51 protein-coding genes, 1 tRNA gene and 2 pseudogenes (2 of these 54 only partly in view) are annotated in these 57,007 nt (G+C 70.6%); 35 read left to right on the top strand and 19 right to left on the bottom strand.

The annotated features are described in order from the left end of the window. From G7071_RS03435 to G7071_RS03425, 3 genes are all read left to right on the top strand, one after another. Positions 1-58, top strand: partial view of a DUF4244 domain-containing protein gene (locus G7071_RS03435; RefSeq protein ID WP_166314914.1) — the 3' end only. Its footprint begins 134 nt before the window's first position; the window shows 58 of its 192 coding nt (coding positions 135-192); the start codon falls outside the window, past its left edge; the stop codon is at positions 56-58. 38 nt (positions 59-96) lie between these two features. After that, entirely contained in the window at positions 97-327 is a 231-nt protein-coding gene (locus G7071_RS18970) for a TadE family protein (RefSeq protein WP_246210342.1), read from the top strand. 94 nt (positions 328-421) lie between these two features. Then, positions 422-697, top strand: coding sequence for a pilus assembly protein TadG-related protein (locus G7071_RS03425; protein WP_166314912.1), 276 nt, complete (start codon positions 422-424; stop codon positions 695-697). A 99-nt stretch (positions 698-796) separates the two neighbouring features. Here the strand turns inward: G7071_RS03425 and G7071_RS03420 are convergent, their stop codons facing one another. After that, positions 797-1,177: a hypothetical protein gene (locus tag G7071_RS03420; RefSeq protein WP_166314910.1), complete on the bottom strand. Its 381-nt coding sequence runs from the start codon at positions 1,175-1,177 to the stop codon at positions 797-799. 10 nt (positions 1,178-1,187) lie between these two features. Next, positions 1,188-3,421 (bottom strand): annotated as a pseudogene (locus G7071_RS03415) (DEAD/DEAH box helicase). A gap of 265 nt (positions 3,422-3,686) precedes the next feature. Between G7071_RS03415 and G7071_RS03410 the strand changes: the two are divergent. The 8 genes and pseudogenes from G7071_RS03410 (at position 3,687) to G7071_RS03375 (ending at position 15,380) form a co-directional block, all read left to right on the top strand. Continuing rightward, complete coding sequence (locus tag G7071_RS03410) at positions 3,687-4,019, top strand: STAS domain-containing protein (protein ID WP_166314908.1); 333 nt, start codon at positions 3,687-3,689, stop codon at positions 4,017-4,019. A 114-nt stretch (positions 4,020-4,133) separates the two neighbouring features. After that, positions 4,134-6,458 (top strand): sodium-translocating pyrophosphatase, encoded by a 2,325-nt coding sequence (locus tag G7071_RS03405; protein ID WP_166314906.1) that lies wholly within the window; start codon positions 4,134-4,136, stop codon positions 6,456-6,458. A 179-nt stretch (positions 6,459-6,637) separates the two neighbouring features. Then, positions 6,638-7,495, top strand: coding sequence for an MOSC domain-containing protein (locus G7071_RS03400; RefSeq protein ID WP_166314904.1), 858 nt, complete (start codon positions 6,638-6,640; stop codon positions 7,493-7,495). Then, positions 7,492-8,940 (top strand): DUF7059 domain-containing protein, encoded by a 1,449-nt coding sequence (locus G7071_RS03395; protein WP_166314902.1) that lies wholly within the window; start codon positions 7,492-7,494, stop codon positions 8,938-8,940. The genes G7071_RS03400 and G7071_RS03395 overlap by 4 nt, the downstream gene beginning before the upstream one ends. Positions 8,941-9,011: 71 nt before the next feature. Beyond that, on the top strand, positions 9,012-10,400 hold the full coding sequence (locus G7071_RS03390; protein ID WP_166314900.1) for a WS/DGAT/MGAT family O-acyltransferase: 1,389 nt from the start codon (positions 9,012-9,014) through the stop codon (positions 10,398-10,400). Between the two features lie 156 nt (positions 10,401-10,556). Further along, positions 10,557-13,228: pseudogene (gene topA, locus G7071_RS03385) on the top strand (type I DNA topoisomerase). 145 nt (positions 13,229-13,373) lie between these two features. Then, a complete protein-coding gene (lhgO, locus tag G7071_RS03380) occupies positions 13,374-14,582 on the top strand; it encodes an L-2-hydroxyglutarate oxidase (protein ID WP_166314898.1) in 1,209 nt (402 codons plus the stop codon). An 84-nt stretch (positions 14,583-14,666) separates the two neighbouring features. After that, on the top strand, positions 14,667-15,380 hold the full coding sequence (locus G7071_RS03375) for an ANTAR domain-containing protein (RefSeq protein ID WP_166314896.1): 714 nt from the start codon (positions 14,667-14,669) through the stop codon (positions 15,378-15,380). Here the strand turns inward: G7071_RS03375 and G7071_RS18965 are convergent. Then, positions 15,287-15,886 (bottom strand): fatty acid desaturase, encoded by a 600-nt coding sequence (locus G7071_RS18965; RefSeq protein WP_246210341.1) that lies wholly within the window; start codon positions 15,884-15,886, stop codon positions 15,287-15,289. The two genes, G7071_RS03375 and G7071_RS18965, sit on opposite strands and share 94 nt — an antisense overlap. 5 nt (positions 15,887-15,891) lie before the next feature. After that, positions 15,892-16,512 (bottom strand): fatty acid desaturase family protein, encoded by a 621-nt coding sequence (locus tag G7071_RS18960; RefSeq protein WP_246210340.1) that lies wholly within the window; start codon positions 16,510-16,512, stop codon positions 15,892-15,894. Between the two features lie 146 nt (positions 16,513-16,658). Here G7071_RS18960 and G7071_RS03365 point away from each other — a divergent pair, with 146 nt between their 5' ends. The 6 genes from G7071_RS03365 (at position 16,659) to G7071_RS03340 (ending at position 23,876) form a co-directional block, all read left to right on the top strand. Then, positions 16,659-17,093: an SRPBCC family protein gene (locus G7071_RS03365; RefSeq protein ID WP_166314894.1), complete on the top strand. Its 435-nt coding sequence runs from the start codon at positions 16,659-16,661 to the stop codon at positions 17,091-17,093. Beyond that, complete coding sequence (locus G7071_RS03360) at positions 17,090-18,034, top strand: SDR family NAD(P)-dependent oxidoreductase (protein WP_166314892.1); 945 nt, start codon at positions 17,090-17,092, stop codon at positions 18,032-18,034. The genes G7071_RS03365 and G7071_RS03360 overlap by 4 nt, the downstream gene beginning before the upstream one ends. After that, the gene (locus G7071_RS03355) at positions 18,031-19,620 is read left to right on the top strand and encodes a phytoene desaturase family protein (protein ID WP_166314890.1); all 1,590 of its coding nucleotides are present in this window, start codon (positions 18,031-18,033) and stop codon (positions 19,618-19,620) included. Before G7071_RS03360 ends, G7071_RS03355 begins: the two co-directional genes overlap by 4 nt. 28 nt (positions 19,621-19,648) lie before the next feature. Next, a complete protein-coding gene (locus G7071_RS03350) occupies positions 19,649-20,482 on the top strand; it encodes an alpha/beta fold hydrolase (RefSeq protein ID WP_166314888.1) in 834 nt (277 codons plus the stop codon). Positions 20,483-20,668: 186 nt separating this feature from the next. Further along, positions 20,669-21,502 (top strand): sigma-70 family RNA polymerase sigma factor, encoded by an 834-nt coding sequence (locus G7071_RS03345; protein ID WP_166314886.1) that lies wholly within the window; start codon positions 20,669-20,671, stop codon positions 21,500-21,502. Positions 21,503-21,743: 241 nt separating this feature from the next. Beyond that, on the top strand, positions 21,744-23,876 hold the full coding sequence (locus G7071_RS03340; protein ID WP_281351726.1) for a catalase: 2,133 nt from the start codon (positions 21,744-21,746) through the stop codon (positions 23,874-23,876). 24 nt (positions 23,877-23,900) lie between these two features. On the opposite strand, the gene G7071_RS03335 is transcribed toward G7071_RS03340, so the two are convergent. Genes G7071_RS03335 through G7071_RS03320 form a run of 4 tightly spaced genes read right to left on the bottom strand, consistent with a single transcriptional unit; the run spans position 23,901 to position 27,902 of the window. Beyond that, the gene (locus G7071_RS03335) at positions 23,901-24,704 is read right to left on the bottom strand and encodes a glycosyltransferase family 2 protein (protein WP_166314882.1); all 804 of its coding nucleotides are present in this window, start codon (positions 24,702-24,704) and stop codon (positions 23,901-23,903) included. Further along, positions 24,701-25,717 carry a glycosyltransferase gene (locus tag G7071_RS03330; RefSeq protein WP_166314880.1) on the bottom strand — a complete coding sequence of 339 codons (1,017 nt, stop codon included), beginning with the start codon at positions 25,715-25,717 and terminating at the stop codon, positions 24,701-24,703. Before G7071_RS03330 ends, G7071_RS03335 begins: the two co-directional genes overlap by 4 nt. Then, complete coding sequence (locus G7071_RS03325) at positions 25,714-26,799, bottom strand: glycosyltransferase family 4 protein (RefSeq protein WP_166314878.1); 1,086 nt, start codon at positions 26,797-26,799, stop codon at positions 25,714-25,716. Before G7071_RS03325 ends, G7071_RS03330 begins: the two co-directional genes overlap by 4 nt. Beyond that, positions 26,796-27,902, bottom strand: coding sequence for a glycosyltransferase (locus G7071_RS03320; RefSeq protein WP_166314876.1), 1,107 nt, complete (start codon positions 27,900-27,902; stop codon positions 26,796-26,798). The genes G7071_RS03325 and G7071_RS03320 overlap by 4 nt, the downstream gene beginning before the upstream one ends. Before the next feature lie 137 nt (positions 27,903-28,039). Here G7071_RS03320 and G7071_RS03315 point away from each other — a divergent pair, with 137 nt between their 5' ends. From G7071_RS03315 to G7071_RS03270, 10 genes are all read left to right on the top strand, one after another. Then, positions 28,040-29,221: a zinc-dependent alcohol dehydrogenase gene (locus tag G7071_RS03315; protein ID WP_166314874.1), complete on the top strand. Its 1,182-nt coding sequence runs from the start codon at positions 28,040-28,042 to the stop codon at positions 29,219-29,221. A gap of 87 nt (positions 29,222-29,308) precedes the next feature. Then, positions 29,309-30,013 carry a GAF and ANTAR domain-containing protein gene (locus G7071_RS03310; RefSeq protein WP_166314872.1) on the top strand — a complete coding sequence of 235 codons (705 nt, stop codon included), beginning with the start codon at positions 29,309-29,311 and terminating at the stop codon, positions 30,011-30,013. A gap of 43 nt (positions 30,014-30,056) precedes the next feature. Next, a complete protein-coding gene (gene tmk / locus G7071_RS03305) occupies positions 30,057-30,689 on the top strand; it encodes a dTMP kinase (RefSeq protein WP_206062892.1) in 633 nt (210 codons plus the stop codon). Beyond that, positions 30,686-31,858, top strand: a complete 1,173-nt coding sequence (locus G7071_RS03300; protein WP_246210338.1) for a DNA polymerase III subunit delta' — start codon at positions 30,686-30,688, stop codon at positions 31,856-31,858. The genes tmk and G7071_RS03300 overlap by 4 nt, the downstream gene beginning before the upstream one ends. Then, a complete protein-coding gene (locus tag G7071_RS03295; RefSeq protein ID WP_166314868.1) occupies positions 31,855-33,420 on the top strand; it encodes an alpha/beta hydrolase in 1,566 nt (521 codons plus the stop codon). The genes G7071_RS03300 and G7071_RS03295 overlap by 4 nt, the downstream gene beginning before the upstream one ends. An 85-nt stretch (positions 33,421-33,505) precedes the next feature. Further along, positions 33,506-33,578 (top strand) — tRNA-Thr (locus G7071_RS03290). 733 nt (positions 33,579-34,311) lie between these two features. After that, positions 34,312-34,518 carry a hypothetical protein gene (locus G7071_RS03285; RefSeq protein ID WP_166314866.1) on the top strand — a complete coding sequence of 69 codons (207 nt, stop codon included), beginning with the start codon at positions 34,312-34,314 and terminating at the stop codon, positions 34,516-34,518. An 8-nt stretch (positions 34,519-34,526) separates the two neighbouring features. Then, positions 34,527-35,066 carry an RNA polymerase sigma factor gene (locus G7071_RS03280; RefSeq protein WP_246210337.1) on the top strand — a complete coding sequence of 180 codons (540 nt, stop codon included), beginning with the start codon at positions 34,527-34,529 and terminating at the stop codon, positions 35,064-35,066. Then, a complete protein-coding gene (locus tag G7071_RS03275) occupies positions 35,059-35,976 on the top strand; it encodes a hypothetical protein (RefSeq protein WP_166314864.1) in 918 nt (305 codons plus the stop codon). Before G7071_RS03280 ends, G7071_RS03275 begins: the two co-directional genes overlap by 8 nt. 16 nt (positions 35,977-35,992) lie before the next feature. Further along, positions 35,993-37,165 (top strand): phosphatase PAP2 family protein, encoded by a 1,173-nt coding sequence (locus G7071_RS03270; protein ID WP_166314862.1) that lies wholly within the window; start codon positions 35,993-35,995, stop codon positions 37,163-37,165. A gap of 217 nt (positions 37,166-37,382) precedes the next feature. On the opposite strand, the gene G7071_RS03265 is transcribed toward G7071_RS03270, so the two are convergent. Further along, positions 37,383-38,522 (bottom strand): PAS domain-containing sensor histidine kinase, encoded by a 1,140-nt coding sequence (locus G7071_RS03265; protein ID WP_166314860.1) that lies wholly within the window; start codon positions 38,520-38,522, stop codon positions 37,383-37,385. A 241-nt stretch (positions 38,523-38,763) separates the two neighbouring features. Here G7071_RS03265 and G7071_RS03260 point away from each other — a divergent pair, with 241 nt between their 5' ends. Continuing rightward, positions 38,764-38,997: a hypothetical protein gene (locus tag G7071_RS03260; protein ID WP_166314858.1), complete on the top strand. Its 234-nt coding sequence runs from the start codon at positions 38,764-38,766 to the stop codon at positions 38,995-38,997. Continuing rightward, complete coding sequence (locus G7071_RS03255; RefSeq protein WP_166314856.1) at positions 38,994-40,889, top strand: choice-of-anchor L domain-containing protein; 1,896 nt, start codon at positions 38,994-38,996, stop codon at positions 40,887-40,889. Before G7071_RS03260 ends, G7071_RS03255 begins: the two co-directional genes overlap by 4 nt. An 87-nt stretch (positions 40,890-40,976) precedes the next feature. Here G7071_RS03255 and G7071_RS03250 read toward each other — a convergent pair whose 3' ends face one another. The 3 genes from G7071_RS03250 to ppk2 all read right to left on the bottom strand — a co-directional run bounded on the left by G7071_RS03250 (position 40,977) and on the right by ppk2 (position 43,035). Then, positions 40,977-41,774 (bottom strand): sensor histidine kinase, encoded by a 798-nt coding sequence (locus tag G7071_RS03250; RefSeq protein ID WP_166314854.1) that lies wholly within the window; start codon positions 41,772-41,774, stop codon positions 40,977-40,979. Positions 41,775-41,810: 36 nt separating this feature from the next. Then, a complete protein-coding gene (locus G7071_RS03245) occupies positions 41,811-42,080 on the bottom strand; it encodes a PAS domain S-box protein (RefSeq protein WP_166314852.1) in 270 nt (89 codons plus the stop codon). Between the two features lie 127 nt (positions 42,081-42,207). Then, positions 42,208-43,035 carry a polyphosphate kinase 2 gene (ppk2, locus tag G7071_RS03240; RefSeq protein ID WP_166314850.1) on the bottom strand — a complete coding sequence of 276 codons (828 nt, stop codon included), beginning with the start codon at positions 43,033-43,035 and terminating at the stop codon, positions 42,208-42,210. 150 nt (positions 43,036-43,185) lie between these two features. Here ppk2 and G7071_RS03235 point away from each other — a divergent pair, with 150 nt between their 5' ends. Both G7071_RS03235 and G7071_RS03230 read left to right on the top strand, forming a co-directional pair. Next, positions 43,186-44,979, top strand: coding sequence for an acyl-CoA dehydrogenase (locus G7071_RS03235; RefSeq protein ID WP_215727633.1), 1,794 nt, complete (start codon positions 43,186-43,188; stop codon positions 44,977-44,979). A gap of 42 nt (positions 44,980-45,021) precedes the next feature. Next, positions 45,022-46,386 (top strand): MFS transporter, encoded by a 1,365-nt coding sequence (locus G7071_RS03230; protein WP_166314848.1) that lies wholly within the window; start codon positions 45,022-45,024, stop codon positions 46,384-46,386. A gap of 7 nt (positions 46,387-46,393) precedes the next feature. On the opposite strand, the gene G7071_RS03225 is transcribed toward G7071_RS03230, so the two are convergent. From G7071_RS03225 to G7071_RS03210, 4 genes are all read right to left on the bottom strand, one after another. Then, on the bottom strand, positions 46,394-47,860 hold the full coding sequence (locus G7071_RS03225; protein ID WP_166314846.1) for a hypothetical protein: 1,467 nt from the start codon (positions 47,858-47,860) through the stop codon (positions 46,394-46,396). A 48-nt stretch (positions 47,861-47,908) separates the two neighbouring features. After that, complete coding sequence (locus tag G7071_RS03220; RefSeq protein WP_166314844.1) at positions 47,909-49,621, bottom strand: DNA/RNA helicase domain-containing protein; 1,713 nt, start codon at positions 49,619-49,621, stop codon at positions 47,909-47,911. Beyond that, positions 49,602-49,925, bottom strand: a complete 324-nt coding sequence (locus G7071_RS03215; RefSeq protein WP_166314842.1) for a nucleotide pyrophosphohydrolase — start codon at positions 49,923-49,925, stop codon at positions 49,602-49,604. The genes G7071_RS03220 and G7071_RS03215 overlap by 20 nt, the downstream gene beginning before the upstream one ends. Positions 49,926-50,008: 83 nt before the next feature. Then, complete coding sequence (locus tag G7071_RS03210; protein ID WP_166314840.1) at positions 50,009-50,425, bottom strand: hypothetical protein; 417 nt, start codon at positions 50,423-50,425, stop codon at positions 50,009-50,011. Positions 50,426-50,535: 110 nt separating this feature from the next. On the opposite strand from G7071_RS03210, the gene G7071_RS03205 reads away from it, so the two are divergent. Together G7071_RS03205 and G7071_RS03200 are read left to right on the top strand one after the other, a co-directional pair. Continuing rightward, positions 50,536-51,726, top strand: a complete 1,191-nt coding sequence (locus G7071_RS03205; protein WP_166314838.1) for a sensor histidine kinase — start codon at positions 50,536-50,538, stop codon at positions 51,724-51,726. Next, a complete protein-coding gene (locus G7071_RS03200) occupies positions 51,723-52,382 on the top strand; it encodes a response regulator (protein ID WP_166314836.1) in 660 nt (219 codons plus the stop codon). The genes G7071_RS03205 and G7071_RS03200 overlap by 4 nt, the downstream gene beginning before the upstream one ends. On the opposite strand, the gene G7071_RS03195 is transcribed toward G7071_RS03200, so the two are convergent. The 3 genes from G7071_RS03195 to G7071_RS03185 are packed head-to-tail and all read right to left on the bottom strand — an operon-like array spanning position 52,379 to position 54,929. Next, the gene (locus G7071_RS03195; RefSeq protein ID WP_166314834.1) at positions 52,379-52,624 is read right to left on the bottom strand and encodes a hypothetical protein; all 246 of its coding nucleotides are present in this window, start codon (positions 52,622-52,624) and stop codon (positions 52,379-52,381) included. The genes G7071_RS03200 and G7071_RS03195 overlap by 4 nt on opposite strands. Beyond that, entirely contained in the window at positions 52,621-53,073 is a 453-nt protein-coding gene (locus tag G7071_RS03190; RefSeq protein WP_166314832.1) for a 3'-5' exonuclease, read from the bottom strand. The genes G7071_RS03195 and G7071_RS03190 overlap by 4 nt, the downstream gene beginning before the upstream one ends. 2 nt (positions 53,074-53,075) lie before the next feature. Beyond that, entirely contained in the window at positions 53,076-54,929 is a 1,854-nt protein-coding gene (locus G7071_RS03185) for a DUF294 nucleotidyltransferase-like domain-containing protein (protein ID WP_166314830.1), read from the bottom strand. A 90-nt stretch (positions 54,930-55,019) separates the two neighbouring features. On the opposite strand from G7071_RS03185, the gene G7071_RS03180 reads away from it, so the two are divergent. Both G7071_RS03180 and G7071_RS03175 read left to right on the top strand, forming a co-directional pair. Next, a complete protein-coding gene (locus tag G7071_RS03180; protein WP_166314828.1) occupies positions 55,020-56,144 on the top strand; it encodes a sensor histidine kinase in 1,125 nt (374 codons plus the stop codon). 7 nt (positions 56,145-56,151) lie between these two features. Further along, positions 56,152-57,007: the 5' portion of a cobalamin B12-binding domain-containing protein gene (locus G7071_RS03175; protein ID WP_166314826.1), read on the top strand. 110 nt of this gene lie beyond the right edge of the window; 856 of the gene's 966 nt are visible here — the first part of the coding sequence; its start codon is at positions 56,152-56,154; its stop codon lies off the right edge, out of view.

Below are 57,007 nucleotides of genomic sequence, written 5' to 3'. Positions count from 1 at the left end.
CGACCAGCTGCTCAAGTCGCTCTTCGACCACGTCATGGGTCTGCTGGGGATCAAGTGAGGCAGCGCCGGCGGGGGTCCGGGGACGAGCGCGGAGCCGTGACAGCCGAGCTCGCCCTCGGGCTGCCGCTGGTGCTCGCGCTCACGGTCGGGCTGGTGTGGCTCCTGGCCCTGGCGGCCGCCCAGATCGCGGTCGTCGACGCCGCGCGCGAGTCGGCGCGTTCGATCGCCCGGGGGGACGACGAAGGGGCCGCCCGGGAAGTCGCGCTGCGGATCGCCCCGAAGGGGCCAGTGTCGAGGTCGCGGTCGAGGGCGGTCGGGTCACGGTGACGTCGAGTGCGGACGTGAAGGGGCCGGGTGGTCTCTTCTCCTTCCTGCCGGGCGTCGAGGTCCGGTCCAGCGCAGTGGCGGTCATGGAGCAGGCATGACATCGGCGGTGACCTCGTCGACAGCAGAGCGCGGAGCGGCGACCGTGCTCGTGCTGGTGGTCGCGGGCATCTTGATGTTCGTCGGGCTGGCCCTGGCGGGCGCAGCCTCGCTCGTGGTCACGCAGCGCCGCGCCCAAGCCGCTGCCGACCTGGCGGCACTGGCCGGCGCCGGGGCGGCGGTCTCGGGGGCGACGGTTGTGCGGCGGCCCAGCAGCTGGCCGTGGCCAACGGTGCGGTGCTCGAGCACTGCGAGCCGATGGACCGGGAGGTGAGGGTCGCGGTCCTGGTGCCGGGCCCGCGGCTGCTGGGTCGCCATCATGACGTCACCGCGTGGGCGCGCGCCGGCCCTGCGACCGGGGCCGGGTGAGGCCTCAGCTGGGGCGGGTCCCTCCGGCAGCCGGACCGTCGTGCCTGCCCGTGTCGGTGCTGCCCGGGCCCTCGGTGCGCGTATCGGTGCTGCCCGTGGCGGGGTGCTGGTCGTGGCGCTCGGACTCGACCTGGTCGAGCCGCGTGCTGAGCTTCTTGAGCTCCTTGCGCTCCTTGCGGTGGGCCAACCCGCGCTTGGTGCCCCACTTGAGGATCGAGACGCCCCAGAGGATGGCCGCACCGGCCGCGACGCCGACCAGGAACGACTCGAACGTGGTGACGTCGAACCCCAGCAGCTCACCACCCGTCCCCGGCTCGCTGACGAAGAGCGCAGCGAGGATCGCGATGACGCCGACCATGATGAGCAGCATGCCGAGGATGACCATGGGTGCCACGCTACTCGGGAGGCGCTCCGGCCAGCAGCGCGTCGAGGAGGGTGACGGCTCCCGACTTGTCGAGCGGGTGGTTCTGGTTGCCGCACTTGGGTGACTGGATGCAGGACGGGCAGCCTACCTCGCAGTCGCAGCTGACGATGGCGTCACGGGTGGCGGTCAACCACTGCACAGCGGCGTGGAAGCCGCGCTCGGCAAACCCGGCACCCCCGGGTGTCCGTCGTGGACGAAGACCGTGAGGTGCCCGGTGTCGGGGTGCAGCGCCGTGGAGACGCCACCGATGTCCCACCGGTCGCACGTCGCGAACAGGGGCAGCAGCCCGATCGAGCAGTGCTCGGCCGCATGAGCCGCACCGGGGAGGTCGGCGGCAGCGAGGCCCGCCTCCGCCAGCACGTCGGCGGGGACCGTCCACCAGACCGCGGTCGTGCGCAACGACCGGACCGGCAGGTCGAGCGGCTCCTCGCTCATGACCTCCCCGCTGGGCTGGCGGCGCTTGAGGAACGAGACCACCTGGTGGGAGAGGTCGACCTCGCCCAAGGACAGGCGACATCCCTGCCAGGACCGGTGGTGGTGCTCGGTGACGATCGCGATGTCGGTGACCTCGCGCGCAGTCGTGGAATAGGGCACGTCGGTCGGATGCATGACGGCGACGTGCTCGTCGAGGTCGAGCGACTCGACGAGCCAGGTGTCGCCCTGGTGGAGATAGACGGCGCCGGGATGGGCGGTGCCGTGGGAGCGGGCGGCGTCGACGGTGCCGACGACCCGGCCGGTCCCCTCCTCGACCAGCTGGACCTGTGCGCCCCCGCTGGAGCGGATGTCCGCCAGGTCGCTGGCGCGGCGCCGGTCGGTCCAGAACCATCCGTGGGGCCGTTTGCGGAGCAGGCCGGCGGCGACCAGCTGGTCGACGACCTCCCGGGCGTTCTCGCCGAACATCGGCAGGTCGGCCTCGGTCAGCGCTCGCTCCTGCGCCGCCGCGCACAGGTGTGGACCGAGGACGTAGGGGTTGCCCGGGTCGAAGACGGTCGCCTCGACCGGGCGGCCGAGCAACGCCTCGGGATGGTGGACGAGGAAGGTGTCGAGCGGGTCGTCGCGGGCGACCAGCACGCCGAGCGCGTCCTGGGCTCCGCGCCCGGCTCGTCCGACCTGTTGCCACATCGCTGCGCGGGTGCCGGGGAAGCCCGCCATCAGGACCGCGTCCAAGCCGCTGATGTCGATGCCGAGCTCGAGCGCGTTGGTCGCCGCCAGGCCCGTCAGGTCGCCCCGGCGCAGCGCGTCTTCGAGCGCACGCCGCTCCTCGGGCAGATAGCCCCCGCGATAGGAGGCGACCCGGGCCCGGAGCGAGGGGTCGACCTCCGCGAGGAGCTCGGCGGCGGTGGCGGCCACCTGTTCGGCCCCCCGGCGCGAGCGGACGAACGCCAGGGTCCGGACGTCCTCGACGACGAGGTCGGCAAGCAGGTCGGCGACCTCCGAGGTCGCGGCCCGACGCACGGGAGCGCCGTTCTCGCCGGCGTAGGAGGTGAGCGGGGGCTCCCAGAGGAGGAGGGAGACCTCGCCGCGCGGCGAGTGGTCGGCAGTGAGCGCCTGCACGTCGAGACCTGTCAGCCGGCCGGCGGCGACCTCGGGGTCGGCCACCGTTGCCGACGCCAGGAAGAACGTCGGGCTGGCGCCGTACGACGCACACACCCGGCGCAGCCGGCGCAGGATGTGGGCGACGTGGGCGCCGAAGACCCCGCGGTAGTGGTGGCACTCGTCGACCACGACATAGCGCAACGAGGCGAAGAAGGCGGCCCAGCGCGCGTGCCCCGGCAGCAGGGAGTGGTGGAGCATGTCGGGGTTGGTCAGGACGTATTCGCCGAAGTCGCGGGTCCAGTCGCGTTGTTCGCGCGGGCTGTCCCCGTCGTGGGTGGCGGCCCGCACGTCGAGGCCGAGCGCCGAGATGTTGTTCAGCTGGTCGTTGGCGAGTGCCTTGGTGGGGGCGAGATAGAGCACCCCCGCCCCGCGCTCGCCGCGCGGACCCCGAGCCTCGCGGATCGCGGTGAGCGCCGGCAGCTGGTAGGCCAGGGACTTGCCCGAGGCCGTGCCGGTGGCAAGGACGACGTGCTGGCCGGCATGGGCGACGTCAGCCGCGGCCGCCTGGTGCTGCCACGGCGACGACACGCCCGAGCGCTCGAAGGCTGAGCGCACGTCCGGGTCGACCCACTCCGGCCAGTCCGCATGGAGCGCAGGACGAGGCGGCACGACCTCCAGGTGACGCAGGCGGTCGACGCGCCCGCCGGGTGCTGTCAGGCGCGCGACGATCTCCGGCACCCGATGACGGGGAAGGGAGTCGCGGTCGGTCACCGGGTGAGTCTGGCAAAGGGCACCGACAACGTTGCTTTGTCTGGACCGGTGGTGGGCCCCGCCTGTGGGTTGTCATGCGGGGGGAGCGCTCTCATGGTTTGATAGGCCCGGCAGCATTCGGGGCGACCGGCTTCGGGTGAACTGACTTCGAACGGGAGCCGTCGTGGACCTGACCCTTGCGACTCGCGAGGAGGACGGACGTGCCGTCGTCGCGGTTGGTGGTGAGATCGACGTCTACACCGCTCCCAAGCTGCGCGACCAGATCACCGAGCTCGTCAGCAACGGGTCCTACAACATTGTGATCGACCTCGAGGCCGTTGAGTTCCTCGACTCCACCGGTCTCGGTGTCCTGGTCGGTGGGCTCAAGAAGGTCCGCGCCCACGACGGGTCGCTCGAGCTGATCTGCTCCCAGGAGCGACTGCTCAAGATCTTCCGCATCACCGGTCTGGCGAAGGTGTTCGTGATCCACGACTCCGCCGACCCCTCGGTCGTCTGATCCCGCCGAGGCGCGAACATGTGATCTGTGCCACATGTCGGCACGTGATCACGCTCACACCTGCGTAGACTCCGGCGCGTTCGCAACTGACGCTCCACCTGCAGGAGGACGCACATGACCCGAATCCCTCTGGCTGCCGCAGAGACCGAGCTCACTGGTAGCAACCAGGCGCTGGTCGTCGCGGTCCTGCTGATCTCCCTCGGAGCCCTCGCGATGGCGATGGTCTTCCGTCGACAGGTCCTGGCTGCAGGTGAGGGCACCGAGAACATGAAGACGATCGCGCGAGCCGTGCAGGAGGGCGCCAACGCCTATCTCACGCGGCAGTTCCGCACCTTGGCGATCTTCGCCGCGATCGCGTTCTTCGCACTGCTGGTGCTGCCCGCCGACGACATGACTGTGCGGATCTTCCGCTCCGTGTTCTTCCTCGTCGGGGCCGGGTTCTCGGCGGCCGTCGGGTTCCTCGGCATGAACCTCGCCGTGCGCGCCAACCTGCGCGTGGCGGCTGCTGCGGAGACCACCGGCCGCGAGCCGGCGATGACGATCGGGCTCCGGACCGGAGCCATGGTGGGGATGTTGACCGTCGGGCTCGGGCTGCTCGGCGCCAGCCTCGTGGTCCTGTTCTTCCAGGACGAGGCGGCCCACGTGCTCGAGGGCTTCGGCTTCGGTGCGGCGCTGCTGGCGATGTTCATGCGAGTCGGCGGCGGCATCTTCACCAAGGCCGCCGACGTCGGCGCCGACCTGGTCGGCAAGGTCGAGCAGGGAATCCCCGAGGACGACCCGCGCAACGCGGCGACGATCGCCGACAACGTCGGTGACAACGTCGGCGACTGCGCCGGCATGGCGGCCGACCTCTTCGAGTCCTATGCCGTGACCCTGGTCGCCGCGCTGATCCTCGGTTCGCAGGCCTTCGGCGACAAGGGCCTCGTCTTCCCACTGCTCATCCCGGCGATCGGTGCCCTCACGGCCGTTGCCGGCGTCTACCTCACCAAGCCCAAGGCCGGGGAGAACGGCCTCACGACCATCAACCGGTCCTTCTACCTCTCCTCCGGCATTGCGGCCGTCGCGAGCGTCGTGCTCGCCTACGTCTACCTGCCGAGCAGCTTCTCTGAGTTCAGCAACATCGCCGAGGGCCTGGCGGACGCCGATGGCGACCCGCGGTTCATCGCCTCGGCTGCCGTGGTCATCGGCATCGTGATGTCGGCCGGCATCCTTGCGCTGACGGGCTACTACACCGGCACGGAGCACAAGCCGGTCAAGGACGTCGGCAAGACCTCGCTGACCGGAGCCGCCACCGTGATCCTGTCCGGCCTCTCGGTCGGGTTCGAGTCGGCGGTCTACACCACGCTGGTGATCGGGGCGGCCGTCTTCGGCGCCTATCTCCTCGGAGGCGCGGCGCTGACCGTCTCGCTGTTCGCCGTCGCGCTGGCCGGCTGTGGCTTGTTGACCACGGTCGGGGTGATCGTCGCGATGGACACCTTCGGGCCGGTCTCCGACAACGCCCAGGGCATCGCGGAGATGTCGGGTGACGTGAGCCCGGCGGGCGCGCAGATCCTCACCGAGCTCGACGCGGTCGGCAACACCACCAAGGCGATCACCAAGGGCATCGCGATCGCCACCGCAGTGCTCGCCGCGACCGCCCTGTTCGGTTCCTACGCCACCTCGGTGTTCGAGGCCCTGCAGGAGGCCGAGGTCGGTCAGGGCGAGGAATACCTGCTCGACTTCAGTGTCTTCAACCCGGCCGTCATCGTCGGCGTCCTGCTCGGTGCGGCCGTGGTGTTCCTGTTCTCCGGCCTGGCGATCAACGCCGTCGCGCGAGCCGCGGGTGCCGTGGTCTATGAGGTCCGCCGGCAGTTCCGCGAGATCCCCGGGATCATGGAGGGGACCGGCCGCCCGGAGTACGGCAAGGTCGTCGACATCGTCACCAAGGACTCGCTGCGCGAGCTGATCACACCGGGGATCCTGGCCGTGCTGGCGCCCATCGCGGTCGGGTTCGGCCTCGGGGTCACCGCACTGGCGGGCTTCCTGGCCGGTGCGATCGGCGCCGGCACGCTGATGGCCGTCTTCCTGGCCAACGCCGGTGGCGCCTGGGACAACGCCAAGAAGCTCGTCGAGGACGGCCACCACGGCGGCAAGGGCTCGCCCGCCCACGAGGCGACCGTCATCGGCGACACGGTCGGCGACCCGTTCAAGGACACCGCCGGCCCGGCCATCAACCCGCTGATCAAGGTGATGAACCTGGTCTCGCTGCTCATCGCCAGTGCCGTCGTGTCCCTGAGCGTCGGCCAGGACCAGAACGACGTCCTGCGCATCGTCATCGCACTTGTCGCGGTCGCGATCATCGTCGCCGCGGTGATGGTCTCGAAGCGGCGCGAGGTGACGATCAGCGACGACGGCGACAACACCGGCTCGTCGTCGTTCGCACCGCACGCCACCAACTGACGGGCACACCGACGCCCACGGCCTGATCCCGCTCGCCCGGGTCATCAACTGGCGGCGGACGACCTCGAAGTCATCGACTTGCGTGTCGTCCGCCGCCAGTTCCGTGTCGGGCGGGGGAGCGGCGCGCTGGGAGCCGGCGAGCCGCGGGCGGGCCGGGTGCGCGCACCTACGCTTCCCCCATGCAGGTGACGCGGCTGACCACCTACCCGGTCAAGTCCATGGGCTCGGAGGACGTGCCGTCGGCACAGGTGGCTCCCGAGGGCCTGGTGGGCGATCGACGGTGGGTGGTGCTCGACCCTGACGGCAACCGGGTGTCTGCGACGCACTGCCACCAGCTGCTGGGCTTCCTGGCCACCCACTATCCCGCGGGCCTGCAGATCAGCGCCCGCGACGGCGCGACGGTGCGGGTCGAGACGCCCGGCTCCGACGCCCGTCGCATCTCGACCGGCATGTCGCGCGTCGACCAGCTCAGCGCTGCCGACGACGACGCCTCCGCGTGGTTGAGCGAGCGGCTCGGCCGCCCGGTCGTGCTGGCCTACCAGGGCGACGGGGACGTGCGCGAGATCGGGGAGTCCCACGGGGGTCGCCCCGGCGAACGCATGCGGCTGGCCGACGCGGGGCCGATCCTCCTCGTCACCGAGGCCAGCCTCGCCCGGCTGGGCGACTGGGTCGCGGAGACCCAGCAGCAGGAGTGGCTCGACCCCGGCGAGGCGGCGCGACGGTTCCGTCCCAACGTCGTCGTCGACGGTGGGGAGCCGTTCGCCGAGGACGACTGGTTCCGGGTCCGGATCGGGGACGTGACCTTCCGTCGCGGCGAGCTCTGCGACCGCTGCGTGATCACCACCATCGACCTCGACACCCTCGAGACGACCCACGAGCCGATCCGCACCCTGGCGCGTCATCGCAAGTGGGACGGCTACACCTGGTTCGGCGTGCGGTTGATCCCCGAGTTCGAGAAGGACGCTGGGACGTCGCGCATCACGGTGGGTGACCCGGTCGAGGTGCTCCAGACGCGACCGCTGGGAGTGAGCGCATGACCACCGACTTCGCCCAACCCCTGCGCGGTGCACTCCAGGCAGCGGACTTCACCTATGACCGCGTCGCCGAGGCGCTCGGGACACAGGCACACCGAGCGCTGAGCCGCAACGAGACCACGCCGGGCCTTCGGCGTACGGCGGACGGCTCCCCACTGAGCACGCTGATCCGGCTGTTCCTCCTCCAGGCGCCGGTGCCGAGCGCCGCGGCAGAGCGTGCGCTGCCCGGCCTGGTCGACCGCTTGTGCAACGTCGGGCTGCTGGAGCAGAGCGTGGGCGAGGTCGCTGCCCGGATGGATTGTCGGCCCTACTCCACCGACGACGTCGACCTGTGGGTGGTCTCCGACCTCACCCCCGGGCTCGACGGGGCCCCGATGCGGGTCGGCGCCGACCACGTCCTGGGCATCTCCAGTGCCTCGACGAGCCTGGCCCAGCAGACCGTCCGCGACGACGTCGGACGGGCGCTCGACCTCGGGACGGGCTGCGGCGTGCAGGCCCTCCACCTGGCCACGCACGCGGGCGAGGTCGTCGCCACCGACGTCAACCGGCGGGCGCTGTGGATGACCCGTCTCAACGCCGCCCTGAACGAGATCCCGGTCGACGTACGCGAGGGCTCGTTCTTCGAGCCGGTCGCCACCGACCGCTTCGACCTGATCGCCACCAACCCGCCGTTCGTGATCAGCCCCGCGACCGGCGAGCGCCTCGTCTACCGCGACTCCGGGCTGCCGGGCGACCAGGTCGTGGAGGACATCGTCCGCACCGCGCCCGCGCACCTCGACGACGGCGGCCTGTGCCAGGTCCTGGCCAACTGGTCGATCCTGCGCGGCACCGCCTGGGACGAGCGCCTCGCCACCTGGCTGCGGGACGACTGCGACGCCCTCGTGGTCCAGCGGGAGGCCATCGACCCGAGCGAATATGTCGAGATGTGGCTCAAGGACGAGGGTGTCCACGGCACGCCGGCCTATCTCCAGCGCTATGACACCTGGTTGTCGTGGTTCGACGAGCAGGGCATCGAGGCGGTCGGCTTCGGCTGGATCAACCTGCGTGCGGGAGGGTCGGGCCACCACCGGATCGAGGAGTGGCGCTATGACGTCGAGCAGCCGATCGGTCCGGCGATCGCGGCCCACCTCCCCGTGGCTCGTGCCGAGGTCACGGCCTCGTCGCGACTCGTCACGCGCCCGGACGTGGTGCAGGAGACCCAGGGTCCACCGGGCGCCGAGGACCCCGCGACGATCGTGATGCGCCAGCAACGGGGGTTCCGGCGGGCCCGCCAGGTCGACACGGTCGAGGCGGCGCTGATCGGCGCGAGCGACGGGGACCTCACCCTCGGACAGCTGCTGGACGCGATCGCGCAGATCATGGGCGAGGACGCCGAGCAGCTGCGGTCGACATACGTCTCGAAGGTCGAGGAGCTCGTCGAGGAGGGGTTCTTGACGACCGAGGGCTGAGGTGGCCGCGGGGCGTCCGCCCTGTGCGCATGCGGGTGATCCAGATCACTCGATGCCCTAATCTGCGCACCATGAAGCGCATGGCCGGCATCGACGCCGCATTTTGGTATGGCGAGACGCGGGCCTGGCACATGAACATCGGAGCCGTCGGGATCCACGACCTCACCGAGGTGCCCGACTTCTCGTTCGAGACCGTGCGCGACCTCGTGGTCGAGCGGCTGCCGCAGATGCCGCAGCTGCGATGGCGGGTGGTGGCGCCCCCGCTGGGGCTCGACCGACCGTGGTTCATCGAGGACCCCAGGCTCGACCCCGACTTCCACATCCGGCGGATCGCGCTTCCCTCGCCCGGCAGCATCGAACAGCTGCGCGAGCTGGTCGGACGCCTGATGTCCTACAAGATCGACCGCACCCGGCCGCTGTGGGAGCTGTGGGTGATCGAGGGCATCAACGGCGGCGCGGCGGTGGCGACGCTGACCAAGATGCACCACTCGATCGTCGACGGCGTCTCCGGCGCCGGTCTCGGCGAGATCCTGCTCGACATCACGCCCCAGATGCGTCCGCCGTCGACCGAGGTCGTGACGGCCATCGGCACGCGCGCCCCCGCCCTGGTCAAGCAGCTCGCGGGCGGGATGCTCAACCTCGGGCTGAAGACGCCCGTGCGGATCGGGGAGCTGGTGGCCCAGACGGCCCGCCAACAGCTCGCCGTCGCCCGCCTGCACTCGCGGCCACCGCGCTATTTCGAAGCCCCGAGGACGAGGTTCAACACCCGCATCTCGTCGCACCGCGTCATCGGCGGGACGCGCCTGGAGCTCGCCCGCGTCAAGGCGGTCAAGGAGGCCTTCGACGTCAAGCTCAACGACGTCGTGCTGGCACTGGTGGCGGGCGCCGTGCGGACCTACCTGATCGAGCACGACGAGCTGCCGTCCAAGCCGCTGATCACCCAGATCCCGGTCTCCACCCGGACCGAGGGATCGAGCGGGGACGTCGGCAACCAGGTCAGCTCGATGACGGTCAACCTCGCGACCGACATCGAGGACGCCGGCGAGCGGCTGCTGGCCATCCATGAGTCGTCGCAGAGCGCCAAGGAGATGGCCAGGGCCCTGTCGGCTCGCCAGATCATGGCGCTGACCGACACCACCCCGCCCGGACTCGTGCAGCTGGCAGCCCGCACCTACACCGCCAGCGGCCTCTCCGGCAACGTCGCACCCATCAACCTGGTGGTCTCCAACGTGCCCGGCCCCGGCTTCCCCCTCTACATGGCCGGCGCCCCCCTGGTCAGCCTGCTCCCGATGGGCCCCCTGGTCATGGACGTGGCCCTCAACATCACCGCCTTCAGCTATCTGGACCACCTCGACTTCGGGTTCATCAGCACCCCGGAAGTGGCACCCGACATCGACCGGATGGCGCAGCTCGTGGAGCCCGCCCTCGAGGAGCTGGAGGCGGCGGCAGGGATCGTCTAGAGCAGCGCCCGGGACGACCGCCGAACGGCGTCGTGGTGGCGTAGTGGCGTCCTAGCGCTACCGTTGCGGCGAAATCAGCGCGACGGACCTCCGTCGGGAGCAGGAGAAGCAGTGGCACACAAGCTCGTCATCGTCGAGTCGCCCAAGAAGGCGCAGATGATCGGCGGCTACCTCGGCAGCGGTTATGTCGTCGAGTCGTCCATCGGTCACATCCGCGACCTGCCCAACAACGCTGCGGACACCCCCGCCAAGATCAAGGACAAGCCCTGGGGCCGGCTCGCCGTCGACGTCGACAACGGCTTCGAGCCCCACTACGTCGTCCCGCGCGACAAGAAGAGCCACATCGCCAAGCTCAAGAAGCTGCTCAAGGACGCCGACGAGCTCTATCTCGCCACCGATGAGGACCGCGAGGGAGAGGCGATCGCCTGGCACCTCCTCGACGAGCTCGCCCCAAGGGCATCCCGGTCAAGCGGATGGTCTTCCACGAGATCACCAAGTCGGCGATCCTCGCCGCCGCCGACAGCCCCCGCGAGCTCGACATGGACCTCGTCGAGGCCCAGGAGACGCGGCGCATCCTCGACCGCCTCTACGGCTACGAGGTCTCGCCGGTGCTGTGGCGCAAGGTGATGTCGGGCCTCTCGGCCGGCCGTGTCCAGAGCGTCGCGACCCGGTTGGTCGTCGACCGCGAGCGCGAGCGGATGAAGTTCAAGCTCGCCTCCTACTGGGACCTCGAGGGGACCTTCGACGCGGGCAGCAAGCACGAGCAGCGCATGTTCCCGGCCAAGCTGCACTCCCTCGACGGTGCCCGCGTGGCACGCGGCAGCGACTTCGGCCAGGACGGTGTCCTGAAGAAGCAGGACATCGTCCACCTCGACCGCACCCGTGCCGAGGCGCTGGCCGCGGCCCTGAGCGAGACGACGTTCGACGTCCGCTCGGTGGAGGCCAAGCCCTACCGCCGTTCGCCCTATGCGCCGTTCCGCACCACCACCCTCCAGCAGGAGGCCGGCCGCAAGCTCGGCATGAGCTCGAGCGTCACGATGTCGGTCGCGCAGCGCCTCTATGAGGGCGGCTACATCACCTACATGCGAACCGACTCCACGACACTCTCGGGCACGGCGGTCAACGCCGCCCGCGACCAGGTCCGTGAGCTGTACGGCGCCGAGTACCTCCCCGACTCGCCCCGTACCTACGCCTCCAAGGTCAAGAACGCCCAGGAGGCCCACGAGGCGATCCGGCCGGCGGGCGACTCGTTCCGCACGCCCGCCCAGAGCGGCCTCACCGGCGACCAGTTCCGGCTCTACGAGCTGATCTGGATGCGCACCGTCGCCTCGCAGATGAAGGACGCGACCGGCCAGTCGGTCTCCATCCGCGTCGGTGGCGCCTCGTCGACCGGCGAGGACGCCGTCTTCGCCGCCAGCGGCCGGGTCATCACCTTCCACGGCTTCCTCAAGGCCTATGTCGAAGGCACCGACGACTCGTCGGCGCGCGACGACCAGGAGACCCGCCTCCCCGACCTGACCCAGGGCGAGCCCGTCTCGGCCGCGTCGATCCAGGCCGCAGGCCACGAGACCAAGCCACCGGCGCGCTACACCGAGCCGACCCTGATCAAGGAGCTCGAGGAGCGCGAGATCGGGCGCCCGTCGACATACGCCTCGATCATGGGCACCATCGTCAACCGCGGCTACGTCTACAAGAAGGGCTCGGCCCTGGTGCCGGCCTGGCTCGCGTTCTCGGTGGTGCGGCTGCTCGAGGAACACTTCCCGCGGCAGATCTCCTACGAGTTCACCGCCCGGATGGAAGACGTCCTCGACGACATCGCCGGCGGTCGCCGCGACCGCAAGACCGAGCTGGGCGAGTTCTACTTCGGCAGCGGCGAGATCGAGGGCCTCCACACCCTGGTCAACGAGCTCGGCGACATCGACGCCAAGGAGCTCGCCACCTTCCCGATCGGTGAGGGCATCGACCTGCGCGTGGGCCGCTACGGTCCGTACGTCGAGGGGCCGGGCGACGGCGAGGACGGGGCGATGGTCCGTGCCAACGTGCCCGACGACCTGCCGCCTGACGAGCTGACCGTCGCCAAGGCGCGCGAGCTGCTGGCCAACCCCGCAGGCGAGGAGGCCGTGCTGGGGGTGCACCCGGAGACCGGTCTGGAGATCGTGGCCAAGAACGGCCGCTTCGGTCCCTATGTCACCGAGGTGCTGCCCGAGGACGCGCCCAAGTCGGCCAAGCCCCGCACCGGCTCGCTCTTCAAGTCGATGTCGCTCGACACGGTCTCCCTCGAGGAGGCGGTCAAGCTGCTCGAGCTGCCCCGCGTCGTGGGCGCCGGTGAGGACGGCGAGGAGATCACCGCCCAGAACGGTCGCTACGGGCCCTATCTCAAGCGCGGCAGCGACTCCCGCTCGCTGACCAGCGAGGACCAGATCTTCGACATCACCCTCGACCAGGCGCTGGCGATCTATGCCCAGCCCAAGCAGCGCGGTCGGGGTGCGGCGACGCCTCCGCTCAAGGAGCTCGGCAACGACCCCGTCTCGGGTCAGCCGGTCATCGTCAAGGCGGGTCGCTTCGGCGAATACGTCACCGACGGCGAGTACAACGCCACGCTCCGCAAGGACGACACGGTCGAGTCGATCACCCTCGAGCGCGCGGCCGAGCTGCTCCAGGAGCGTCGCGACAAGGGTCCGGCGAAGAAGGCGGCCAAGAAGGGCGCCAAGAAGTCGCCGGCCAAGAAGTCCGCTGCGAAGAAGACGGCTGCGAAGAAGACCACGGCCAAGAAGGCCACGGTCAAGAAGGCGCCGGCCGCCAAGAAGGCCGCGGCCAAGAAGTCCTGAGCCAGCAGCCGCCGTCCGGCAGCGGCGCCGTACGACCCTGTAACGCGCTGTCCAGTGCACTCTCGCGCCGTCGCAACGGCGCGCCAGTGTGCGGGACAGCGCGTTACAGCAGGCGCGGCCCGCGGCGACGTGGTGGACTGACCCCGTGAGCACCCCGACGGCCGAGCGCGTCGGAGTCGTCGGGGGCGGCATCGTCGGGCTGGCCATCGCGCGCGAGCTGACGCGTCGTCGACCCGACGCGCAGGTCGTGGTCATGGAGAAGGAGGAACGGCTCGCCGCCCACCAGACCGGCCACAACTCGGGCGTCGTGCACGCCGGGATCTACTACCAGCCGGGCAGCCTGAAGGCGCAGCTGTGCACGCGGGGCCGGCTGCTGCTCCGGGAGTTCTGCCGCGAGCGCGGCCTGCCGTTCGAGGAGTGCGGCAAGCTCGTCGTCGCAGTCGACCCCGACGAGGTCGAGCGGCTGGACCGACTCGAGTCGACGGCGCGGCGAAACGGGGTCCCGGGTCTCACGAGGCTCGGCGCGGCCGGGATCCGCGACGTCGAGCCGGCGGCGGCCGGGCTCGCGGCGCTCCACTCGCCCGAGACCGCGATCACCGACTTCGTGGGGATCGCATCGGCATACGCCGCCGACGTGGAGCAGGCCGGTGGTGAGGTGCTGCTCTCCACCGAGGTCACCGGGATCGAGCGCGGTGTCGGCGGCATCGAGGTCGCCACCAGCCGCGGGCCGCAGCGCTTCGACCGGCTCGTCGTCTGCGCCGGCCTGCAGGCCGACCGGGTCGCGCGCTGGGCGGACGGCATCGACGGACCGCGCATCGTGCCGTTCCGCGGCGAATACATGCGGGTGCGTCCGGCCAAGGCCGGCCTGGTCCGCGGGATGGTCTATCCGGTTCCCGACCCGCGCTACCCCTTCCTGGGAGTGCACTTCACCCGCCGGGTGGGTGGAGGTCTCGAGGTCGGACCCAACGCCGTGCTCGCCCTGGCCCGCGAGGGCTATCGGCGCAGTGACGTCCGTTGGGCCGACGTCGTCGGTATGGCGACGTGGCCGGGCACCTGGCGGATGGCCGGTCGACACTGGCGCACCGGACTGGGCGAGCTGCGCAGCAGCGTGTCGACGTCCGCCTACATGGACCGGGCCAGTCGCTACGTCCCCGAGATCGGTCCCGCAGACGTCGTGCGCGGGCCCGCCGGGGTCCGGGCTCAGGCGCTCGACCGCGACGGCTCCCTGGTCGACGACTTCCGCATCGGCCACGAGGACGGCATCACCACGGTCCGCAACGCGCCGTCGCCGGCGGCCACCTCCAGCCTCGCGATCGCGGAGCACGTGGTGGCCCGGATGGGGTTTGGTCACTGAACGTGGCCAGGCCGCGTACGGTGAAGCATCCGGGTCGCTCTGTTGGGTACCCGAAGGTCCACGCTCACTGATCGGAGGTCCTGCATGCAGCCGATGTCCGAGACGGTCGAGGCCCTGCGTGAACTCACCCTCCTAGGCGACGTCAACACCGCGCACGCCCTGAAGACGATGAGTCAGGCAGTGAAGCGGATCGTGCCCGACATCCTGGGCCTCAGCCTGACCCTCACCCACGAGCAGCTGACCTTCACGATGACCGCGGCCGGCGCGACCTTCCGGGGCTTCCCCGCCCTGGTCCACCACGACGACGCCCGCGTGGACAGGAGCAGGCCCCGGCTCGCGCTCGTCGCCCACGACGGGCAGCGCGACGACGAGGACCGCTGGCAGCACGAGGCGCGGGCCGCCTCCTCGTCCGGGGTGGCATCGACCCTGTCGCTGCCCATCCTCCACAACGGGGTGGTCACGGCCGACGTCAACCTCTATGCCGCGAGCAAGGACGCCTTCGACGGCCACCACGACGAGCTGGCGCTCGCGTGCGGGGCCGACGCCGCCGGCGCGGTCACCAACACCGACATGGACTTCCTCTCCCGTTTCGAGGCCGCGAAGGCGCCGGAGCGGATCCGCGCCGGACACGTCCGCGACCAGGCCGTGGGCGCGTTGATGTCACGCTCCGACATCGACCCCGACCAGGCCGAGGAGCGGCTGAGTCAGGCGGCCGAGCGTGCCGGGATCAGCGAGGAGAGGATGGCGCGTGCCGTCCTGACCCTCTTCCACGGCACCTGCGGTCCCGACACGGACTGAGCGGCGGCCCTCGCTCGACCGACGCGGTCCCAGGACCCGTTGGGCAGCGAGAGCCGGAACACCTTGTGCCAGGCGCTCGCGACCTGCACCGGCAGGGGGGCGGAGTGGTAGCGCAGGCCGTAGGCGGCGAAGAGCGCGCGCACCGGCGAGGACAGCTCGGCATAGCGGTTGCTCGGCAGGTCGGGGAACAGGTGGTGCTCGATCTGGTGGGACAGGTTGCCGCACAGCACGTGCAGCCACCCGGGGCCGGAGATGTTGGCCGAGCCGAGCATCTGGCGGACATACCACTGGCCGCGTGACTCCGAGGGCTCGATCTCGGACACCTCGAAGGTCGACACGCCCTCGGGGAAGTGACCGCACATGATCACCGAGTGGCTCCACACGTTGCGGACGAGGTTGGCCGTGAGGTTGGCGGTCAGTGTCGTCCGGGCAGAACCGGTCGGCAGCGAGAGCAGTGGGTGGACGACGTAGTCGCGCCCCGCAAGGCGAGCGACCCGGCGCAGCATCAGCCTCAGGTCGGACCGGACCCGGGGGAGAGGCCCTCGCCCTGGCGCAGCTCGGCGCCGAGGTCGAGGTCATACATCGCGATGCCCCACTCGAAGATGCAGGCGTTGACCAAGTTGACCAGAGGCTGGAGGAGGAAGCGCGGCTGCCAGTCCTGTGCCTCGTCGACGCGCATGATGCCGTAGCCGAGGTCGTTGTCCTTGCCGAGCACGTTGGTGTTCACGTGGTGGCGGTCGTTGTGGGCGCGCTGCCACTGGTCCGGCACGGACGCGTGGTCCCAGTCCCAGGTCGAGGAGTGGATCTTGGGGTCGCGCATCCAGTCCCACTGGCCGTGGAGCACGTTGTGCCCGATCTCCATGTTGTCGAGGATCTTGGACAGCGCGAGCGCGCTCGTGCCGATCCACCAGGCCTTGCGGCTGCGGCTCCCCAGCAGCACCAGGCGGCCGGCCACCTCGAGTGATCGCTGGACGGCGATGACGCGGCGGATGTAGGCCGCGTCGTCGGCGCCTCGGCTCTCGACCACCTGCTGTCGCAGGGTGTCCAGGCTGCGGCCCAGGGCTTCGACCTCCGCGTCGCTGAGGTCGCTGCCGGACCGGTGGGGATCGGTGTGCGTGGGGGGCTCAACCACCGTGGTGACCATGACCGTTTGATACCCGATGTCGCGTCCCGCATGCGCGGGGGTCCACATGCCGTCGGCCCGGAATGTCCCTTCGGGTGGTGGTGTGGGCCGACCACGTGGCTAGCGTGGAGGTCTGCGCAACGAGAGGATCTGCGATGGCCGAGCAAACGCGACTCCTGCACGCCACCCCCGAGAAGGTGTGGGACGTGCTGTGTGACGGATGGCTCTATCCGGTGTGGGTGGTCGGCGCCTCGCGGATGCGTGAGGTGGAGGACGACTGGCCCGCGGTCGGCAGCAAGCTGCACCACTCTGTCGGTGTCTGGCCGGGGCTCATCGACGACAACACCGAGGTCCTCGAGGTGGAGGCGGGCAAGCGCCTCAAGCTGCGCGCCCGCGGCTGGCCGATCGGCGAGGCCACCGTCGAGCTCATCCTCGAGCCCCAAGGCGCAGGGACCTTGGTGCGCATGCGGGAGGAGCCGGTCGCCGGACCGGGAGCGCTCATCCCGCCGCCCGTGCGGGGGTTGAGCCTGAAGTGGCGCAACAGCGAGGCACTGCGTCGCCTGGCCTACATCGCCGAACGCCGCGGATGAGTCACTCACCGCGCGTCGTCCTGATCACCGGTGCCTCCAGCGGGATCGGCGAGGCCACTGCCCATCAGGCCGCGGAGCGCGGTGACCACCTGGTGCTGCTGGCACGAGGGCCCGAGGCGCTCGCGCGGGCGGCAGCCGAGTGCGACGAGCTGGGCGCGGCCTCCACGATGGTCGTGCCCTGTGACGTGTCGGACGACGACAGCGTGCGCGCGGCGGTGGCGGCAGCCGTCGCGGAGCACGGTCGGCTCGACGAGGTCGTGTCCTGTGCAGGCGTGGTCGCCTACGGGCGTCTCGAGGCCGTCCCCGTGGAGGTGTTCGACCAGGTGCTGGCGACCAACCTCGGTGGGGCGGTCAACCTCACCCGCCACGTCCTGCCGGTGCTGCGGGACCAGGACAGCGGGAGCCTGGTCTTCGTCGGCTCGGTGCTGGGTCACGTCGCGACGCCCGACATGGCGGCATACGTCCTGAGCAAGTGGGGGGTGCGCGGTCTGGTGCGCCAGCTGCGCGTCGACAACCGCGACCGGCCCGGGATCAGCTTCGGCTACGTCGCGCCCGGTGGCGTCGACACCCCCATCTATCGCCAGGCCGCGAACTACAACGACGCCAACGGTCGTCCGCCGTTCCCGGTCTCGTCGCCCGAGCGGGCGGCTGCGCGGGTGCTCGCCGTCGCCGACCAGTCGTCGCGGAGCGGCCAGCTCGGCCTGGCCAACGACGTCATCCGCTTCGGGTTCAGCACGCTGCCCTGGGCCTATGACCGGTTGGTCGGCCCGATGTTCCGGCTGATCGCGCAAGACCAGCTCGCGACCGTCGACCAGGGTCCGGGCAACGTCCTGGAGCCGCGCGAGGAGCTCAACGAGGTCCACGGACACCACCCCAACGCCGCGCTGGCCATCCTGCGCAACGTCGCGGCGCTCGGTCGCGGAGGAGCAGCAGGCCGATGAGCTGGGACGCGGTGGTGGTCGGGGCCGGCCCCAACGGGCTCGTCGCCGCCAACCGGCTGCTCGACGCCGGCTGGTCGGTGCTCGTGCTCGAGGCGCAGCCGGACGTGGGTGGGGCCGTGCGCAGCGACCGCGACGTCCACCCCGACTTCGTCCACGACACCTTCAGCGCCTTCTATCCGCTGGCCGCGACCTCGCCGACGATCGCCTCCTTCGGGCTCGAGGACCATGGTCTCGTATGGCGACATGCACCCGCCGTCCTCGGCCACCCGCTCCCCGACGGCTCCTGGGCCGTGCTGCACCGCGACCGGGAGGCGACGGCGAGCGGGCTCGAGGCCCTGTGCCCGGGCGACGGGCAGGCCTGGCTCGACCTCTGCGCGCAGTGGGACCGGGTCGGCCCGCACCTGGTCGGCGCCCTGCTCAAGCCCTTCCCGCCGGTGCGGCACGGCGTCGGGATGCTGGCCGCCCTTCGTCACGTCGGCGGCCTGGACTTCGTCAAGACGCTGCTCACGCCGGCGGGCGAGATGGTCCGCGACCGCTTCGGCGGAGAGGCGGCGCGGTTGCTCGTGGCCGGCAACGCCGCACACGCCGACATCCCGCTAGATGCGCCCGGGTCGGGGCTGATGGGCCTCCTGCTGGCGATGCTGGGCCAGACCGTCGGCTTCCCCGTCCCCGAGGGTGGCGCCGGCGAGCTCACCCAGGCCCTGGCCCGGCGCTTCCGGGCCGGCGGCGGCGAGATCCGCACCGACGCCGAGGTCGTGCACGTCGAGGTCGCCGACAAGCGGGCCGTGGCCGTGCGGACCGCCGACGGCGAGCGCCACGCTGCTCGCCGCGCCGTGGTCGCCGACGTGCTGGCCCCCGCCCTCTACCTCCGGCTACTCGACGCCGGCGACCTGCCCGACCGGTTCCTCGCCTCCCTGCGCAGGTTCCAGCTCGACCCGGGCACCGTCAAGGTCGACTGGGCCCTCGACGGCCCGATCCCGTGGACCGGGGCGCCCGACCTCGCGTGCGGCACGGTCCACGTCGCCGACTCCGTCGACGACATGACCAGGGCGATGTCGCAGGTGCACGCGGGCGCGATCCCTGCCTCGCCCTTCATGCTGACCGGGCAGATGACGGCCTCCGACCCCACCCGCTCGCTGGCCGGCACCGAGTCGTTCTGGGCCTACACCCACGTGCCCCAACGCACCCGCAGCGGCGACGCCGGAGACGGCGGCATCCGCGGCGTGTGGGACCACGACGACTGCGAGCGGTTTGCCGACCGCATGCAGGCGCGACTCGAACGGCTGGCCCCCGGCTTCGCCGACCGCGTGGTCGCCCGCCGGGTCCTGGGGCCGCGGGAGATGGAGGCGCGCAACGCCAACCTCGTCGGCGGCGCCCTCAACGGCGGCACCGCCCAGCTCCACCAGCAGCTCGTCTTCCGGCCGGTCCCCGGCCTGGGCCGGGCCGAGACGCCCGTCCGGGGCCTCTACCTCGGCTCGGCCTCGGCCCACCCCGGTGGCGGGGTCCACGGCGCCTGCGGTGACAACGCCGCGCGCGCCGCCCTGGCGCACGACCGGGTCCGCGGGCTGCTGCCCGGTCGCCGCTGAACCCTGCGTCGATGGGTACACCGCACACATGACCTCGACCACCGACCAGCTCCTCACCCGACGCACCGTCTCGCGACCGGGCGTCGACCTGGCCGTGTTCGAGGGCGGCAACCCCGATGGCCCCACGATCGTGATGGTCCACGGCTGGCCCGACACCCACGAGCTGTGGCGCGGCGTCGCCGAGGTGCTGGCCGACGACTTCCGGGTGGTCTCGTACGACACCCGTGGCCAGGGGGAGTCGCCGACCGACATGCCCGACGCCGCGTTCGCGCTCATCGACCTCGCCGACGACCTGTTCGCGGTGCTCGACGAGGTCAGCCCGGATGCCCCCGTCCACGTCCTCGGCCACGACTGGGGCTCCGTGCAGTCGTGGGAGGCGGTGTGCCGACCGGGCGCTGAGGAACGGATCGCCTCGTTCACCTCCATCAGCGGGCCCAACCTCGACCACGTCGCGTCGTGGCTGCGGCGCAGCGTGCTGCGGCCGACGCCCCGCAGCATCACCCATGTCGTGGCGCAGGGGATCTCGTCGGCATACGTGCCGTTCTTCGTCTCCCCGCTGGCGCCGCCGGTCATGGCCGCCCTGGGCGGTCGCCGGTCGCGGGACATGGTCAGTGGGCTGCGCTACTACCGGGCCAACGTCCTGGGCGGGCACCGTCCGCGGCAGCGTCGCACCCGCGTGCCGGTGCTCCAGCTGGTGCTGACCAGGGACCCTGCGATCCGGCCGGCCTCGCTGACCGAGAGCGAGCGGTGGACCGAGCAGCTGGAGCGCACGGAGCTCCCCGTCGGGCACTGGGCGCCGTCGACGCACCCGCGTGAGGTGGCCGAGGAGACTGCTCGGTTCGTGCGGTCTCAGCTCACGTAGTCACAGGCTTTACCTGTGAACCCTCACCCCTTGGGGTGAGAGGACTATCCAACGGGTGGTCTAGACGGCTACGTTGTAAACCAGTTGTGAACCGGCTCAGACGCCTCCAAGGCAGTCGCACTCCAGCTCCAGTCTTGCTCCAGCACCGGGCAAGCGAGTGAATGTTTTCCCGAGAGTGAAGTCACCATGACTGCCTCCGTCTCCGAATCTTTCCAGCCCGCCATCCTCACCCGGCCCGAGCGGTCGCAGCGCACGGCGGAGCTCTTCGAGTCCATCGTCTCCGAGCGCGACGCGGCTCGCCGCCAGGATCTCCTCAACGAGGTCGTGGTCCTCAACATGCGCGTCGCCAAGGCGCTGGCCCAGCGGTTCTCCAACCGGGGCGTCGACGCCGACGACCTCGTCCAGGTCGCCTCGATCGGCCTGGTCAAGGCGGCCGAGCGCTTCGAGCCCGCCATGGGCAAGGACTTCCTGTCCTTCGCCGTGCCGACGATCCGCGGTGAGCTGCAGCGCCACTTCCGCGACGCTGGCTGGGTCGTGCGACCCACCCGCCGGATCCAGGAGGCGCGCTGGCGCATCGCCAAGGTCGAGGCCGAGCTGACCCAGAGCCTGGGCCACGTGCCGAGCGCCGAAGAGGTCCGCACCGAGCTCGACATGTCCTACGAGGAATACGCCGAGGCGTCGTCGGCCAACGGCTGCTTCCGCCCCACCTCGCTCGACCAGCCCGTCTCCGTCGAGGGCGACGGCACCAGCCTGGGTGACCTGCTCCCGGCCGAGGGGCACGAGCTGAGCGCCAGCGAGGCGCGGATGGCCCTGGCTCCCGTCATCCGCAAGCTCTCCGAGCGCGACCGTCAGGTCGTCCACCTGCGCTTCTTCGAGGACATGGGCCAGCGAGAGATCGGGTTGGCGATCGGCGTCACGCAGACGCAGGTGTCGAGGATCCTCGACCGCATCCTGGCCGACCTGCACCACTACCTGACGGCGGCGCCCGGCGCCGGCGTCGAGCCGCAACCCGCCGCCTGACGTCGATGGGGCCTGCCGGCCGTCTCGCGCAGACGGTCCGGCAGGTATGGCGCATGTCACTCTCCGAACGTGGGAACCGGGTGCCTTCCGCACCCCACCCGTAGGAGCCCGGCATGGACCCGAAGAAGCCCGTCAAGGCCGCGAAGAAGAAGGCCGGCAAGGCTGCCGGTGCCGTCGCCGACAAGGCTGCCGCCCTGCTCGGGACCAGGTGCCCGGCGCGCCCGGCAGCGAGCCGCCGTCGTTGGCAGAGCCGACCGAGCCGCGGGAGACCCCGCCGCCCAAGCCTGACCAGGCCACGCCCGACCCGCACTCGCCGACCGGCGCCCCCTCGGCCGACCCGGCGTCCGCCGCGGCCCAGCAGGGCGCCTTCCTCACCACTGCCACCGGCGTCCCGCTGCGCGACACCGACCACTCGCTCAAGGCAGGCCCACGCGGACCCACCCTGCTGCAGGACCACCACCTGCGCGAGAAGCTCATGCACTTCGACCACGAACGCATCCCGGAGCGCGTGGTCCACGCCCGCGGCGCTGGTGCGCACGGCGTCTTCGTGTCCAACGGTGCGGCCGCCGACGTCACCCGAGCAGCGTTCCTGGCCAAGGACGCCGAGACCCCGGTCTTCGTCCGGTTCTCCACCGTGCTGGGCTCGCGCGGCTCGGCCGACACGGTGCGCGACACCCGCGGGTTCGCGACGAAGTTCTACACCTCCGAGGGCAACTTCGACCTCGTCGGCAACAACATGCCCGTCTTCTTCATCCAGGACGGCATCAAGTTCCCCGACATCGTGCACGCGGCCAAGCCGCACCCCGACCGGGAGATCCCGCAGGCGCAGAGCGCCCACGACACCTTCTGGGACTTCGTCTCGCTCCACACCGAGGCCCAGCACCACACCCTGTGGAACATGTCGGACCGCGGGATCCCCCGGTCCTACCGGACGATGGAGGGCTTCGGGGTGCACACCTTCCGCCTCGTCGCCGCCGACGGTGGCACGACGCTGTGCAAGCTGCACTGGAAGCCCCGCCTCGGCGTCCACTCGCTGACCTGGGAGGAGGCGCAGCTCGCGGGCGGGGTCGACCCCGACTTCCACCGCCGCGACCTCTACGACGCCATCGAGTCGGGTGCCTTCCCGGCCTGGGACCTGGGGATCCAGGTCTTCCCGGACACGCCCGAGCAGTTCTTCGAGGGCATCGACCTGCTCGACCCGACGAAGCTCGTCCCCGAGGAGCTCGCACCGGTCCAGCTGATCGGCACGATGACGCTCAACGGCAACCCGACCAACTTCTTCGCCGAGACCGAGCAGGTCGCCTTCCACACCGGCCACCTGGTGCCCGGCATCGACGCCTCCGACGACCCGCTGCTGCAGGCGCGCAACTTCTCCTACCTCGACACGCAGCTGAGTCGGCTAGGCGGCCCCAACTTCAACCAGATCCCGGTCAACCGGCCGCACGCCCCGGTCAACGACATGCTGCGCGACGGAGCCCACCAGCAGGCGGTGCACGGTGGCGTGGCGCCGTACGAGCCGAGCTCGCTCGACGGCGGCTGTCCCTTCACGGCCGATGGCGGGTTCGTCGACGTCCCGGTCGCCATCCCCGCCACGACGAAGGTGCGCGCGAGCCCGGCGTCGTTCGACGACCACTTCAGCCAGGCGCGACTGTTCTGGACGAGCATGACGCCGGTCGAGCAGGAGCACATCGTCAACGCCTACTCCTTCGAGCTGGCGAAGTGCTACGAGCAGGCGATCAAGGAGCGGCAGCTCTTCGCGCTCGCCAACATCGACGCCGAGCTGTGCGCGCAGGTCGCGGCCGCCCTGGGCCTGCCCGCGCCCGAGGCGACGGTCACCTATGACGAGCCCGACCCCAGCCCGGCGTTGTCGCAGCTCGGTGAGACCTGGCCGGTCGACGGTCGCCTCGTCGGCATCGTGGTCGACGCGGACAGCGACCTCGGCGCGGTCGCCGAGGCGCGCAGCGCGCTGCTGGCTGCCGGCGTGCTGCCGCTGCTCGTGGCGCCGCACGGGGGAGACCTCGGCGCCGGGCTGGTCGCGCAGCGGACCTATGCCACCGCGCGGTCGGTCGAGTTCGACGCCCTGCTCGTCGCGGGTGCAGCACCGCCGGCGGCCGACGCGATCCCCCAGCGCGACGGCAAGGCCGCCGAGCGCTCCCCAGCAGGGAGCGACCCGCGGGTCGTGCTGATGGTCGAGGAGTGCTTCCGCCAGTGCAAGGCCGTCAGTGCGCTCGGTGACGGGCAGTCCGTCCTCGACGGCCTCGGGGTGGCCGGACCGGGGGTGGCGGTCGCCGACGACGCCTCGACCCTGGTGCCCGAGCTGCTCGACCTGATGGCGTCGCACCGCGCCTGGGAGAGGTTCGCACCCACGCTGTGAACCGGGGAGGTTCGCGGGGGTGGCTCACCCCAGGGTGTGCCACCGCCCGTCCTCGTCCACCTTGACGAGGCCGAGCCGCTCGAACTCGCGCAGCCAGCCCAGCATGGGGGTGTGTCCCCACCGGCGGCGGAAGATCGCGGCGTTGCGCACGATGTCGTCGACGTGCTCGACCGGGGGCCGGGAGACGGGGTGGAACTGGTGGTAGGCGCGGGCAGCACCGAGCCAGCCGAGCTCGAGCCCGTCCTCGACGAGCACGCGTCCGAAGTCGGTGTCCTCGCCGCCATAGCCGACGTAGTCCTCGCAGAAGCCGCCGGAGCGGCGCCAGGCCGCTGCGGAGCAGGCGAAGGACAGCGACCAGAACAGGTCGGGATCGGCGTCGTGCAGCCGTTCGCCCGGGGCTGGGGCCGGCCTCGCGGGGTGGGGTGAGTCCAGACCGGGCAGGGCGGCCAGGTCGTAGCCGGTCCCCGGCGGGGGGTCGAGGTAGGTGACCGGGCCCGACCACACCGTCGACGGGTCGGACTCCACCGCGTCGGCATAGGCCTCGACCAGGCCGGGGCCGGCGAGGCAGTCGACGTCGAGGAAGACCAGGACTCCTGCGCCCAGGCCGAGCGCGATCCGTGCGCCGAGGTTGCGCGCCGCGGCCAGCGGCAGGCCGAGCGGCGTGGCCGGCAGGCTCGCGCTGCACCGACCGCTGCCGGCGAGCACGGGGTCGTCGATGGCGACCACCACGTGGTGGTCCGGTGGCACGGTGGCGGCAGCCAGGGACTCGCGCTGGCAGGCCAGGTGGTCGTGCCGCCCGTGGGCGACGGTGACGACGGCCGTCCTCATGCGGCCCGCGCCCGGTCGAGCACCCGGCTCACCACCGCTGCCACGCGCGCCGGGGCGCCGCCGTCACACCAGGCGGCCCAGCCGTCGCCGTCGAGGTCGGCCGCCTGGTGCAGGAGATGGCCCCAGTCGGCAGTCTCGAGCTCGTCGGCCACGACGGCCGGCCATTCGTCGCGCAGCACCTCGGCCGTGACGTGCTGCTCGTCGAAGGGGCGCTGCGCAGGGACCACGACCGCCGGCAGCCGCAGTGCGGCGACCTCGGCCAGCGAGTTCTGTCCGGGGTGCAGGACCGCGACGTCGGCAGTGGTGAGGACGGCCGACGGGTCGTGGTGCCAGGAGCCGAGGGTGCGGCTGAGGATCGTCCAGTCCCAGTCAGGGGTCTGCTCCTGCGCCGCGGCGATGGTCGCAGCGGTGAACCCGTCACCGCCGGTGCCGGCGATCAGCACTGCGTGGCGCCGCCTGCGGGACGGGTGCGGACGCGCGGTGACAGGGAAGCGCGAGACGGCCCCGACCGGCTGGAAGCGGGCCGCCACCGCCGGGTCCAGGCCGGGCAGCATCCATGACGTCGCGCCGGGCGGCCACGCGCCGACCAGCGCGGTCGCCGCGTCGAAGCCGAGCCGGTGTGCAGGGTCCGTACGCCGACCGGGAGCCGTCAGCGCGACGACCGGGACCCCGTGCAGCCGCGCCAGCAGGCACACCTCGACGGACTGGTCCACCACCATCGCGGCCGGCGCCTCCCGCCCGATCCAGCCCGCCAGCAGCGACATCCGCTCGCGCAGGCCGGGGTCGCCGAGCGGGGCCCAGTGCAGGCGGTCGCCGACGCTGACGTCGTGCGCATCGGCATACGACGCGAGGGAGTCGTCCCTCGGCAGCTCCACCCACGGTCCCTCCCAACCGGCCGGACGGGCGAGCGAGGAGAAGCCGGTGACGGGGCCGGGCAGGTGGGGCGCCAGGGTCAGTGCGCGGTGGAGGTGACCGCTGCCGTGGTGGTGGATGTAGTAGCCGATCGGGCTCATGCGGCTTCCCGCTGATGGGCGAGGGAGCGGTAGAGCGCCTCGTAGCGGTCGACCATGCGGGTCAGCGACAGCTCGGTCACTGCGTGCTCACGGCAGCGAGCGCGGTCGAGGCGAGCGGCTTCCCCGATCGCGGCAGCGAGCCCCGCGACGTCACCGGGGCCGGCCAGTCGTCCGCACTGATCGGTCAGCACCTCGGGCAGGCCGCCGCGCGCAAAGGCCGCGACCGGGGTCCCGCAGGCGAGTGCCTCGGCCGCGACCAGGCCGTAGGGTTCGTCCCAGGCGGGCGTGACCACAGCGACGGCCGAGCTCCCGACGAGGGCGGCCAGGTCTGCGTGGTCCAGGTGGCCGGCATAGGTGGCGTCGGCGCCGAGCAACGGCTCCACGCACGTGCGGAAGTAGTGCTCGTCGAGCACGGGGCCGGCGAGCACGATCGGGATGCCGGCGAGGCGCGCGGCGGCGATCGCCTCGTGCGGTGCCTTCTCGGCGACCAGGCGGCCCGACCAGACGGCGGCGTCGCCGCCGGGCCCGACCGGCCACCGCGTCACGTCCACGCCGTTGGGGACACAGCTGCAGTCGGTGATCGCTGCCCAGGAGGCGGCCGTGAAACGAGAAACGGCCGCGAAGGTGCTTGCGCCGCGGTCGAGGCGCACGGCCGACTCCAGCCACCACAGGGGAGGCGTGTGGAGCGTGGTCACCATCGGCATCGGCAGCGCGGAGGCCATGGCCACCGGCAGGTAGTGGAGGCTGTTGTTGTGGAGCACGTCGAAGCGTGAGCCCTGGTCGCGAGCCAGCTCGAGCATCAGCGCCAGGTAGGCGTGGTGCTCGGCGACCTGCACCGACTGGGGGGCGTCGACGTCGAGGCGGCCGGTGTGGTCGGGCAGTGCGTCGACGGCCAGCTCGATCACGCCGAGGGCCGGGTCCGACCCGGGCGCTGCGAAGACGGCGACCTCGTGACCGCGGCGGACGAGCTCGTGCGCGAGGTGCCACGTCATCGACTCCAGCCCGCCCGTGAACGGCTCGCTGATCGGGAACCGGCTGTTGGCGACCAGGCAGATCCGCAGTGCCCCTCCCCGGGCACTCATCCGGCGAGGTCGCGATAGAGCGCCTCGTGGGCGGCGGCGACCTCCCTGCGCTGGGTGGTCCGCTCGTCGATGGACGCGCCGAGGCGGGGTCGCTCGGCATGCGCGTGACGGACGGCCTCGCGCAGCGACTCGGGGTCGAAGGCGTTCTCGTCGTGGACGTATGACAACGCAGGACCCTGCTCGCTGAAGTAGCCGCAGCTCGGCGCGATGACCGTCGTCTGCAGGTCCCGGCAGGCCTCGAGCCAGCCGGAGTGGGTGCCGAACCGGTAGGGGAGGACGGACACGTCGAGCGAGGCCAGATAGGCCCACAGCTGGGCGTCGGAGAAGAAGTCGTGGACCTGCAGCTCGATCCGGCCCCGGTCGGCCTCGCGCCGCAGGAAGCGCGACAGCTCGGCGTGGTGTCGGTCGCCGCCGGGCTCGAGGACGTCGCGGTGACCGTTGACCTGGAGCACCGCGTCGTCGAGCCGCTCGACCGTCTCGATCAGGGTCGGAAGGATCCGCATCGGGTCCATGCTGGCGCGCAGGCTCTTGAGGTGCAGCCCGACCCGGAACGGGCGCCGCCGCCACCTCGGCCGGACCGCCAGGGCGTGGGCCATGTGCTGGACGTCGACGACGTGGGGGTGGGGGATGACGTGGGCGTCGCGCCCCCAGCGCTCGCGGATCTCCCGGGCTGCGCCGGGGGTGAGGGTCACCAGCGCGTCGGCGGCCGGCACCAGGACGTCGAGCTGCTCGTCGTGCAGCCGCCGGTCCTCGTGGTGCGGGTTGCGCAGGTCGTGGACCGTGAACACGAACGGCGTCGAACGGGCACGCAGAGCCTCGGTGAGTGCGGCCAGGTCGCCGGGGTCGACGGCGTCGAAGCCGAAGTGGAGATGGAACACGTCCATCCGCGCGTCCTCGACCCAGCCGGGCGCCAGCATCACGGGAGGCCACCACGTGGCCCCCGCTGGTCGGCCGGGATCGAGCGGGTCCGGGTCGGCCAGGCGGCGCGAGCCGGCGCCGGTCAGGGGCGCGAGGTGACGGACATAGACGTGGCCCGAGGGGACGGAGGCGATCGTGAGCGGTCGTGCCCGGTCCCGCAGCCTGGGGCGCTGCGTGATGGTCATGTCGAGGAGTACCCAGCAGCACGGGAGGCATTCGTCCCCTCGCGCCGGCCCCTCGGCATACGTCGCATGGATGTCACCCGACCGGGAACCGGGTCTGCAGACCCCGACGACACCCGGCGACACCGAGAGGAACCCCGATGAAGGCAGTGACTTGGCAGGGACGACGTGACATGCAGGTGGTGGAGGTTCCCGACCCGGAGATCCAGGACCCGACCGACGTGGTCATCGACATCACCTCGACCGGCCTCTGCGGCTCCGACCTGCATCTCTACGACCCGCTGACGCCGTTCATGCAGTCCGGCGACGTCGTCGGCCACGAGCCCATGGGCGTGGTCCGCGAGGTCGGCTCGGCGGTCGAGACGCTCGCCGTCGGCGACCGGGTCGTCGTGCCGTTCAACATCAGCTGCGGGACGTGCTGGATGTGCAGCCGCGGGCTCTTCAGCCAGTGTGAGACGACCCAGAACCGCGACCAGGGCACCGGCGCCAGCCTGTTCGGCTACAGCAAGCTCTATGGCGCCGTGCCGGGCGGCCAGGCCGAGGCGCTGCGCGTGCCGTTCGGCGACACCCTGCCGATCAAGATCCCGCACGGCCCGACCGACGACCGGTTCCTCTTCCTCTCCGACGTGCTGCCCACGGCCTGGCAGGCGGTCGAATATGCCGACACCGACGAGGACGGCACCCTGCTCGTGCTGGGAGCCGGCCCGATCGGTGACATGGCGTGCCGGATCGCCAAGCACCGGGGTCTGCGGGTCATCGGCGTCGACTCCGTGCCCGAGCGGCTCGGCCGGCTGAGCGCCTATGGCGCCGAGACCATCGACATGTCACAGGTCGACGGCATCGGCGACCGGGTGCGCGAGATGACCGACGGGCGTGGAGCGGACGCCGTCATCGACGCCGTCGGCATGGAGGCGCACGGATCGCCGATCGCCGAAGCGGCCCAGAAGGCGTTGGCGCTGCTGCCCAAGAAGGTCGCGGAGAAGGTCATGCTCAACGCCGGCTCCGACCGCCTCGCTGCCGTCTACACCGCGATCGACGCGGTCCGCCGTGGCGGCACGATCAGCATCTCCGGGGTGTACGGCGGTGCCACCGACCCGATGCCGATGTTCCAGCTGTTCGACAAGCAGATCCAGCTGCGCATGGGCCAGGCCAACGTCCGCCGCTGGAGCGACGACATCCTGGCGCTGCTCCAGGAGGACGAGGACGTCCTCGGGGTGGAGACGTTCGCGACCCACCACCTCCCGCTCGAGGAGGCTCCCGAGGCCTACCGCAGCTTCCGGGACAAGGAGCGCGGCATGGTGAAGGTCGTCTTTACTCCCTGAATCTTGCACCACTGGTGTGGGGGGCGGATATTCTGGCGTCCCCCACACCATCACCCGCTTCTCGGGCCTCGTTCCAGGAGTGTCGCGTTGCCCAGTCCCGACGTCGGCGAGTTCGCCGCGATCGCTGCCGATCTCCACGCCGAGCCTGACGCGGACGTCACTGCCCGGAACATCGTCGAGCACGGCGTCGACATCGTCGCCCAGGCAGAGCACGTCAGCCTGACCATCGCCCTCGCCGGTGGCGGCCACACCACTCTGGCCGCGACGAGCGAGCTGGCCGAGAAGGTCGACATGCTGCAGTACGAGCTGGACGAGGGGCCCTGCATCCAGGTGGCCGACGGAGCGAGCTGGTTCTGCAGCGGTGACGTGACGTCGGATCCCCGCTGGCCCCGGTGGGGCCCCGCCGCGGGGGAGCACGGGGTGCGCTCGGTGCTCGCCGTACGCCTCGACACCGTCGACAAGAGCTCCAACGGTGCCCTCAACTTCTTCAGCACCCAGTCCGGTGCCTTCTCCGAGTCGGAGATCGTGGACGTGGCCCAGGTCTATGCGGTGCACGCCGCCAACGCCCTGTCCGCGGCCTGCACGGCGGCCGGGCTGCAGACCGCTCTGACCTCTCGCCACACGATCGGCCTCGCACAGGGGATCCTGATGGAGCGCTACCGGCTCGACCAGCAGCGCAGCTTCGACCTGCTCCGTCGCACCTCGTCGGTCCACAACATCAAGCTGCGCGACCTGGCGTCGACCCTGGTCGAGACCGGACAGCTGCCGGGCCAGCCGCCCTCGCCCGGCTAGGCGCCACGGCATCGTCGTCGGACCCCGCCCGTAGGGTGTGCGCGTGAGTCCAGGGGTCTTCAGCGAGCGCGGCCTCTTCGTCTGCTTCGAGGGTGGCGAGGGCGCGGGCAAGTCCACCCAGTCGCGCCTGCTCGAGCGCTGGCTCGTCGACGCCGGACACACCGTCGTCCTCACCTTCGAGCCCGGTGACACCGCCGTCGGCCGCTCCCTGCGCCAGATCGTCCTCGACCCCGCGACCGGCGACCTGTCCCACCGCACCGAGGTGTTGCTGTATGCCGCCGACAAGGCCGAGCACGTCGACACGGTCGTGCTGCCGGCGCTGGCCCGCGGCGAGGTGGTCATCACCGACCGCTATGTCGACTCGGCGCTGGCCTATCAAGGCGCGGGGCGCGACCTGGCGCTGGCCGAGGTCGAGCACGTCAACCGCTGGGCGACCGCCGACCTGCGACCCCACCTGACGGTCGTCCTCGACGTCGAGCCGTCCGCCGGGCTCGGCCGGTTCGAGGGCCGCGACCGGATCGAGGGACAGTCGCTGGAGTTCCACCAGCGGGTGCGACAGGGCTTCCTCGACCTCGCGGCCGCCGACCCCGACCACTACCTCGTGCTCGACGCCCGCGCCGCGGTCGACGACATCGCCGCCGCGATCCGCGAGCGGGTGGCGGGGATGCTGCCGTGAGCGCGCTCCAGGCGCCCTCGGTGTGGGCAGACCTCGTCGGCCAGCGACCGGTCATCACGGCCCTGCGCCGGGCCGCGGGGGGCGACGGGATGACCCACGCCTGGCTGTTCGTCGGGCCTCCGGGATCGGGTCGCTCCAACGCCGCGGTCGCGTTCGCGGCCGCGCTGCAGTGTGAGTCGGGGACCGGCTGCGGGACGTGCAAGTCGTGCCACACCGTCTCGACCGGCAGCCACGCCGACGTCCACCTCGTCCGCACCGAGAAGCTCTCCATCGGGGTCGACGAGGTGCGCGACCTCGTCCGTCGCGCAGCCCTCGCCCCGGCCGGCGACCGGTGGCAGATCATGATCGTCGAGGACTCCGACCGGCTGACCGACCAGGCGTGCAACGCGCTGCTCAAGGCGATCGAGGAGCCGACTCCGCGCACCGTGTGGCTGCTCTGCGCGCCGACCGTCGAGGACGTCCTGACGACCATCCGCTCGCGCTGCCGGCTGGTCGCGCTCACCACGCCCGCGGCCGCCGAGGTCGCCGACTTCCTGGTCCGCACGATCGACGGGATGAGCCCCGAGCTCGCAGCCAACGCCGCCCGCGCCAGCCAGGGCCACATCGGCCGCGCTCGCGCGCTGGCGACCGACGAGCAGACGCGCCTGCGCCGCCGCCAGGTCGTGCAGATCCCGTCCCGGCTGACCTCGGTCGGTGCGTGCATGCAGGCCGCGACCAACGTCAGCGAGATCGCCAAGGACGAGGCCGAGGCGATCACCTCGGGGCTCGATGCGCGGGAGAAGAAGGAGCTCGACTCGGCATACGGCGTGGTCGAGCGGGGTCGCCGGCCCCGCGAATACGGCCCGGCGCTCAAGGTGTTGGAGAAGGGCCAGTCGACGCGCGCCAAGCGGCGCGTGCTCGACGTGGTCGACCGGTGCCTGATGGACCTGACCTCGGTCTATCGCGACGCGATCGCGCTGTCGTTCGATGCCCCGGGGGCGCTGGTCAACGAGGAGATGCGCGTCGAGATCGAGCAGCTCGCGCGGGTGACCACGTCCGAGGAGCTGCTGAAGATGATCGATGCGATCTTCACCGCGCGCGAGCAGATGCTCGAGTTCAACGTCCCGCCGCTCTTGGCGCTGGAGGCCATGATGGTGTCCCTGAGACTGGAGAGCGGGCCGCACCGATGAAGAAGCTGTTGGTTGGACTGCTGGTCGCCGCCCTGGTGCTGGCCTCGGTCGGGACCCTGTTCGCGGTGGTCGCCAGCTTCCGGGACTCGGGCCGGGCGCCGAGCGACCCTGGGGCCGACGAGACCCCGTCTCAGTCGCAAAGTCCCGAGTCGGGAGCCACCGATCCGCCCACTCCGGAGCTCGAGCCCTTCTACTCCCAGTCCCTCGAGTGGGAGTCGTGCGAGGGGTCTCACGAGTGTGCGCAGCTCACGGTGCCGCTCGACTATGCCCAGCCCGACGGGGAGACGATCGAGCTGGCCCTCCTGCGGGTCCCCGCGACCGGCGACCGCGAGGGCTCGATGGTGGTCAACCCCGGAGGACCGGGAGCGCCCGGCAACGACTATGCCGCTGCTGCCGACCGGGTCTTCCGCGCTCCGCTGCTGCGGGCCTTCGACGTCGTCGGCTTCGACCCGCGCGGCACGGGCGAGTCCGCGCCCATCGACTGCCTCACCGACGAGCGGCTCGACGCCGTGCGCGCCTTCGACCCCGACCCGGACGACGCGGCGGAGACGTCGGAGTTCGTGGCTCTCTCCAAGGAGTTCGGCGACGGCTGCGCGCGGCTCAGCGGCGACCTGATCAACCACGTCTCCACGATCGAAGCAGCGCGCGACATGGACGTCCTGCGGGCCGCGCTCGGCGACGACCAGCTGACCTACTTCGGCGCGTCCTACGGCACCAAGCTCGGAGCGACGTATGCCGAGCTGTTCCCCGACCGCGTGGGCCGGTTCGTCCTCGACGGTGCCGTCGACGTCTCGCTCGACAACCGCCAGCTCAGCCTCGAGCAGGCGGCCGGGTTCGAGACCGCGCTGCGTGCCTATGTCCAGGACTGCGTCGACACCGCTGCGGACTGCTTCCTCGGCGACTCGGTCGACGAGGGCCTCGCGACGATCAGCGCCCTCCTCGACGACATCGACGCCGATCCGCTGCCGACCAGCGACGACCGGATGCTCCAGGTCGGCAACGCCTTCTATGGCCTGGTCATGCCCCTCTACGTCCGCGAATACTGGCCGCTGCTCAGCACCGCCCTCCGCTCGGCCCTCGACGGGCAGGGGCAGGGCCTGATGCAGCTGGCCGACATCTATGCCTCCCGGTCCTCCGAGGGCTATGCCGACAACAGTGCCGAGGCGATCTTCGCCATCAACTGCCTCGACGACCCCTCGGCCGTCACGGTCGAGCAGGTCGACGAGGAGATCCCGGCGTTCGAGGAGGCCTCGCCGACCTTCGGCTCGGTCTTCGCCTGGTCGCTGACCGGCTGCAGCACCTCGCAGGGCAGGACGACCGAGGAGCCGCTCACGATCGACGCCAGGGGCGCCGCGCCGATCCTCGTCGTCGGCACGACCCGCGACCCTGCCACCCCGATGAAGTGGGCCGAGGCGCTGGCCGCCCAGCTGAAGCCGGGCGTCCTGCTCCGCCGCGACGGTGACGGTCACACCGCCTACAACGCCGGCAACGAGTGCATCGACACCGCCATCGAGTCCTACCTCCTCGACGGCGACGTCCCGGCCGACCAGACCAGCTGCTGACGCAGCGGCCTGATTTCCGCCCCCGTCGGGGCTGGCGCTATCCTTCTCCAGTTGCCCGGCTGGTCCTGACTGCGCCGGGCAGCACGCCGCCTTAGCTCAGTCGGTAGAGCGAATCACTCGTAATGATTAGGTCGTCGGTTCGATTCCGACAGGCGGCCCACGTGATGTCTCCGGACATCGGAAACTCCCGGACCTACGACTGTGGGTCCGGGAGTTGTCATTTCGGGGGTCTGCGGGTGGGTCCCGTGGGCCTCCGGCTGGGCACCGGACTGCATCCCGACTGCCCACTGTGCCGGCGGGACGGGATCTTCGTGGCGTGCAACCTTTCGAGTCGCTCTCGGGTCGTGAGTGTATGAAGGAGACCAGGGCACGCGGAGCCGCGCTGAGCGGTCCGGCGTTGGTGGTCGGGCTGTTCTTGCTCCTGGGATCGGCCAGTTGCGGGGGCGGCTCGTCCGCTGGGTCTCGGTTCCCTGAGCCGCCGGCAACCCCCTTGGCCGCACTTCGTTCGATGCCGGCAGGCAGCGGCGCTGTCGATCTGGAGATAGAGCCGGGTAGGTACAGGATCCCCGCCTCCGAGTGGTCCGGCGCAGACTTCACGATCACGTTCCCGGAGGGCTGGACCGTCCAGCACGGACACGTTTACCACCAGAACCGCGAGGGGGGAGAGACAGCTGAGCTGTACGCCGTCGACGTCGACGAGATCTACACCGACTCCTGTCACGGTGCGGGGCAGCCCCGAGCGCTCGAACCCGGCGTGAGTGACCTCGTCACCGCGCTCCTCGAGCAGAAGGGTCCCGTGGCAACCGGACCGGTGGAGACGACGCTGGGGGCTACCCGGCGACTCGCATCGACCTCACGATCCCGAAGCGTCTCGACCTGGCGGACTGCCGCTTGGCCGAAGACGGCGTTCTCGGACTCCAGCTCTGGTACAACGCGCCAGCAGACAAGTACTTCGTGCTCCTGCCCCGGGGCACGGCGAGCATCTACATCCTCGACGTGGACGGTGACCGTCAGGTATTCCTGACACAGCAGCTTTCACCGACGCCGGAGGACCGTGCTGAGGTGCAGACCGTTCTCGACTCGATCCGCATCGGATAGACAAGCCCATGCGCGTGCAACCGTCCCCTCCCTACACCGATCTTGAGGGCATGAATGAGACCGACGTGCTGCGCGCCGTGTTCGAGACGTCGTACCGCCGGCTGGTCGGACAGCTGTACGGCGTGTGCGGCGACCTGAACGAGGCGGAAGAGGTTGTCGCGGAGGCGTTCGCTCGTGCTGTGCAGCACCACCGCACCTTCGTGCACCTCGACAACCCCGAGGCGTGGCTGCGCACCGTAGCTGTCAACGTGAGTCGAACCCGCGCCCGCAGGCGCCGGATGGCTGCCGTGCTGTCGCAGGACGCGCCCCGCCACCCGGCACTGGACGACAACCGGCTGCTCCTGGTGGCAACGCTCCGAAAGCTGCCGGCCGCCCAGCGCGAGGCGATCGCGTTGCACTATCTGGCCGACCTCCCGATCCACGAGGTCGCCGCGGCCACCGGCGTACCTGTCGGCACCGTCAAGGCCCGACTTTCCCGGGGACGCGCTGCGCTCGCCATACTCCTCGCTGACCAGCCAGACTCCAGCGAAGGGGCCCGTCATGGCTGACCTCGACCGGCTCCTGACTGCCGACATCTCCTACGCCGCGGCAGATGCGGTCGAGCCGCCCGACTTCGCTCCGATCGCGCACCGCGGGGCGCAACGTCGCCGGACCCATCGCCTGCTGATGGCAGCTGTTGCGACCGTCGTGATCACCCTCGTCGCGGTCGGGAGCTCGCTCGTCGTGGGGGAGCCGAGCACCTCTCCGCAGCCGGTGTCGCCGGGGCCCACGTCCAACACATCTGGCTCGATGCCCTCAGGTGAGGGTGCGAAGGAGCGGGCGATCGAGCCCGGTACGTATCGGATCCCCAGTTCTTCATGGTCGGCCTTGGACTTCACGATCACGTTCCCTGAGGGCTGGACCGTTCAGTACGGCAACATCTTCCACCACGAGTCCGAGACCGATGGGCTGGACCTCACTCTTGAGGCCGCCGTGGTCGATGAGATCTTCACCGACGCATGCCGCGGAGACGGCGTCGCCCAGGCGGTGGGCCCCCGGGTCAAGGACCTGGTCACGGCGCTGCGCACGCAACCGGGTCCGGCGGTCAAGCGTCCGGTGAGGACCACCCTGGGCGGCTATCCGGCGACCCGGGTCGACCTGAGAGTCCCCAGCGGTCTGGACCTGCGATCCTGCAGATTGGCGCTGGACGGCGGGCTCGCGCTCCAGGTCTGGTACAGCGAGTCGGCTGACAACTACTTCGTCCTCTTCCCCCGCGCCGTCGCGAGTGTCTACATCCTCGACGTGGGCGGCGAGCGTCAGGTCTTCGTGACCCAGAATCGCTCCCCCGATTCCCCTGCGGCCCGTGCGGAGCTGCAGGAAGTCCTCGACTCCATCCGCATCGAGACACAGGGCGCGGGTGCCTCACGCGCCAGTGCGACGACCCCCGAGGGTCCCCGTCAACACCCAGATACCTCCTGAAGAGGAGCGCAAGGCCATGATGACAATCCGCCGCCACCGTGCAGGCATCACCACCACAGCCCTCGCCGCGGCACTCGCCGCGGTGACGGCACTGGGCACCCCGGCAGTCGTTGCTGAGGAACCCGAATCCGCAGAGATCGCGCTGTCATGGCAGAGGGCCGCCCTGACAACGGTGCCGTTCTCGCCGGCGCAGGCGCTCTACCTGTCGTTCACCAGCACAGCCGTCGACCGGGCTGTCCGCAGGTCCCTGCAACGGGCGAGCTCGTCGGAGACCGCCGCGGTCGCCCAAGCAGCCCACGACGTGCTTGTCGAATACTTCCCGGCCGCCTCCGACACCCTGGACGCCAAGCTCGCCGACAGCTTGACCGGGGTTCCCGACGGTCCCGCTGAGACCCGAGGGAAAGTCATCGGGGCCGAGGCAGCCGATGCGGTCATTGCCTCACGACTCGACGACGGCCGAGACGATCCCTCGATCGTCTACTCCGCGCAGCCGGGTATCGGCGTGTGGGTGGATTCGCGCCCCATGGCCCTGCCCTGGTACGGATTCGTCGACCGGATCAGCGGGGGTCGTCCAGTCGATGTCGACGGACCGGACCCGGTCGGCAGCGCCGCCTACCGGGCCGACCTGGCCGAGGTCCGAGACGATGGTCGCGTCGGTGCGGACTCCGGGAAGGCAGCGACCGCCACGTTCTTCAACGTCGCGGGCTTCGCGCTCTACCGCAACCCGCTGATCGCCCACCTCCGCGCGCACCCGTTGAGCCTGGCTGCGACCACAGACCTGTTCGCGGACCTGGATCGCTCGACAGCCGAGGCCATGCGTCAGACATGGCGACTCAAGTTCACTGAGGGCTTCTGGCGTCCTACCGCGGCGATCACCTCGGAGGACGGCGATCCGCTGACGGAGCCCGTGCCCGGATGGACCTCGGTGCTGCCCGTGCCGCCCTACCCGGAATGGCCAAGCGGCCACGGCACGCTCACGGCCGCGTTCGCCGAGACGGTGCGCTGCCACTTGGGCGACATCCCCCTGACGATCAGTGGCGCCGGCACCCCGCGCACCTACGCCAGCCTGACGGCGCTGGAGCACGACGCCATGATGTCCCGCATCTGGGGCGGCATCCACTTCCGTGACGCCATGGAAGACGCATACCTGATCGGACACACAGTTGCCCGGCGGGTCTGCCGCGGCTGAGCCCGGCCCCATCCGGTTGTCCTCCTGTGAACTTCCACGCATCTGCGTGGAAGTTCGCCCGGGAGGGGGCGTCCCGCCCCGAACTTCCACCCACGTGCGTGGAACTTCATCGGCGTACTCGATGTCAGCCCCGATCCAGTCCAGAACACCGCCGCCCTCGGCCGCAACATTGAAGGCGGTTCGTCATGACCGAGGAGGTGGGCCTCGCGACTCAGGGCTACCGGGGAGGCAACCCTTCGCGTGGCTCTTCGCCCACCGGAGCGGCCGGCATCACGATCAGGAACGTGCTGCCGCGCCCCGGGGCACTGTCGAGGGCGATACTGCCGCCGGCGATGGTGACCAGCTGCTTGACGATGCTGAGCCCCAGGCCGGTGTGTGCCGCCTTGGTCGAGGCGGCATTGGGGGCTCGCGTGAACGGCTCGAAGACGAGCTCGTGGAAGGCCGGGTCGATGCCCACACCCGTGTCGCGGACTCGATAGACCAGGCTGAGGTCGGCGCTGGCCGAGGGTGTCGTGGTGATGGTGAAGTCGACGCTCCCGCGCTCGGTGTAGTCGACCGCGTTGCCGAGGACGTTCCCCAGGACCTGACCGAGCCAGATCGGGTGGTCCTTGATGCGTCGTGGCACGTCGTCGCAGATGTCGACCCGCAGCGTCAGGCCCTTGGCGCGTGCTGTCGGCTCGACCTGGGCGACCGTGTCGTGGATGAGCTGGTGGAGGTCGAACTCCGCCAGCTGCTTGGCCTGCCCTGCCGCTGCGAAGTCGAGGACGTCGTCGACCAGGGTGAGCAGCCGTGTGCTGGAGCGTTGCAAGGTGGCGACGAGCTCGCGCTCGGGGCCGGTGGTGGTCTCGGAGAGCAGGTCGACCGTGGCGAGGATGCTCGTGAGCGGGGTGCGCATCTCGTGGCTCATCCGCGCGACGAAGTCGGACTTGGCCTGGCTCGCGGCGACGGCGAGGTGGCGGACGACCTCGAGGTCCTGGGCGGTGCGGTTGTCCTCGGCCATCCCATAGACGCCGCGGATCTCGCCGGCCACGATCCACGGGATCGTGGTGACGCCCAGGTGGACGGACCCGCCGTCCTGGCGGCGGATCGGCAGCTCGATCCGCTGGGGGGTCCCGGCGAGTGCCTGGGTGAAGGCCTCGAGGGCCATCGGCATGTCGTCGGGCTCGAGCAGGTCGGCGAAGTGCATCCCGACCAGCTGCTCGGGCTCATAGCCACTGACCTCGCCGGCCGCGGGGTTGACCTCGACGAACCGCCCCTCGACGTCGAGGCCGAACACCGCGTTCGGGTGTTGCTCGATCAGTGCCTGATAGCGCGTCGCGACGTCGGACTCCTCGCCCACCGGGGTCGGCGGCGTCACTCTGGAGGAACCCGAGCGGTCCCCGGAGCTGGCGTTGGGCATACGTCAAGGTAGCCGAGGACCGGGCGCGCACGACGTCATTCGTCCGAGGTCTAGACAACTAGACAACGTGGCCAGGGAGTGCGGGAAGTGCCACTGTGAAATGTCTGCCGCGCCGCTCTCGGCCGGCCCGATCTCGGGAGGAACCGTGTCACATTCTCGGAACACAAGCGCGCCCCAAAACCGGCGAGGACGCCGATGTATGGCGGCGACAGCCGCACTGCTGATGACAGGCGGAGGGGTGGTCGGGCTCGCCTCGCCCGCCTCGGCCGCGATCCTTCCCGGCGGCGCCGCGGCCCTGGCCGCCGCGATGGACGGACCGGGCACCAACATCACCGGCGCCAGCTATGTCACCGTCGCCAACGCCGGCCAGAACGGGGTGGGGGACTCGACGCTCTCCAACTTCCCGCGCAACGGCCCACGTTCGCGGTCATGACCTCCGGGTTCGCCGCGTCGGCCGACGACCCCAACGCCAACGACCCCGACAGCGCCAGTGAGTTCGACGACAAGACCGGTGACCTGAACGGCGGCAACGTCCGCGGCAACACCGACTTCGACGTCTCGGTGCTGAAGGTCGACCTCGACGTCCCCGCGTCCGCCAACTGCCTCAGCTTCGACTTCCAGTTCTACACCGAGGAATACGCAGACTTCGTCGGAGGCGCGTTCAACGACGCCTTCATCGCCGAGCTCGACAGCAGCACCTGGGACACGAGCGGGAGCGCGATCACCGCGCCCGACAACTTCGCGTTCGCACCCGGCGGTGCCGTCGTCAGTGTCAACGCCGTCGGCCTCGGCGGCTTCAGCCGTGCCAACGCCACAGGGACGACCTATGACGGGGCGACGCCGTTGCTCTCGGCTGCCAAGCAGCTGACGCCCGGAGCCCACTCGCTCTATCTGTCGATCTTCGACCAGGGCGACCAGATCCTCGACTCCGCCGCGTTCATCGACAACCTGCGCGTGGGCTTCGTCCCGGATCCGGCGACCCAGTGCGTGCCGGGAGCCCAGGTCAAGCAGTTCCAGCTCGACCTCGCCCCCGCCAACGCCACCCTCGACACCGGCCAGCAGCACACCGTGACAGCGACCCTGCAGGACCTGAACGCGACGCCGCCCGAGCTGGCTGGTGCCGACGTGCTGTTCGAGGTCACCGGTGCCAACCCGGGGACCGGGACGGACACGACCGACGCAGCCGGTGAGGCGACGTTCTCCTACACGGGCAACAACGTCGGCAACGACTCGATCAGTGCCTGCTACGACATCGACGGGTCGGGGACCTGCGACGCAGGCGAACCGTTCGCCTCCGCCCAGGCCACGTGGACCAACGCGCCGCCGACCAACGACGCCGGGGGCCCCTACTCCGGCGACGAGGGCTCGGCCGTCGCGCTGACGGGGACCGCCAACGACGTCAACGCGGGTGACAGCCTCACCAACACGTGGAGCTACGCCCCGGTCTCGGGTGTCGACGCCGGCGCGACCTGCGCCATCGCCGACCCGGCCGACCTGACCACGACGGTCACCTGCACCGACGACGGGACCTACGAGCTGACCCTGACCACCTCCGACGGCGTCAACCCCGCCGTCACCGACACGGTCAACCTCGTGATCGGCAACGTCGCCCCGGAGATCGACTCGATCACTGCTCCGGTCGCGCCGGTGGCGATCACGACCCCCGTCGAGGTGACCGCGACATACTCCGACGCCGGCAGCAACGACACCCACACCGCTGTCGTCGACTGGGGCGACTCGACGACCTCGACGCCTGCCGCGTCCGGGGGCTCCTTGTCGGCCATTCACACGTATGCCGCCGCGGGGATCTACACGATCTGTGTGACCGTGACCGACGACGACGGGGGCTCGGACACCGAGTGCGCCGAGAACTACGTCGTGGTCTATGACCCGAGCGCCGGGTTCGTCACCGGCGGCGGCTGGATCAGCGCCGCTCCCGGGTCCTTCCCGGCCGACCCCTCGGCCAGTGGCCCGGGACGGTTCGGGTTCGTCTCGAAGTACAAGAAGGGCGCCAGCGTCCCGGACGGCAGCACCGAGTTCCAGTTCCACGCCGGTGACCTGAACTTCCACTCGTCGTCCTACCAGTGGCTCGTCGTGGCCGGCTCGAAGGCGATGTACAAGGGCACCGGCACCGTCAACGGCGAGGGCGGCTACTCGTTCCTCGTCTCGGCCGTCGACGGCGCCAAGACAGGCCCCGACAGGTTCCGGATCAAGATCTGGGACACCGCCTCGGGGACCGTCGTGTTCGACAACCAGATGGGCGGTGCCGACGGTGACGCCGCCGCCAACGCGATCACCCAGGGATCGATCGTGATCCACGGCTGAGCCACACGCATCGCAGCAAGCACCAGGGCCCGGCGTCAGGTGTGGCGCCGGGCCCTCAGGTGCATCGAAGGCTGGTCAGGGCACGGATCACCCGGATGGCTCGGGCGGCGCGACGACCTCCGCCGGCATCGTGATCCAGAAGGTGGTCCCGCGCCCCGGGGCACTGTCGAGGGCGATGCCACCCCCGCTGATGGTGACGAGCTGCTTGACGATGCTGAGGCCCGCGGCTCGGCCGGCCTCCTCCGAGGTGCCGGTGCCGGCTGTGAAGGACTCGAAGACGAGGTTGCGGGAGGCGGGATCGATCCCCATCCCGGTGTCGCTGATCCGATAGAGGAGATTGGTGTCGGCGTTCGCAGAGGTCGTCGTGGTGACGGTGAGCTCCACCTGGCCGGCATCGGTGTACTTCACCGCGTTGCCGAGCACCTCGAGGAGGATCTGGGCGGTCCACTTGGGATGGCCCCTGACGCGCTGCGGGACGTCGTCGTCGATGTGGACGCGAAGGCTCAGCCCCTTGGCCTGCGCGTCCGGCTCGAGCTGGGCGACCACGTTGCGGATGACCTGCAGGAGGTCGAACTCCTTGAGCGGCATCGTGTGGTCGCCGATGGCGGTGAAGTCGAGGACGTCGTCGATCATGCTCAGCAGCCGTTGGCTGGATCGCTGCAACGTGGTGACGAGCTCCTGGTCTGCGTCACTGCTGGTCTCGGCCAGCAGCTCTGCCGTGGCGAGGATGCTGGTCAGGGGGCTGCGCATCTCGTGGCTCATCCGGGCGACGAAGTCAGACTTCGCCTTGAGTGCGGCGACGGCGAGACGACGCGTGACCTCGAGGTCACCGGCCACGCGGTTGTCCTCGGCCACGCTGTAGACGCCCTGCACGACGTCGGCCACGATCCAGGGAATGGCGGTGACGGAGAGGTCGACGACCTAGCCGTCGGCACGACGGACAGTCAGCTTGAGCAGCTGCGGTCGGCCTTCGACCGTCTGGTTGAACGCGTCTGTCGCGCGCGCCCGGTCGGGGACGTCGATCAGCTCTGAGAAGTGCATCCCGACGAGCTGGCTGGTGTCGTAGCCGCTGATCTTCGTCGCCGCGGGATTGACCTCGACGAACTGGCCCGCGAGGTTGAGCCCGAACACCGCGTGGGGATAGCGCTCGACGAGGGCGCGATAGCGCTCATCGAGGGGGAGGCCCTCCATGACGATCGCCGGCGACGTCGGCGCAGGGGAGCCCGGGGGTCGGGAGTCATGCCTGCGCGCATGTGCAACGGTAGCCGGGACCAGCAGGGTCGTGGGCCACATCTTGGCCATATTTCGAGCCCTTGGCTCAGAACAGTCGCGGCACGAAGGACTGCTCGTGCATGGGCGTCCGGACATAGGGGATGTCCTTGACCTCGGGCAGCACGACGGGATCGGGAGCCACGTCCTCGTAGTCGAACTGGGCGAGCAGGTGGCTGATGCAGTTGAGCCGGGCTGCCTTCTTGTCGTCGGACGGCACGACCCACCAGGGCGCCTGCTTGATGTCGGTGTGCTGGAAGGTGGTGTCCTTGGCCATCGAGTAGCGGACATAGAGCTCACGCTCGGCGAGGTCCATGTCGGAGAGCTTCCAGCGCTTGAGGGGCTCGGCGTTGCGCGCCTCGAACCGTCGCTGCTGCTCCTCCGCGCTCACCGAGAACCAGTACTTCAGGACCACGATCCCGGACCGGACCAGCATCCGCTCGAACTCCGGGCAGCTGCGCAGGAACTCCTGGTGCTCCTCCTCGGTGCAGAAGCCCATCACCCACTCGACGTTGGACCGGTTGTACCAGCTGCGGTCGAACAGGACCATCTCTCCTGCGGCCGGCAGGTGCTCGACGTAGCGCTGGAAGTACCACTGCGTGCGTTCGCGGTCGGTGGGCTTGGGCAGGGCGACGATCCGTACGGTGCGAGGGCTGGTTCGCTCGGTGATCCGCTTGATCACTCCGCCCTTGCCGGCCGATCCGCGGCCCTCGAAGATCACCAGGACCTTCAGGCCCTGCGACTGGATCCAGTACTGCAGGAGCACCAGCTGCTCCTGCAGCCGCTCCATCTCGGCGTCATAGACCGACGTCCGCAGCCTGCCCTTGCTCGTGTAGCGCTCGTCGTGCTCCTGCTGCGGGGTCTGGCGCTCGTCCATGTCGTGTCGCCTCCTGGTGGCGCACCCATCGTCATACCGCGCGGCCCCGCGGGCAAGCACGGCTCGACCACCAGGTCGCCCGGCCGGCTCCACGCACGACCCTCGATGTTGAATGGGGGCTTGCGTGCACGGCCGACCGAGGGAGTCCTGATGAGCCAGATCATGTCGCGCCGCGACCTGGAGTTCCTGCTGTTCGAGTGGCTCGACACCGAGGCCCTCTTCGAGCGGAAGCACTTCGCCGAGCACTCGCGTGACGTCGTGGAAGACCTGCTGCGCCTCGCCGAGCGGGTCGCGACCGACCACTTCGCCCCTCACAACCGGGCGGCGGACCTGGCCGAGCCACGCTTCGACGGGACGTTGGTCGAGCTGATCCCCGAGGTGGAGCCGGCGCTGCGGGCCTTCGCCGACGCGGGCTTCCTGGCCGCCCCGCTGAGCCACGAGGCCGGTGGGCTGCAGCTGCCCTCATCGGTCTTCGGTGCCTGTATGGCGTGGTTCCAGGCCGCCAACGTCGGGACCTCGGGCTATGCGCTGCTCACCCTCGCCAACGCCAACCTGCTCACCGTGCACGCGAGCCCGGAGCTGGTCGAGCGGTTCGTCGAGCCGATGACCACGGGCCGGTTCTTCGGCACCATGGCGCTCTCCGAGCCCGACGCCGGCTCCAACCTGGCGGACATCACCACCCGTGCCGAGCCGCAGGCCGACGGCACCTACCGGCTGTTCGGACGCAAGATGTGGATCTCCGCCGGCGACCACGAGATGGGCGAGAACATCGTCCACCTCGTGCTGGCCCGCACCCCCGACGCCCCGCTCGGCACCAGGGGCATCTCGCTGTTCCTGGTGCCGAAGTATCTGGTCGCCGAGGACGGCTCGGTGGGGGAGCGCAACGACGTGGTGCTGGCCGGGATCAACCACAAGATGGGCTTCCGCGGGACGGTCAACACCGCCCCGGTCTTCGGGGACGGCGCCTTCACGCCCGGCGGACGGCCCGGGGCCGTCGGCCACCTCGTCGGCACCGAGAACCGCGGGCTGCCGGCGATGTTCACGATGATGAACGAGGCCCGCATCGGCGTCGGTCTCGTCGCCACGGCGCTGGGCTACACCGGCTACCTGAAGTCGCTGGCCTATGCCCGCGAACGGCTGCAGGGCCGGCCAGTGGGCGCGTCGCCGGACTCACCACAGGTGCCGCTCGTCGAGCACCCGGACGTGCGCCGGATGCTGCTGGCCCAGAAGTCCTATGCCGAGGGCGCGCTGGCCCTCAACCTCTATTGCTCGCGGCTCGTCGACGACATCGCGTCGCTCGACGACCCGACCGCGGTGGCCGAGGCCGAGAAGCTGCTCGGGATCCTCACGCCGGTCGCCAAGAGCTGGCCCTCGCAGTGGTGCCTGGCAGCCAACGACCTGGCCATCCAGGTGCTGGGCGGGGCCGGCTACACCCGCGACCACGACGTCGAGCAGCACTACCGCGACAACCGGCTCAACCCGATCCACGAGGGCACCCACGGCATCCAGGGGATGGACCTCCTCGGCCGCAAGGTGCTGATGGACGCCGGCGCCGGCCTGGCCGTGCTGGTGGGCCGGATGCACGCCACGGCGCGACGGGCAGAGGCCACCGGCGATCCCGCCGGCGTTGCGTATGCCGAGCAGCTGTCGGCATACGCCGATCGACTCGTCGAGGTGACGGGCGCGATCGGGGGACTCGGCGACCAGCGGTCGATGCTGGCCGACGCCACCGCCTATCTCGAGGCCACCGGCCACCTCGTGGTCGCCTGGCTCTGGCTCGAGCAGTGGCTGGTGGCGGCCGGCAAGGACTCGACGTTCCATGACGGCAAACGGGCGGCCACGCGCTACTTCTTCGCCCGCGAGCTGCCGAAGACCGGCCCCCTGCTCGACCTGCTCGCCGCCGGTGACCGCACCACCCTCGACCTTGACCCCGACGTCCTGTGAGCGAGCGCGGGCCGCGCGGGAATCCCCAGCCATGCTGCGGGGTTGCAGCCTGACGTGACCCAGGCCGAGGACTCCCGACGCGTCTCCATGCTCCTCGGGCTCCTCTTCGGCCTGGCCGGCATGGGCTCCTCGTCGGCGGCGCTGGTCTTGCCCCAGGTGGCGGCCGAGTTCGACACCACCGTCGGGGTGGCCGCCTGGACGATCAGCGGCTATGTCCTGCTGCTCGCCGTGTCGACCGCCGTCTATGGCCGGGTCGCCGACCTGGTCGGAGTCCGCGGTCCGCTGCTCTTCGGCATCGGCCTGATGACGACCGGCGCGCTGGTCGCGGCGATCGCCCCGACGTTCTCCGTGCTGCTCACCGCGCGGCTCTTCCAGGGCGCCGGCGCGGCAGCGGTCTCGACCCTCGGCGTCGCGGTGCTGAGCTCCCGCTATGACGGCTCGGTGCGCGGGCTGGCCCTGGGTCGGCTGGCAGCCGTGGCCGCAGCGGTGAGCGCAGTCGGCCCGCTGATCGGTGGCGTCGTCGAGCTCGCCTTCGGCTGGCGCGCGGTGATGGCGCTGCCACTGCTCGGAGCGCTCGTCCTCCCGGCCGTGTGGCACACCCTGACCAAGGAGGGCAGCGGCGCCCGCCTCGACATCCTCGGCGCCGTGCTCGTGGCCCTGACGGCCGGCGGCCTGATCCTGCTCGTGCAGTCACCCTCGACCGGGCTCGCGGTCGCCGTGACCGGAGTGCTGCTGATGGTGCTCGGGGCTCCGCTCGTCGCCCACTGGGTGCGTCGCAACCCGCACGGCTTCCTGCCGCACGAGGTGATCACCAACGGAACCGTGGTCCGCTCGGCTCTCGCCGCAGCGTCGATGCCGGCATCGTGGTTCGCCCTGCTGATCGGGGTGCCTGCGGTGATGGTGGACGCCGGCTGGCAGCCGTGGCAGGTCGGACTGCTACTCCTCCCGACGGCTGTGGTGGCCATGCAGGTCCCCTCGCGCGCCGGCCCCCTGCTCGACCGTCGAGGCGGTGCCTGGACGCTCGCTGTCGCAGGCGTCCTGTCGGCCGCCTCGCTGCTGACCGCAGCGCTCGCCACCGCTCTGGTGACCCTCACCGACCAGTCCTGGATCACGGTCGTGGCGTCGGTGATCCTGATGGTCTCGGTGATGCTGTGCGCGGTGTCGTTCGGCATGGGCCAGCCCGCGCTGATGGCGACGGTCGGGGACGCGGTCGAGGCCCACGTCCGCGGAGTCGCCATCGGTGTCGCCACGCTGATGTTCCTGGTCGGCGGCAGCGTCGGCTCGGCCGTGATCGCCGGTCTGGGCGCGCTGGTCGGCATCCCGATCAGCTTCGCCGTGCTGGCGCTCCTGCCAGTGCTGGCGCTGGTCGTCCTGGGGCCCGAGCTCAAGCGCGCGGCCCTCGTCTGAGGCTGCTTCAGGACGCGTAGTGCTCGGCGGACAGTGTGAGCTTGCTGAGATAGATCTCGACACCGTCTGGTGCGCTGAGCATGATGTCGGCGTCGTCGTCCTCCAGTCGGTGGGTCCCGTGCTGGTCGATGAGGTAGGTGAGGTGGTTGGGGGTCTGCCACAGGTGGCGGCCGGGGCCGACGACACGGCAGCGGTAGCCGCCGTGGGTCTTCCAGCGGTGATGGCGTCTTCGTAGCGGCCCGGAGTTGTGGGGGCCGGTCTGGCCGGGCGGGCCTTGGACGTCGTAGGGGGTGCTGTGATCGAAGTCGACGCGGTCGCGGGTCGCAGTTCGGGGTGAGAACGGGAAGACGTCGCCGCCTGTGAGGGCCCAGACGTGGTCCTTGAGCCTCTCGGGGTGCTCGTAGGCGTCGACCCTGGGCCGGTCGGCGAGGTCAAGGACCGGGGTGACGGTGAGGTCGCAGTGTCCGAGAACCTGGGCGAGCTGGGCCACGTCGATCGGGCCGACGCCCTCGATCCGCGCGACCCCGCGACCCGAACGGAGCGCGGTGTCGGTGAGGTGTACGAAGAGCTGTCCGCGACCGCGCAGTGCAGCAAGCCGTCTGGCGGGCAACGCGCAGAGCCGGTCGACGGTGTCGGCCAGGTGGTCGGGGGCCCAGGCCGGCTGCTCGCCCGGGTTCGGGTCGGTGTGGTCGATCAGCAGCTTGAGCAGGTCGACGGGGCGGGCCAGCCAGCCCATCGCGAGTGACCGGAGCTCGTCGCGGTTGTGGTCGTGGCCATGGGTCAACGTGAGGATGTCGGCGACGCGGTCGACCATCGCGTCGATCCACGCGCCGTCGCCGGCGGTGACGCGGGCGATGACGTGGCGATAGCCGAACTCGTCAGCGCGTGAGATCGCGACGTAGCGCTTGTGTCGCGAGATCTCCTGCTCTCCGGCGTGGGTCTCGGGGTCGGCCTCGATCACCTTGGCCCGGGCGAGCTCAAGCACGGTCGCCGGTGCGTGACCGGCGATCACTCGGGCGACCGCCCGGTCCACGATGTCGATAGCGTCGAGCAGCACGCCTCGGGAGATGACGGCGACCTTGCGCGCGACCCACGGCTCACAATCACCGGCGACCACGACCGCCCAGGTTCGGGGGAGGCGGTGCATTAGGTCCAGCGCGTCAGCCATCAACGCGCGGGTGGAGGCGGGGTGGGTCTCCCGCACCATCGCAAGCTCGGGGATCGCGTGGTCGCGCACCGACGGTGTGCCGTCTCCGCCCGGTGTGCTCATTGGGTCGCGCTCACGACGAGGGTGGCCGTTGCGCAGCGCCCACTGCGCTGCTCGCACCAGCTCGGCAACTTCAGCGCGGCGGCGTACGCCCAGCTCGGCTGCTGCAGCCTCGAGGAACGCCCGGTCGGACGACTCATCACCCGCCGTGCCCGCACCCGGCAGCACCGTCTGAGCGGTGTCCTGGGGGGATGGGGGCTGGGCCATGACTCATTATCTATCGAACAGGTGTTCGAGTCAAGGTTGAGTTCCAACTCAGAAGAATTTCCGCAAGTGTTCGCGGAGCGGCCCGTCGCACACGTACAGGTATGTCCCGAGCATGCCCCGCGTCAGCAGCACGGCGTAGATGTTGCGCACGAACTGCAGGATGTCGTCGTCGGAGTAGGAGATGCCGCGCATCCTGTTGTTAGTGGTGCCTCTCGGGTCGTGATAGTTCTCGCGGTCGAAATAGATGCGGTTGGTGTCGACGTCGTAGCGCAGGTCTTTGCCGATGATCACGCCCGCGTAGTTGAGGTCGTAGCCCTGGATCGTGTGGATGGACCCAACCTCGTCGATCGACGTCGGCGAGTTGACCCAGTCGACGTCGGTGGCGTTCCAACGAAGCTGCAGCCCACCAACGTGGATGTCCAGAGCGTTGGCGTCGTGCTTGCCCTTCCATGGCCACGCGAAGCCGGCGAGAAGTCGAGCCAGTCCCGTCTCCTCCTCCCGCGCGATGATGGCTTCGCGGAGCTGCTCCGGATCGTCGAAGAAGCGCAGGTCGTAGCCGACGAAGTTGCGGCGCACCTGTGTCGTGCCTTCCAGCACCCCTCGCACGTAGCCGACGTAGTCGTCGCCAGCTCGGACCCGCATCTGGGACGTGAGGGGATAATGGCGCCCGCTTCGTCTCACGACCTCAACGAGCTCGCGGGTAGTCTCGATGGGTAGGTCTGCCGGCCGGACGGCCTGCGCGCCGTCGAGCAGATAGATCTGGTGCCGACTCTGGTGGTCGATCCAGTCCAGCTGAGTGATGGAGGAATCGTCCTCGCCGAACAGCTTGATGTTGATGTCGGCGAACAACTTGTTGAGCGGGCCGGCCGCTTGGGCCGCGCGCTGGTTGAGGCGGTGAGCCTCATCGACGATGAGCAGGTCGAACCGCTGTGTGGCCCCACCGACCTCGAAGGGGCTGAGGACCTGCTGCGGTGACAACCCCGGCGTCTTGCGAAAGACCCTCCTGATGGATCGTCGGAGCGACTGCTGCGGCACGACCATCGCGACATTGAAGTCGACGAGAAGCTCCGGGTAGCCGGGGACGAAGAACTCCGACAGCAGTGAATCGCTGTCGGGTGGGCTCGTCACGTCGGCGTGCTTGATGTCCATCAGCAGTTTGGCGAGGAAGATGCCGACGACCGTCTTGCCGGTCCCGGGGGCGCCTTGGATGACGATGCGGCTCGATGCATTCGTCTGCAGGTCTTGGAACAAACCGCTCAGGATGTCGTCGACTGCGATCGCTTGGTCCTGGGTCAGGGCCTTGAACGGTGAAAGCTTGAAAAGGTCGGTGTTCTCGATCTCATGGATCGGTCGGCTGAAGGCACCGCGCTCGCGCAGTTCGTCGAAGATGTCGCGAAAAGTGTGGCGATAGTCCTCGCGCCGGTAGTAGTCGGAGTCGGTGATCCCGTGGTTGCCGTTGAGCACGTCGAACTGACCGTCGCCTGCGAACAAGCGAATGAGGAACGACTCCAGGTCCAGGCAGACGGACTTGTTGAAGCTGTCGTCGACGACGACTCGCGCGCTTGTCAGGTTGCTGCGTTGTGGAGATGCCAGATGCTGGCGAAACCTTGCTGCGACGTTGAGGGACTCCCCGACATAGATCTTCCCGGCACCGTCGAGGGTGTAGACCACGGGCCAGTTCCGGAACCGGGGCTCCAGCGGCGCCCAGGCTGCGAGCTGGTCTGCGTTGAACCGGACTTCCTCAATCCGGAAGCCGGTCATACTTCTCGCTCCGTCCACGCGCCTTCTCGACGGGATACTTGGCTCGCGTGACCTCGAGCTTGTCGAGCACCACCTGATCCAGATCGACCCCCAGACCTGCCGCTAGCAAGTGGCAGTAGGTGGCTATGTCGGCCAGCTCTTCCTTGACTCGCGCTACGTCTCCGCTGTCGGACCACTGAAAGCACTCGAGCAGCTCACCTGCTTCGATCGCGATGCTCTTGGCCAGGTTTTCAGGGCTGTGAAACTGCGACCAGTCGCGTTCGTCGACGAACGCGCGAAGCTGGTCACGGACGGATGGCGACATGTCAGCACTCTAGGGAGTGATCGCCGCGATCCGTGGGCGCTGGAGCATGTCAGCCGGCGACCCGCGGGACGCCCGCCGCCGACTCAGCCCCGCACCACGACCCTCGTCGAGCGCCAGGCCAGCAGCAGCACCCCGAGCAGCACGGCGTCGAAGGCAAGGAAGAGAACGCCCTCGGGCTCGTCATAGACGGGGATCTTCACCAGCGTGACAGCCACTCCGAGGGCGACGGCGAGGAAGCCCAGGCGGATCCGGCGGTCGGCCGGGAGGCCGGGGGCGAAGGCGACGGCGAGCTTGAGCACGAAGCCGGCCAGCATCAGCGCGACGACCGGCACGTCGACCCAGGGGCCGATCCACACGGCCTCCTCGGGGGCGATCAGGATGAAGTAGGTGGCGCCTGCCAGCCCGTTGATGCCGAGCAGGCCGGCGACGACACGGGCGGCCGTGAGGGTGTGGTTGCGGGGGCGGACATCGGTCCTGGTGGTGTCAGAGGTCATGGTCATGGCGCGACGCTAGGTCGGCGGGACCGCCCACCACATCGGGTCACGGGCTGGTCCGAGCTCATCCCACGGGTTGAGTCCGCCGAGGCCCGGATCGTCCTAGTCTCGGCCCCATGGCCAACGGATGGCGAGGCGTCGCGGGTCGACCCGACGCGCTGCTCGCTGCCGTCTTCGTCCTTGGGAGCCTCGCCCAGGTGGTGTGGCTGCAGCCGGTCCGGCCCCTGTCGTCGCCGTCGAACGACTGGTTCGGCCCGGTGCTCGCGGTCGTGTCGATGCTCCCGCTGGCCTGGCGGCGCAGTCGCCCGGCGGTTGCTGCGATCCTCGGCAGCTCGCTGTGGTGGGTGCCGACTGACGCCTTCCTGCTGCTGGGCTATGTCGCCGCGATCATCCTCTTCTACTCCCTCGGACGCTGGTGCCGGAGCCTGCGCCGGGGGCTGCTGGCCTGCGGGTGGGCCCTGACCAGCGGGACGCTGGGAATCCTCGCGATCGAGCAGGAGATCGGGCTCGCCGACCTGCTGCTCGGTGGCGATGCGCGACGGATCGGGGAGGAGCTGCCCGGCGCCCCGACGCTGCTCGGGGTGCTGGGCTTCTGGCTGCTCCTGCTCGGCTCCTTCACCGTCGGACGATGGCTGGCCCACCAGGATCGCGCGTCGGACCGTCGGGTCGCCGAGGAGCGCGAGGCAGCCGGACGCGAGGCCGCGAGCTCGGAGCGGGCGCGCATCGTCCGCGAGCTCCACGACGTCGTCGGCCACGAGGTGACGCTCATGTCGATCCACTCCGAGGCGGCGGCGCAGGCCCTCGAGCTCGCCCCCGATCGTGCCGCCGAACCCATCGCCGCCGTGCGCGAGACCGCCCAGCGCGCCGGCCGCGAGCTGCGCGCGATCCTCGACCTGCTCGGCGGCGGCGAGCTGGCCGTCGTCCCCGACGGTCGTGGCCTCGAGGAGCTCGTCGAGCGCGCGCAGCGACTGGGCATCGCCAACCGCCTCGAGGTCACCGGCACGCCGTGGGAGGACGCCCCGCGCCACTGGCTGGCGGTCAACCGCATCGTCCAGGAGTGCCTCACCAATGCCGGCAAGCACGCGCCCGGCGAGAGGGTCGACGTCCGGGTGGACTGGTCACCGGAGGGCGTCGTCATCCGCGTCGACAACGCCGCCTCGGCGCAGGACGACACCGGGCCGGGGAGGGGCGTCCTCGGTATGGCGGAGCGTGCCCGCCTCCTCGGCGGGACCCTGACGGCCGAGCGGGTCGAGGGTCGCTTCGAGGTGGTCGCGCAGCTGCCGGCGGGCGGGGGGCGGGCGCGATGACGCGAGTGCTGCTGGCCGACGACCAGCCCATGGTGCGCAGCGGGTTGAGGCTGATCCTCGAGCTGGCGGGGGTCGACGTGGTGGGCGAGGCGGGCGACGGCGCCGAGGCGGCGTCGCTGGCGGCCGAGCTGCGGCCCGACGTGGTCCTGATGGACGTGCGGATGCCGGGCACCGACGGGATCGAGGGGACCCGCCGGATCGTGGCTGCGGCGCTCCCGACCCGGGTTCTCGTCCTGACGACGTTCGACCTCGATCAGCACGTCTATGACGCACTGCGTGCGGGCGCCGCCGGGTTCATGCTCAAGGACGCCTCCGCCCAGCAGCTGGTGGCCGCGGTCGAACGGACTGCGGCAGGAGAGGCGCCTCTTGCGCCGGCGGTGCTGGCCCGGATGGTCGAGCTCTTCCTGGAGCGGGCCCCGGTCGCCGAGCCCGAGCCGGTGCAGCTGGACTCGCTGAGCCCGCGCGAGCGCGAGGTGCTGGCCCTGATGGCGTCCGGCCTGACCAACGGCGAGATCGCCGCCCACCTCGTGCTGTCCCTGGCCACCGTGAAGACCCACGTGCGCAGCATCCTGGCCAAGCTCGACGCCCGGGACCGGGTGCAGGCCGTCCTGCTGGCCCACCGCTTCGGCATCACCGCCGGGCCCGACCCCGGCTAGCCCGAGCGCTTGGGCGAGAGGTCGCGCAGCAGGAGGTCCCGGCCGAGCTTCTGCTCCAGCTCGGCCACCTGGGCCAGCAGCAGCTCGGCGGCGGCGATGGCGTCGGTGAGCGCGTGGTGGGCCGAATAGCGAGGCAGCCCGAACCTCTTGCGTGCGGCATCCAGCCGCAGTGAACCGTTGACCTCCCCGTGCACGTCGGCCACGAGACGGTGCTGCAGCGCCAGGGTGTCGACGACCGTCAACGGGGGCGGGCGCCATACGTCGACAGGGTGGCATCGCCGAGGAACTCCACCTCGATCGGGGCGTGGTGCGCGAGCAGCACCCGGCCGTGCATCGCGGCGAACAGGCGGGGGAGCACGTCGGCCAGCGGGGCTGCGTCGGAGACCACGTCGTCGGTGAGGCGGTGCAGGGTGGCCGAGGAGCCGACGTCCACGTCGCCGGGAGGCCGGACCCGCAGCTCGCGGGCCTCGGAGAGCAGCACCCGTCCGTCGACCACCGGCACCCACCCCACCGACAGCAGGTGGTCGGCGCGCGGGTCCAGGCCGGTCGTCTCGATGTCGAGCGCGAGGAAGCCGACCTGCGACACCGGGGTCGTCTCGCGCGGTGGCGGCGCGGCGGCCAGCTCGCGCAGCGGCCCGGCGGGATAGTGCCCCGGGTCGCTCCGGCGGTGACGGAGGAAGGGCAGGCGCACCCTCATTCGAACCCCGGGGCCAGGCGGCCGGACAGGCTCTGCTGGGCGGACAGCACGATCTCGAAGGAGTCGCGCAGGTGGCGACGCTGGCGCTGGGTGAGGTCGGCGGGCGCCACGTTGTTGTCCGGCTGCTGGCCCGCACGGGCCTGGGCCGCCTGGTGGTGGAGCCTCAGGTAGGACATCAGCTCCAGTGCGTCGCCGAGCTCGGTGGCCATCTCGTGGTCGAGCACCCCGGCCGCCGCCGCGGCCGTCAGGCGGCGCCGCGTCGAGAGCGCCGGCGACCCGGCCCGCAGGGCGTGGATCCGGGCGAGCTGGACCACCGCAGCGATCGGACGCTTGATGTCGAAGGTGTCGCGGTGCTCCCCGTGCCGCTCGAGCACGAGGCCCCGGAAGAAGCCCAGCGGCGGCCGCATGCCGAGGGCCTGCCGCGACAGGTGGCCCAGCAACCGCGGGGAGGCCATGGAGACAGAGGCGAGGTGCACCTCCTCGGCCAGACGGCGATCGCCGACGAGGTGGCGCATGTCGTGGAAGATCGCCGCGTGCAGGACCGCGTCGGGCTGGGGCTCGCGCGACCACGCGGCGAACTGGTGGCGCCACTGCTGAACGGACAGGCGCCACTGCGCATTGGTGGCCATGACGTCGCCGGGGCAGCGCGGCCAGCCGCACCGCTCGAGCGTCGAGGTGACCCGCTCCGCCAGCTCGGCGAACCACGCGTCACCAGCGTCGTCGGTCTCGGCACCCAGCACGATGGCGTGGTCCTGGTCGGCGGTGAACCCCTCCTCCTCGCGGGCCGCCGAGCCCAGCACGACCCAGCTGTAGGGCACCGGCGGCGGGCCGAGGTCGGCCTCGACGAGGGTCACCACACGTCGGCGTACGGCGTCGCCCAGGGCCGTCGCCACCCGAGCGATGTCGGCGGCCGTCACGTCACGCTCCACGAGCTGCCCGAGGACGGCACGGATGCCGTGCGCCTCGGTCACCAGTCCCGACAACGTCTCCTGGCCGCCGATCGAGGCGGCGAGATAGACCGGGTTGGCGTTCTCCAGCCGGACGAGGTCCGTGGTGGTGACGAGGCCGAGCGGTCGTCCGGACTCGTCGACGACGGGCAGGTGGTGGATGTTGCGGCTGACCATCTCCAGCAGCGCCTCGAAGGCCAGGGCGTCGACGGGCACGGTGACGGGTTCGGGTGTCATCACCGACCGGACCCCGCTGTCAGGGGGGAGGCCGGCGGCGAGCACCCGGGTGCGCAGGTCGCGGTCGGTCACGATGCCGCGGAGGGTGTCGTCGTCGGTGACGAGGATGCTGGACACGCCCGCCCCCGACATGGTCCGTGCGGCCTCCGCGACGGTGGTCGTGAGGCCGGTGGTCACCGGCTCCCGGGTCACCAGGTCGCCGACCCTCGTCCCCAGCACGGTGCTGCCGGACGTCGCCCGCTGCAGGTTGTTGATCGCGCGGGACAGTCGCGCGTGGTGAGTGGCGGCATAGAAGGTCGCGAAGTCCGGGTGGTCGCGGGCGAGCTCGTCGAAGGCCTCCTGCTCGAGCACCAGCAGCAGGGTGTCCTCGACAGCGGTGACGCGGTAGCGGGTGGGTCGATGCTCCAGCAGCGAGCTCATCCCGAACGCCTCACCCGTGCCGACCCGGTCGATCAGGTCGCCGGTCTCGTCGCAGACCTCGACGGCGCCGGACCGGACGACATAGAGCCCGTCGCCGCGATCCCCGACGTCGAGCACCACGTGCCCCCGTCGTGCATAGCGCAGCGTGCACCTCCGCGGCAGCCGGTCCAGCGCCACGGCCGGGAGCGCGTCGAACGGCGCGTGCTGGGCCAGGAAGTCCCGGACCTCGGCGAGCTCGACATCCATGCCGCCATGGTGACACCGATCGGCCGCCCGTCGTCCGCCCGACCTGATCGAAAATGCCACCGAACGCCCGCGCGAAGCGCACAATGGTGTATGCCGACAACCTCGATCCTCCCGCCCGACCCGGAGACGGTGGCGACGCTGGACGGGTTCCTCGTCGGTAGCGAGTCGGTCGCTGCGGCGCTGGTGGGTCGCGACGGCGTGATCGTCGAGGCGAACGGCGCACTCGCCCGCCTGACGGGACCCGCGTCGTCGATCCACGACACGGTCGTGCCTGCCCAGCGCGGGATCCTCACCGAGCTCGTCGCCGGGGCGGGGCCGCGATGGCACTCGGCCCAGGCGGGTCTCGTCCGCCCGGACGGTGACGTGGTCGACTGCAAGATCTGGGCCGTCAGCCACCACGAGCGCATCCTCGTCCTTGCCGAGCCGCTGCGAACGCCGGCCGAGAAGCTGAACACGCTCCTGCTCGACCTCAACGACGACCTGCTCAAGGCCCGCCGCGAGCTCGCCGACGGGAACAGGCGACTGCGCGAGCTCGACGAGCTGAAGAACAAGTTCCTCCACGCGTCGAGCCACGACCTCAAGCAGCCGCTGATGGCGATCCTCGGCTATACAGAGCTCCTCGACGAGGACGACCAACCGGCACAGACCCGACGGATGGCGCAGATCATCGAGAAGAACGCGCGGCGCGTGACGTCGATGATCAACGACCTCGTGGGTGCCGCCTGGGTCATGACCGGTGCGCTGGAGCTCCAGCGGAGTCGGGTCGACGTGGTGGCCCTGGTCCGGACGGCGGTGGAGGGCATCCATCCCGCTGCCCAGGCCGGCTCGGTGACCGTCACGCAGAGCGGCATCGAGTCCGCGGAGGCAGAGGTCGACTGCGGCCGTGTGCTCCAGATCCTCGACAACCTGCTCTCGAACGCCGTGAAGTATTCGCCCGACGGTGGACACGTGAGCGTCGACTGCGCGCTCGCAGGGGAGTCCCTGACGGTCACCGTCACCGACACCGGCATCGGGATCCCCGTCGAGGAGCAGCCCCGGATCTTCGAGCGGTTCTTCCGAGCCTCGACCGCGGTCGGTGGGGGGATGGACGGGACGGGACACGGGCTCGCCAACGCGCGCGCCTTCAGCGAGGCCCACGGGGGTCGGCTCACGTGCTCGAGCGAGCCGGGGTCCGGCTCCACCTTCACCCTGACGCTCCCCGTCCTGGCCGACTGAGCACCCGATGAAGAGAGAGCTTGCCGCAGAGATCGGCCGCGCTCGTGACGCCGTCGCGGGCGACGACCTCCGCCTCCACATCGATTTCGTGCAGACCGCGGTCGAGCAGGACGACCCCCACCTGTTCCGCGACTACGCCCTGTGGTGCCGCGACCTGCCCGGTTCGCGTGGGGTGGACGCGGTGACCTTGATCGGGTCCCTCGAGACGATCCGCGCAGAGCTGACGGGTCGTCTGTCTCCTCCGGCCGCGGAGGCAGCCCACGAGGCCGTGTGCGCAGGCATCGACGCGCTCTCCGCAGGGGAGGCCTCACCCTGTGCCAAGGACGCCCCGCACTCGCTTGCCTGCCATCTCTATGTCGCGGCGGCGGTCAGCGGACGCCGCGAGGCGGCGCTCGCGATCGTGCGCGAATCGGTCGGGGACGCCGAGTCGCCGGTGGAGATGTATGTCGAGATCTTCCAGAGCGCCCTCTATGAGGTGGGTCGTCGCTGGCAGACGGCGGGACTCACGGTGGCGGAGGAGCACATGGCCACGGCGACGACCCAGTTCATCCTCAGCGTGCTCCACCAGGAGCGGCCACGGACGGCCGGGCGCCGGGGAACTGCGGTCGTCACCGGGGTGTTCGGCGACCAGCACGTCGTGGGTGCCAACATCGTCGCCAACGTCCTCGATGCCGACGGGTGGGACGTGCGATACGTCGGGACCAACCTTCCGATCGACGACATCGTGGGGGCGGTCAGCAGCACGCAGGCAGACCTCCTGGCGGTCTCGGTCACCAGGCCCGAGTGCGTGGACGCTGCTCGTGAGCTGATCGACCGCGTTCGCGACATCGGTCCGACCCCGCCCCGGGTCATCGTCGGCGGTG

It is taken from the genome of Nocardioides piscis (assembly GCF_011300215.1).
GTDB classification, from domain to species: domain Bacteria; phylum Actinomycetota; class Actinomycetes; order Propionibacteriales; family Nocardioidaceae; genus Nocardioides; species Nocardioides piscis.
The sequence above is the reverse complement of the archived record's forward strand: the minus strand, read 5'-3'. Positions and strand labels throughout refer to the sequence as shown.

Coding starts and splice junctions, on each gene's coding strand:
- G7071_RS03425 (WP_166314912.1), top strand. CDS start 422: ATGACATCGGCGGTGACCTCGTCGACAGCAGAGCGCGGAGCGGCGACC.
- G7071_RS03420 (WP_166314910.1), bottom strand. CDS start 1,177: ATGGTCATCCTCGGCATGCTGCTCATCATGGTCGGCGTCATCGCGATC.
- G7071_RS03405 (WP_166314906.1), top strand. CDS start 4,134: ATGACCCGAATCCCTCTGGCTGCCGCAGAGACCGAGCTCACTGGTAGC.
- G7071_RS03400 (WP_166314904.1), top strand. CDS start 6,638: ATGCAGGTGACGCGGCTGACCACCTACCCGGTCAAGTCCATGGGCTCG.
- G7071_RS03395 (WP_166314902.1), top strand. CDS start 7,492: ATGACCACCGACTTCGCCCAACCCCTGCGCGGTGCACTCCAGGCAGCG.
- G7071_RS03390 (WP_166314900.1), top strand. CDS start 9,012: ATGAAGCGCATGGCCGGCATCGACGCCGCATTTTGGTATGGCGAGACG.
- G7071_RS03375 (WP_166314896.1), top strand. CDS start 14,667: ATGCAGCCGATGTCCGAGACGGTCGAGGCCCTGCGTGAACTCACCCTC.
- G7071_RS18965 (WP_246210341.1), bottom strand. CDS start 15,886: ATGCTGCGCCGGGTCGCTCGCCTTGCGGGGCGCGACTACGTCGTCCAC.
- G7071_RS03365 (WP_166314894.1), top strand. CDS start 16,659: ATGGCCGAGCAAACGCGACTCCTGCACGCCACCCCCGAGAAGGTGTGG.
- G7071_RS03360 (WP_166314892.1), top strand. CDS start 17,090: ATGAGTCACTCACCGCGCGTCGTCCTGATCACCGGTGCCTCCAGCGGG.
- G7071_RS03355 (WP_166314890.1), top strand. CDS start 18,031: ATGAGCTGGGACGCGGTGGTGGTCGGGGCCGGCCCCAACGGGCTCGTC.
- G7071_RS03350 (WP_166314888.1), top strand. CDS start 19,649: ATGACCTCGACCACCGACCAGCTCCTCACCCGACGCACCGTCTCGCGA.
- G7071_RS03345 (WP_166314886.1), top strand. CDS start 20,669: ATGACTGCCTCCGTCTCCGAATCTTTCCAGCCCGCCATCCTCACCCGG.
- G7071_RS03335 (WP_166314882.1), bottom strand. CDS start 24,704: ATGAGGACGGCCGTCGTCACCGTCGCCCACGGGCGGCACGACCACCTG.
- G7071_RS03330 (WP_166314880.1), bottom strand. CDS start 25,717: ATGAGCCCGATCGGCTACTACATCCACCACCACGGCAGCGGTCACCTC.
- G7071_RS03325 (WP_166314878.1), bottom strand. CDS start 26,799: ATGAGTGCCCGGGGAGGGGCACTGCGGATCTGCCTGGTCGCCAACAGC.
- G7071_RS03320 (WP_166314876.1), bottom strand. CDS start 27,902: ATGACCATCACGCAGCGCCCCAGGCTGCGGGACCGGGCACGACCGCTC.
- G7071_RS03315 (WP_166314874.1), top strand. CDS start 28,040: ATGAAGGCAGTGACTTGGCAGGGACGACGTGACATGCAGGTGGTGGAG.
- G7071_RS03295 (WP_166314868.1), top strand. CDS start 31,855: ATGAAGAAGCTGTTGGTTGGACTGCTGGTCGCCGCCCTGGTGCTGGCC.
- G7071_RS03280 (WP_246210337.1), top strand. CDS start 34,527: ATGCGCGTGCAACCGTCCCCTCCCTACACCGATCTTGAGGGCATGAAT.
- G7071_RS03275 (WP_166314864.1), top strand. CDS start 35,059: ATGGCTGACCTCGACCGGCTCCTGACTGCCGACATCTCCTACGCCGCG.
- G7071_RS03270 (WP_166314862.1), top strand. CDS start 35,993: ATGATGACAATCCGCCGCCACCGTGCAGGCATCACCACCACAGCCCTC.
- G7071_RS03260 (WP_166314858.1), top strand. CDS start 38,764: ATGGCGGCGACAGCCGCACTGCTGATGACAGGCGGAGGGGTGGTCGGG.
- G7071_RS03255 (WP_166314856.1), top strand. CDS start 38,994: ATGACCTCCGGGTTCGCCGCGTCGGCCGACGACCCCAACGCCAACGAC.
- G7071_RS03245 (WP_166314852.1), bottom strand. CDS start 42,080: ATGGAGGGCCTCCCCCTCGATGAGCGCTATCGCGCCCTCGTCGAGCGC.
- ppk2 (WP_166314850.1), bottom strand. CDS start 43,035: ATGGACGAGCGCCAGACCCCGCAGCAGGAGCACGACGAGCGCTACACG.
- G7071_RS03235 (WP_215727633.1), top strand. CDS start 43,186: ATGAGCCAGATCATGTCGCGCCGCGACCTGGAGTTCCTGCTGTTCGAG.
- G7071_RS03225 (WP_166314846.1), bottom strand. CDS start 47,860: ATGGCCCAGCCCCCATCCCCCCAGGACACCGCTCAGACGGTGCTGCCG.
- G7071_RS03220 (WP_166314844.1), bottom strand. CDS start 49,621: ATGACCGGCTTCCGGATTGAGGAAGTCCGGTTCAACGCAGACCAGCTC.
- G7071_RS03215 (WP_166314842.1), bottom strand. CDS start 49,925: ATGTCGCCATCCGTCCGTGACCAGCTTCGCGCGTTCGTCGACGAACGC.
- G7071_RS03210 (WP_166314840.1), bottom strand. CDS start 50,425: ATGACCATGACCTCTGACACCACCAGGACCGATGTCCGCCCCCGCAAC.
- G7071_RS03205 (WP_166314838.1), top strand. CDS start 50,536: ATGGCCAACGGATGGCGAGGCGTCGCGGGTCGACCCGACGCGCTGCTC.
- G7071_RS03200 (WP_166314836.1), top strand. CDS start 51,723: ATGACGCGAGTGCTGCTGGCCGACGACCAGCCCATGGTGCGCAGCGGG.
- G7071_RS03185 (WP_166314830.1), bottom strand. CDS start 54,929: ATGGATGTCGAGCTCGCCGAGGTCCGGGACTTCCTGGCCCAGCACGCG.
- G7071_RS03180 (WP_166314828.1), top strand. CDS start 55,020: ATGCCGACAACCTCGATCCTCCCGCCCGACCCGGAGACGGTGGCGACG.